The organism is Chryseobacterium sp. MHB01 (assembly GCF_034651565.1).
Taxonomy (GTDB): domain Bacteria; phylum Bacteroidota; class Bacteroidia; order Flavobacteriales; family Weeksellaceae; genus Chryseobacterium; species Chryseobacterium nepalense.
This window is the reverse complement of sequence record NZ_JAYEDA010000005.1, coordinates 110,753-168,423: the sequence shown is the minus strand read 5'-3', so window position 1 is coordinate 168,423 and position 57,671 is coordinate 110,753. Positions and strand designations below refer to the sequence as shown.

At 36.7% G+C, this 57,671-nt stretch carries 52 protein-coding genes (2 of these 52 running past the window's edge); 19 read left to right on the top strand and 33 right to left on the bottom strand.

Translation table 11 applies throughout. The features are described from left to right. From U9K52_RS10395 to U9K52_RS10385, 3 genes are all read left to right on the top strand, one after another. Positions 1-135 carry the 3' end of a ligase-associated DNA damage response exonuclease gene (locus U9K52_RS10395; protein ID WP_312174388.1) on the top strand. Its footprint begins 882 nt before the window's first position, so the window shows 135 of its 1,017 coding nt (coding positions 883-1,017); its start codon lies off the left edge, out of view; it ends in the stop codon at positions 133-135. Between the two features lie 30 nt (positions 136-165). Then, positions 166-1,746 (top strand): ATP-dependent DNA ligase, encoded by a 1,581-nt coding sequence (locus U9K52_RS10390; protein ID WP_322926372.1) that lies wholly within the window; start codon positions 166-168, stop codon positions 1,744-1,746. Positions 1,747-1,927: 181 nt separating this feature from the next. Further along, positions 1,928-4,375 carry a ligase-associated DNA damage response DEXH box helicase gene (locus tag U9K52_RS10385; RefSeq protein WP_322926370.1) on the top strand — a complete coding sequence of 816 codons (2,448 nt, stop codon included), beginning with the start codon at positions 1,928-1,930 and terminating at the stop codon, positions 4,373-4,375. Here the strand turns inward: U9K52_RS10385 and U9K52_RS10380 are convergent, their stop codons facing one another. Then, positions 4,376-4,879 (bottom strand): GNAT family N-acetyltransferase, encoded by a 504-nt coding sequence (locus U9K52_RS10380; RefSeq protein WP_322926367.1) that lies wholly within the window; start codon positions 4,877-4,879, stop codon positions 4,376-4,378. Between the two features lie 53 nt (positions 4,880-4,932). After that, positions 4,933-5,511, bottom strand: coding sequence for a Crp/Fnr family transcriptional regulator (locus U9K52_RS10375; RefSeq protein WP_323673790.1), 579 nt, complete (start codon positions 5,509-5,511; stop codon positions 4,933-4,935). A gap of 84 nt (positions 5,512-5,595) precedes the next feature. On the opposite strand from U9K52_RS10375, the gene U9K52_RS10370 reads away from it, so the two are divergent. Then, positions 5,596-6,303, top strand: a complete 708-nt coding sequence (locus tag U9K52_RS10370; protein WP_416232852.1) for an HAD family hydrolase — start codon at positions 5,596-5,598, stop codon at positions 6,301-6,303. On the opposite strand, the gene U9K52_RS10365 is transcribed toward U9K52_RS10370, so the two are convergent. The 12 genes from U9K52_RS10365 to U9K52_RS10310 form a co-directional block, all read right to left on the bottom strand. Then, positions 6,293-7,033 (bottom strand): hypothetical protein, encoded by a 741-nt coding sequence (locus tag U9K52_RS10365; protein ID WP_322926363.1) that lies wholly within the window; start codon positions 7,031-7,033, stop codon positions 6,293-6,295. The genes U9K52_RS10370 and U9K52_RS10365 overlap by 11 nt on opposite strands. Before the next feature lie 62 nt (positions 7,034-7,095). After that, entirely contained in the window at positions 7,096-9,498 is a 2,403-nt protein-coding gene (locus U9K52_RS10360; protein WP_322926361.1) for an alpha/beta hydrolase family protein, read from the bottom strand. 107 nt (positions 9,499-9,605) lie between these two features. Next, complete coding sequence (locus U9K52_RS10355) at positions 9,606-10,037, bottom strand: DoxX family protein (protein WP_322926359.1); 432 nt, start codon at positions 10,035-10,037, stop codon at positions 9,606-9,608. A 67-nt stretch (positions 10,038-10,104) separates the two neighbouring features. Then, complete coding sequence (gene era / locus U9K52_RS10350; protein ID WP_072882662.1) at positions 10,105-10,980, bottom strand: GTPase Era; 876 nt, start codon at positions 10,978-10,980, stop codon at positions 10,105-10,107. Positions 10,981-11,105: 125 nt separating this feature from the next. Further along, entirely contained in the window at positions 11,106-11,510 is a 405-nt protein-coding gene (locus tag U9K52_RS10345) for a hypothetical protein (RefSeq protein ID WP_248393506.1), read from the bottom strand. Between the two features lie 228 nt (positions 11,511-11,738). After that, entirely contained in the window at positions 11,739-12,143 is a 405-nt protein-coding gene (locus U9K52_RS10340) for a hypothetical protein (RefSeq protein WP_322926357.1), read from the bottom strand. 1 nt (position 12,144) lies between these two features. Then, the gene (locus U9K52_RS10335) at positions 12,145-14,775 is read right to left on the bottom strand and encodes a leucine-rich repeat domain-containing protein (RefSeq protein WP_322926354.1); all 2,631 of its coding nucleotides are present in this window, start codon (positions 14,773-14,775) and stop codon (positions 12,145-12,147) included. A gap of 76 nt (positions 14,776-14,851) precedes the next feature. Next, the gene (gene uvrA, locus U9K52_RS10330; protein WP_248393505.1) at positions 14,852-17,683 is read right to left on the bottom strand and encodes an excinuclease ABC subunit UvrA; all 2,832 of its coding nucleotides are present in this window, start codon (positions 17,681-17,683) and stop codon (positions 14,852-14,854) included. A gap of 184 nt (positions 17,684-17,867) precedes the next feature. After that, the gene (locus tag U9K52_RS10325) at positions 17,868-18,785 is read right to left on the bottom strand and encodes a DUF3829 domain-containing protein (RefSeq protein WP_322926353.1); all 918 of its coding nucleotides are present in this window, start codon (positions 18,783-18,785) and stop codon (positions 17,868-17,870) included. Between the two features lie 46 nt (positions 18,786-18,831). Continuing rightward, positions 18,832-20,709, bottom strand: a complete 1,878-nt coding sequence (locus U9K52_RS10320) for a type VI secretion system baseplate subunit TssF (RefSeq protein WP_263603075.1) — start codon at positions 20,707-20,709, stop codon at positions 18,832-18,834. Positions 20,710-20,733: 24 nt separating this feature from the next. After that, on the bottom strand, positions 20,734-21,174 hold the full coding sequence (locus U9K52_RS10315; RefSeq protein ID WP_248393502.1) for a GPW/gp25 family protein: 441 nt from the start codon (positions 21,172-21,174) through the stop codon (positions 20,734-20,736). Positions 21,175-21,430: 256 nt separating this feature from the next. After that, positions 21,431-23,293 carry an endonuclease gene (locus tag U9K52_RS10310; protein ID WP_322926351.1) on the bottom strand — a complete coding sequence of 621 codons (1,863 nt, stop codon included), beginning with the start codon at positions 23,291-23,293 and terminating at the stop codon, positions 21,431-21,433. Between the two features lie 191 nt (positions 23,294-23,484). On the opposite strand from U9K52_RS10310, the gene U9K52_RS10305 reads away from it, so the two are divergent. The 7 genes from U9K52_RS10305 (at position 23,485) to U9K52_RS10275 (ending at position 30,360) form a co-directional block, all read left to right on the top strand. Next, entirely contained in the window at positions 23,485-24,624 is a 1,140-nt protein-coding gene (locus U9K52_RS10305) for an acyl-CoA dehydrogenase family protein (RefSeq protein ID WP_248393500.1), read from the top strand. A 26-nt stretch (positions 24,625-24,650) separates the two neighbouring features. Next, positions 24,651-25,151 carry a DinB family protein gene (locus tag U9K52_RS10300; RefSeq protein WP_312174176.1) on the top strand — a complete coding sequence of 167 codons (501 nt, stop codon included), beginning with the start codon at positions 24,651-24,653 and terminating at the stop codon, positions 25,149-25,151. Between the two features lie 205 nt (positions 25,152-25,356). Next, the gene (locus U9K52_RS10295; RefSeq protein WP_322926348.1) at positions 25,357-28,287 is read left to right on the top strand and encodes a reprolysin-like metallopeptidase; all 2,931 of its coding nucleotides are present in this window, start codon (positions 25,357-25,359) and stop codon (positions 28,285-28,287) included. A 231-nt stretch (positions 28,288-28,518) separates the two neighbouring features. Beyond that, complete coding sequence (locus tag U9K52_RS10290) at positions 28,519-28,986, top strand: nucleoside triphosphate pyrophosphohydrolase family protein (protein ID WP_322926347.1); 468 nt, start codon at positions 28,519-28,521, stop codon at positions 28,984-28,986. 1 nt (position 28,987) lies between these two features. Continuing rightward, positions 28,988-29,554 carry a thioredoxin family protein gene (locus U9K52_RS10285; RefSeq protein WP_322926346.1) on the top strand — a complete coding sequence of 189 codons (567 nt, stop codon included), beginning with the start codon at positions 28,988-28,990 and terminating at the stop codon, positions 29,552-29,554. Positions 29,555-29,557: 3 nt separating this feature from the next. Beyond that, positions 29,558-30,163, top strand: coding sequence for a DUF4230 domain-containing protein (locus U9K52_RS10280; RefSeq protein WP_322926345.1), 606 nt, complete (start codon positions 29,558-29,560; stop codon positions 30,161-30,163). A gap of 11 nt (positions 30,164-30,174) precedes the next feature. Then, the gene (locus U9K52_RS10275) at positions 30,175-30,360 is read left to right on the top strand and encodes a hypothetical protein (RefSeq protein WP_248393494.1); all 186 of its coding nucleotides are present in this window, start codon (positions 30,175-30,177) and stop codon (positions 30,358-30,360) included. A 154-nt stretch (positions 30,361-30,514) separates the two neighbouring features. On the opposite strand, the gene leuB is transcribed toward U9K52_RS10275, so the two are convergent. The 5 genes from leuB to U9K52_RS10250 all read right to left on the bottom strand — a co-directional run bounded on the left by leuB (position 30,515) and on the right by U9K52_RS10250 (position 35,268). Continuing rightward, complete coding sequence (gene leuB, locus U9K52_RS10270; RefSeq protein WP_322926343.1) at positions 30,515-31,636, bottom strand: 3-isopropylmalate dehydrogenase; 1,122 nt, start codon at positions 31,634-31,636, stop codon at positions 30,515-30,517. Then, entirely contained in the window at positions 31,620-32,225 is a 606-nt protein-coding gene (leuD, locus tag U9K52_RS10265) for a 3-isopropylmalate dehydratase small subunit (protein WP_322926342.1), read from the bottom strand. Before leuD ends, leuB begins: the two co-directional genes overlap by 17 nt. 57 nt (positions 32,226-32,282) lie before the next feature. After that, positions 32,283-32,417: a hypothetical protein gene (locus U9K52_RS10260; RefSeq protein ID WP_322926340.1), complete on the bottom strand. Its 135-nt coding sequence runs from the start codon at positions 32,415-32,417 to the stop codon at positions 32,283-32,285. A 280-nt stretch (positions 32,418-32,697) separates the two neighbouring features. Continuing rightward, positions 32,698-34,077 (bottom strand): 3-isopropylmalate dehydratase large subunit, encoded by a 1,380-nt coding sequence (leuC, locus tag U9K52_RS10255; protein ID WP_322926338.1) that lies wholly within the window; start codon positions 34,075-34,077, stop codon positions 32,698-32,700. A 27-nt stretch (positions 34,078-34,104) separates the two neighbouring features. Further along, positions 34,105-35,268: a 2-isopropylmalate synthase gene (locus U9K52_RS10250; protein ID WP_322926336.1), complete on the bottom strand. Its 1,164-nt coding sequence runs from the start codon at positions 35,266-35,268 to the stop codon at positions 34,105-34,107. 147 nt (positions 35,269-35,415) lie between these two features. On the opposite strand from U9K52_RS10250, the gene U9K52_RS10245 reads away from it, so the two are divergent. Continuing rightward, positions 35,416-36,960, top strand: a complete 1,545-nt coding sequence (locus tag U9K52_RS10245; RefSeq protein ID WP_322926334.1) for a hypothetical protein — start codon at positions 35,416-35,418, stop codon at positions 36,958-36,960. Between the two features lie 53 nt (positions 36,961-37,013). Here the strand turns inward: U9K52_RS10245 and U9K52_RS10240 are convergent, their stop codons facing one another. After that, entirely contained in the window at positions 37,014-38,195 is a 1,182-nt protein-coding gene (locus U9K52_RS10240) for a DUF4932 domain-containing protein (RefSeq protein WP_322926332.1), read from the bottom strand. A 93-nt stretch (positions 38,196-38,288) separates the two neighbouring features. On the opposite strand from U9K52_RS10240, the gene thrS reads away from it, so the two are divergent. The 7 genes from thrS to U9K52_RS10205 all read left to right on the top strand — a co-directional run bounded on the left by thrS (position 38,289) and on the right by U9K52_RS10205 (position 45,585). Beyond that, positions 38,289-40,208, top strand: coding sequence for a threonine--tRNA ligase (gene thrS, locus U9K52_RS10235; protein WP_322926330.1), 1,920 nt, complete (start codon positions 38,289-38,291; stop codon positions 40,206-40,208). A gap of 143 nt (positions 40,209-40,351) precedes the next feature. Further along, positions 40,352-40,852 carry a translation initiation factor IF-3 gene (gene infC / locus U9K52_RS10230; RefSeq protein ID WP_177175308.1) on the top strand — a complete coding sequence of 167 codons (501 nt, stop codon included), beginning with the start codon at positions 40,352-40,354 and terminating at the stop codon, positions 40,850-40,852. A gap of 231 nt (positions 40,853-41,083) precedes the next feature. Continuing rightward, the gene (locus tag U9K52_RS10225; RefSeq protein WP_322926328.1) at positions 41,084-41,647 is read left to right on the top strand and encodes a hypothetical protein; all 564 of its coding nucleotides are present in this window, start codon (positions 41,084-41,086) and stop codon (positions 41,645-41,647) included. 139 nt (positions 41,648-41,786) lie between these two features. Next, positions 41,787-43,556: a hypothetical protein gene (locus tag U9K52_RS10220; RefSeq protein ID WP_322926326.1), complete on the top strand. Its 1,770-nt coding sequence runs from the start codon at positions 41,787-41,789 to the stop codon at positions 43,554-43,556. Between the two features lie 90 nt (positions 43,557-43,646). Continuing rightward, positions 43,647-43,844 (top strand): 50S ribosomal protein L35, encoded by a 198-nt coding sequence (rpmI, locus tag U9K52_RS10215; RefSeq protein WP_002979658.1) that lies wholly within the window; start codon positions 43,647-43,649, stop codon positions 43,842-43,844. A 120-nt stretch (positions 43,845-43,964) separates the two neighbouring features. Then, positions 43,965-44,309, top strand: a complete 345-nt coding sequence (rplT, locus tag U9K52_RS10210; RefSeq protein ID WP_029293267.1) for a 50S ribosomal protein L20 — start codon at positions 43,965-43,967, stop codon at positions 44,307-44,309. A gap of 103 nt (positions 44,310-44,412) precedes the next feature. Continuing rightward, on the top strand, positions 44,413-45,585 hold the full coding sequence (locus U9K52_RS10205) for a M28 family metallopeptidase (RefSeq protein WP_322926309.1): 1,173 nt from the start codon (positions 44,413-44,415) through the stop codon (positions 45,583-45,585). A gap of 71 nt (positions 45,586-45,656) precedes the next feature. On the opposite strand, the gene hisIE is transcribed toward U9K52_RS10205, so the two are convergent. From hisIE to U9K52_RS10140, 13 genes are all read right to left on the bottom strand, one after another. Continuing rightward, complete coding sequence (gene hisIE / locus U9K52_RS10200; RefSeq protein WP_322926307.1) at positions 45,657-46,247, bottom strand: bifunctional phosphoribosyl-AMP cyclohydrolase/phosphoribosyl-ATP diphosphatase HisIE; 591 nt, start codon at positions 46,245-46,247, stop codon at positions 45,657-45,659. After that, positions 46,244-46,996, bottom strand: a complete 753-nt coding sequence (gene hisF, locus U9K52_RS10195) for an imidazole glycerol phosphate synthase subunit HisF (RefSeq protein ID WP_322926306.1) — start codon at positions 46,994-46,996, stop codon at positions 46,244-46,246. The genes hisIE and hisF overlap by 4 nt, the downstream gene beginning before the upstream one ends. Next, positions 46,989-47,711, bottom strand: coding sequence for a 1-(5-phosphoribosyl)-5-[(5-phosphoribosylamino)methylideneamino]imidazole-4-carboxamide isomerase (gene hisA, locus U9K52_RS10190; RefSeq protein WP_322926304.1), 723 nt, complete (start codon positions 47,709-47,711; stop codon positions 46,989-46,991). The genes hisF and hisA overlap by 8 nt, the downstream gene beginning before the upstream one ends. A gap of 1 nt (position 47,712) precedes the next feature. Beyond that, on the bottom strand, positions 47,713-48,291 hold the full coding sequence (gene hisH, locus U9K52_RS10185) for an imidazole glycerol phosphate synthase subunit HisH (RefSeq protein WP_322926303.1): 579 nt from the start codon (positions 48,289-48,291) through the stop codon (positions 47,713-47,715). Beyond that, on the bottom strand, positions 48,291-49,385 hold the full coding sequence (hisB, locus tag U9K52_RS10180) for a bifunctional histidinol-phosphatase/imidazoleglycerol-phosphate dehydratase HisB (RefSeq protein ID WP_322926301.1): 1,095 nt from the start codon (positions 49,383-49,385) through the stop codon (positions 48,291-48,293). The genes hisH and hisB overlap by 1 nt, the downstream gene beginning before the upstream one ends. Positions 49,386-49,458: 73 nt before the next feature. Then, positions 49,459-50,484, bottom strand: a complete 1,026-nt coding sequence (hisC, locus tag U9K52_RS10175; protein ID WP_322926299.1) for a histidinol-phosphate transaminase — start codon at positions 50,482-50,484, stop codon at positions 49,459-49,461. Then, positions 50,471-51,763, bottom strand: coding sequence for a histidinol dehydrogenase (gene hisD / locus U9K52_RS10170; protein WP_322926297.1), 1,293 nt, complete (start codon positions 51,761-51,763; stop codon positions 50,471-50,473). The genes hisC and hisD overlap by 14 nt, the downstream gene beginning before the upstream one ends. Position 51,764: 1 nt before the next feature. Further along, positions 51,765-52,622 carry an ATP phosphoribosyltransferase gene (gene hisG / locus U9K52_RS10165; protein ID WP_322926295.1) on the bottom strand — a complete coding sequence of 286 codons (858 nt, stop codon included), beginning with the start codon at positions 52,620-52,622 and terminating at the stop codon, positions 51,765-51,767. 248 nt (positions 52,623-52,870) lie between these two features. Beyond that, positions 52,871-53,965 carry a glycosyltransferase family 1 protein gene (locus U9K52_RS10160; RefSeq protein ID WP_322926294.1) on the bottom strand — a complete coding sequence of 365 codons (1,095 nt, stop codon included), beginning with the start codon at positions 53,963-53,965 and terminating at the stop codon, positions 52,871-52,873. Continuing rightward, complete coding sequence (locus tag U9K52_RS10155; RefSeq protein WP_322926292.1) at positions 53,962-54,738, bottom strand: polysaccharide deacetylase family protein; 777 nt, start codon at positions 54,736-54,738, stop codon at positions 53,962-53,964. The genes U9K52_RS10160 and U9K52_RS10155 overlap by 4 nt, the downstream gene beginning before the upstream one ends. Position 54,739: 1 nt before the next feature. Further along, positions 54,740-55,669, bottom strand: a complete 930-nt coding sequence (locus U9K52_RS10150) for a glycosyltransferase family 2 protein (protein ID WP_322926289.1) — start codon at positions 55,667-55,669, stop codon at positions 54,740-54,742. Between the two features lie 5 nt (positions 55,670-55,674). Further along, positions 55,675-56,844, bottom strand: a complete 1,170-nt coding sequence (locus U9K52_RS10145; protein WP_322926287.1) for a glycosyltransferase family 87 protein — start codon at positions 56,842-56,844, stop codon at positions 55,675-55,677. Positions 56,845-56,872: 28 nt separating this feature from the next. Next, positions 56,873-57,671, bottom strand: the 3' portion of a protein-coding gene (locus U9K52_RS10140; RefSeq protein ID WP_248393471.1) for a 2,3,4,5-tetrahydropyridine-2,6-dicarboxylate N-succinyltransferase. Its footprint extends 14 nt past the window's final position; only the last 799 of its 813 coding nucleotides appear in the window; the start codon falls outside the window, past its right edge — the gene reads right to left on this strand; its stop codon occupies positions 56,873-56,875.

The window sequence follows — 57,671 nt, the reverse complement described above, 5'->3', positions numbered from 1 at the left end:
GTACACGTGACACACGGGCAAACCGAAGTCTTTTCCAAATATCTTAATGAAATCGGAATTACATCGGATGTCGTAGAAACATTATACGGAGATGATGATGAGGAAGAAAAAGAAAAAGAAGTCATAGAAAATTAAACCTTCAAGGTTTGTTACAATAAATAAAAAATGAAACATTTCGCAGAGCTTATTAACGCCTTGGAAAGCACCAATAAAACCAATGCAAAAATCGATGCTATCATTGATTATCTGGAACGTGCGCCTGATGAAGATAAAGTTTGGTTTATAGCCCTGTTTACCGGTAAAAGACCAAAGCGGAATGTCAACACGAATTATATGAAAGAATGGGCACTGGAAATTACCCGGCTGCCATTCTGGCTTTTTCAGGAAAGTTACTCTTCTGTGGGAGATCTGGGGGAAACAATTTCATTGATTCTGCCTCCGCCCGAGGAAAAAATAGACCGCTCGTTATCCGATTGGATGAATGAAATTATTAATCTGAAAAATAAAACCGATCAGGAAAAAAAACAATTCGTTCTCAACTCATGGAACGGACTTGACTATACAGAACGTCTGATCTTTAATAAATTATTAGGCGGAAGCTTCCGGATTGGAGTTTCCGATAAAACACTCATTAATGCTTTAACGAAATTTTCCCACCAGGAATCAAGCACGTTAATGCACAGCCTGATGGGAAAATGGCAGCCTGATGAGGTCTCCTTTCGCGAGTTGATTTCCGCAGAAAATATCAATCCCGATAATTCCAAGCCTTATCCTTTCTGTCTTGCCTATCCGTTAGAGAAAGATCTGGAAGAATTGGGAAAACCTGATGAATGGCTCATTGAATACAAATGGGACGGAATCCGCGGACAGATCATTCGCAGAAATGATGAAGTGTTTATCTGGTCCAGAGGTGAAGAACTGGTTACCGATCAATTTCCTGAAATAAGAGAAGTAGTTCAGAACATGAAAGGTGATTTTGTTATAGATGGAGAAATACTTGCAGTGAAAGATGATAAAGTTTTAAATTTTAATGAGTTGCAGAAAAGACTAAATAGAAAAACTTTAACTAAAAAAATGCTTTCCGAAGTCCCGATTCAGGTATTTGCATACGATCTTCTGGAACTTGAAAATAATGATTTACGGGAAAAACCGATCTCTGCAAGAAGAGCTATGCTGGAAGAATTATTGCTGAATGAAAATCCGGAGCATATTAAAATTTCAGAAGTTATAGAATTCGAAAACTGGGATGAACTAAACAATATCCGGGAAAATTCCAGAGACATCAACAGTGAGGGTCTAATGCTGAAACAGAAAAATTCACTATATCATTCCGGCAGAAAAAAAGGCGACTGGTGGAAATGGAAAATCAGCCCGCTGACGATTGATGCAGTTTTGATTTATGCCCAGAAAGGAAGCGGAAGAAGAAGCGCGTATTACACCGATTATACGTTTGCCGTAAAAAATGAAGACAAGCTGGTAACCATTGCAAAAGCCTATTCAGGTCTTACGGATAAGGAAATTATGGAAGTCAGCAAGTTTGTCAATAAAAATGCCATTGAGAAATTCGGGCCGGTAAGAACAGTAAAACCTGAACTTGTTTTTGAAATTGCTTTTGAAGGAATCGGGTTCAGCAATCGACATAAAAGTGGTGTGGCTTTAAGATTTCCAAGGATTCTGAGATGGCGTAAAGATAAAAAGGTTGATGAAATTGACGACCTGGAAGAAATTAAAAAATTAATACAGTGATTTTAAACGCTATGAACGCAAGCTTATTTTAAATATCAGAATATTTTCGTTTGCAAAGGCGTTTCACTTAGCCAGGATTTTCAGCTTTTACTTATTGAACATAAAAATTTTACGAATGTCGTTCAGCCTTTGCAAAAAAAACTTTTTTAACTATCATAGCGTTTAAACAAAATAAAAAAAATTGACAACATTCGAAAATACCAACGGATTCAAAGTCATTCAGCAATGGATGGCTGATAAAAACATTTCCCCTTTCAGGTTTCAGATTGAAACCTGGAAAAAATTCGGGAATGGGTACAGCGGAATGGTTGTCGCGCCAACAGGTTTCGGAAAAACCTATTCGGTCTTTTTAGCATTAATTTCAGACTTTCTCAATCGGCCCGAAAAATACGGAAAAGGCCTGAAAATGATCTGGATCACGCCTCTTCGCTCACTTTCTAAAGATATTGCTAAAGCGATGCAGGAAGCTATTGAGGAAATCGGATTAGATTGGGCAGTGGGTGTCAGAAACGGAGATACAGATCCGAAAATTCGTCAGCAGCAGGTTAAAAACATGCCTGAAATTCTGGTTGCAACACCCGAAAGCCTTCATTTGCTTCTCGGACAAAAGAAACATCAGCGTTTTTTTCAGGATTTACAGACCATCGTGATTGATGAATGGCATGAACTCCTCGGTTCCAAGCGCGGCGTAATGGTTGAGCTCGGAATATCACAGCTGAGAAAATATGTTCCGAAACTTAAAATCTGGGGAATTACAGCTACCATCGGTAATCTGGATGAAGCCATGGAAGTTCTGATTCCTTATAATATCAAAAAAGCAAAAATTACAGCGAAGGAGAAAAAGAAAATCGATATTCTCTCCGTATTTCCGGATGAAGTGGAAATTCTTCCGTGGGCTGGACATCTCGGGCATAAACTTGCAGATAAGGTGGTTCCGATTATCCTGAATTCCAATTCAACGATTGTTTTTACCAATACCAGAAGCCAGAGCGAAATGTGGTATCAGCTTTTACTGGATGCTTATCCGGATTTTGCGGGACAGATTGCCATTCATCACAGTTCGATTGATGCTCATCTCAGAATCTGGATTGAAGAAAACCTCAGCAACGGAAAACTGAAAGCGGTGGTATCCACCTCATCTTTAGATTTAGGAATCGATTTTAAACCGGTAGATACGGTTATTCAGATTGGTTCTGCAAAAGGAGTTGCAAGATTTCTGCAGCGGGCCGGACGAAGTGGCCACTCTCCTTTCGAAACTTCCAAAATCTATTGCGTTCCGACCCATTCCTTAGAACTAATTGAGGTTTCGGCATTGAAAGAAGCTGTAAAAAATAATGTAATTGAGCCTCGTGATCCTCAGGTTCTGTGTTTTGATGTATTGGTACAATTCCTGATGACGCTGGCGATTGGTGACGGATTTTATCCACAGGATATATATCCGCAGATCAAAGAAACTTTTGCATTTCAGCAAATGACGGATGAGGAATGGAAAAATATTCTCGATTTTTTAACCATCGGCGGAAAGGCACTGAAAAGTTATGAAGAATTTCATAAAGTAGTTATTGATGAAACAGGTTTGTATAAAGTAACTTCACGAAGAATTTCCATGCTTCACCGGATGAATATGGGCGTCATTGTAAGTGATGCTATGCTGAAAGTAAAATTTATTTCCGGCGGTTATATCGGTATGGTGGAAGAATATTTTATCTCAAGGTTAAAAAAAGAAGATAAATTCATTCTTGCCGGGCGCGTTTTGGAAGTTGCTATGATTAAAGACATGACGGTTTTCGTACGGGCTTCCAAAGGAAAGGCTTTTGCACCGAGCTATCTGGGCGGAAGGCTGCCTTTAAGTTCCAATCTCGGACAGTTTTTAAGAGAAAAGCTTTCAGGAGCTCTTAATCCTAAATCTTCTGAAAAAGAATTAAAGTTTCTACATCCTCTTCTGGCTAACCAGGAAGAACGTTCTCACATTCCGGAAGAGAATGAATTTTTGGTAGAGTTAATTAAAAACCGTGAAGGCTACCATTTGTTTATGTATCCTTTTGAAGGAAGGCTTGTTCATGAAGTAATGGCTGCACTCATTGCGTACCGTATTTCAAAACTGGCGCCGATTTCATTTTCCATGGCGATGAATGATTATGGTTTTGAATTATTCAGTGATAAAGAAATTCCGTTGAATGAAGATAATTTAGAACAAATTCTGACTCGTGATAATTTGATGACCGACGTTATTTCAAGCATCAATGCTGCAGAAATGGCTAGACGTAAATTTCGGGATATTGCGGTAATTTCGGGAATGGTGATTCAGAATTTCCCGGGACAGCAGCGTTCGAATAAATCGTTACAAAGTTCCGCAGGTCTCATTTTTAAAGTGCTTGAAGATTACGATCCTGACCATTTCCTTGTAAGACAGGCCTACACGGAAGTCTTCAACATGCAGCTTCAGGAACAGAGGCTTGTAGAAGCATTTAAAAGAATTGAAAAATCAAAAGTTATCCTGAAATTTGCCAATTCTTTTACCCCGCTGAGTTTCCCGATAAAAGTAGACAGTCTCCGTCAGACGCTTTCCAGTGAAGATTTAGATTCCAGAATCAAAAGGTTGGTAGATCAGGCAAAAAAAATCAGGTAATTATCCTATTCTTTTGCCGAGAATGACCAATGTTCTTTCTACATTATCCAATACGGCAACATTAGGAAATGTTCCCCAGTCTTCAAAACCGAAATGTCTGAAAAGCTTCAGACTCGGTTCGTTATGAAGAAAAATAAACCCCAGCAAGGTTTTTACCCCGAATTTTCCGGCATTATCAATACAATATTGCAGAACTTTTTTACCGAATCCTTTTCCGCGACAGTTTTCATCCATATAAGTGCTGACCTCCACCGTTCCGTTATAAGCCGGTCTTCCGTAAAATGAAGAAAAACTTACCCAACCTAAAATATTTTTTGCTATATCTTCAACCATCCAGAGCGGCCGGGTTTGAGGATTATGATCGTGAAACCACTGTATTCTGCTTTCCACAGAAATGTTTTCGGTATCGGCGGTCACCATTCGGGAAGGAATGGTAGAATTGTAGATTTCTACAATTTTCGGTAAATCTTCAAGGGTAGCATTTCTAAAGGTTAATTCTTCCATAGGACGGCAGCATTTATCTGCAAATATACATGAAGATTTTTCTTTTTATATGATTATTCTTCGGCGTCTGGATCTTTCAGTTCTTTAAGGCTTCGGTTTAAGCTTCTGACGCTGATTCCCAGATAAGCAGCCATATCTTCTTTTGAAATTTCCATTTCTTTAGATTTTAATTCCAGAAACTGATTGAGTGTATGTTCCGTCGTATGAAGCTGCTGATACGATGCCCTGCTTGAAGTATTAACGATACGCTCCGCAAAAACATCCAGTAGAAAGTTATTAAGCCCCAAATCATTTTTAAGCAGATCTTTAAAATACGGGATCGACATTGCATACACGGTAACTTCCGTTATCGCTTCAATGTAGCAAAGACAAGGAACATTTTTAATAACTTCAATTTCCCCGATAATTTCTCCTTTACCCAAAAATTCAACAATATACTCTTTGTCATTTTCTTCTATAAAATAGCACTTGGTAATGCCGCTTCTGATAAGCATTATTTTTGTGGAAGTTTCATTCTGCGTAAGTAATCTTTCTCCTTTGGCGTAAGATTTTATAATAATATTTTCCTTTTCCGGCTGCTTCTGATAAAGCGTTTCCAGATAATCTAAAAATGGTTGATTCGTTCTCAGCATGATAATCCGGGACAAATGTCCTTTTTTGGTTGATATTTATTTCTGAATTTTGGAGCGGAAAATTACAAAATCTAATTTTAACGTATTATGAATTCTGTCCATACGATTGCTTTTGATGCCGATGATACCCTGTGGGTAAATGAAACGTATTTCCATGAAGCCGAAATGGCCTTTTGTGAACTTTTTAAAGATAAACTGCCCAATAAGACGGTTTCTGAAGAATTATTTACTACTGAAATGAAGAATCTTCATCTGTATGGTTATGGGGTAAAAGGTTTTATGCTGTGTATGATGCAAACGGCAGGGAAACTCTCGAATGAAATAAGTTACAGATCACTAGCTGGGAAAATCATTGAAATAGGACACGATCTTTTACAGAAGCCTGTTGAACTTCTGGACGGTGTCGCCGAAACATTAGACCAGTTAAAAGAGCGGTATCAATTGGTAGTTGCTACAAAAGGTGATCTGCTGGATCAGGAACGAAAGCTTAAGAAATCAGGACTGCAGGATTATTTTCATCATATTGAAATTATGAGTGATAAAAAAACGAGCGATTATCAAAAACTGATCCGGCATCTGGATTGTAAGCCCGAACATTTTCTGATGGTAGGAAATTCAATAAAATCCGATATTGTACCGGTGCTGGAAACAGGTGGCTATGCTGCTCATATTCCTTACCATCTTACCTGGGCTCACGAACACCACGAACAAAAACCGGAATCTGAATTTTTTATGGAGTTTAAAAATATTCGTGAGATGATTAATTATTTAGACAATAAATTTAATCAATAGATTCTTTAATGCCGTATCTGCAAAATTTAAGGTATTTATTAATGTATTCCGATTTATATTTTTTTTCGAAAAAAGCTAACTTTTCAAAGTAAGGAACTTTTACGCCTTCAAGTAAATGATATCCGGCAAGTACTTCCACCATAACCTTCGGACTTTCGGGATTGCTTAGGATTATCTTGTCTAAACGCCAGTTTAATGAATCAATTTCATCAGTTTTCCATTCTGATGTAGTGTTCATAATATCTTTTAAATTTATGTACTTAGATGTATTTTGCTGATGATTGGCAATCATACTGTCTTTCCATTTTCTTTCCCAATCAGCTTCATGGATAATTTGTTTTTCTGCAATAACTCGCTGGTATAATAAATGAGCAATGGTATTTGTTTGTACCACACAGCCCATCATTACTTGAACAGAGTCTTTACTTTTAATATAATACCTGAAGAGCTTTTCAAGGGACTTGGATTTTCTATCAAAAAGGATGCTCATTGCATAAAGCTTTGTAGAAGGAGTACCATTGAATGCAATAAATTCAACTTCACTATCGGAAGCTATTTTTTTGATCTTTTCATTGATTTTATAAACTTCACTTTCATGTCCGTCAATACTAATATTTTTAGATTCATATCTTTCACTTTGTGATAGCAGGTTATAGAGTTTATTAACTGTTGGTGATAATTGCCCAAAGAACATTATTGGCAGGAATAAAAGACAAAAGAAAGTTTTCATGAATTATATGGTTATTAAGCTAAAAAATCCGTTCTGATCAGAACGGATTTTTATAAAAATTATTATTTTTTCAAGCATTTCTCCAGAAACTGATCCTGCTCCCAAAGCAAATGCAGAATGTTTTCTTTCGCAACATATCCGTGAGCTTCCTTGGGAAGAAGAACCATTTTTACAGGTGCGCCAAGATTTTTCAACGCCTGGAAGTACCGTTCCGTCTGAAGGGTAAATGTCCCGGGATTGTTATCGGCATCACCGTGAACCAATAGTAATGGTGTTTTCATTTTGTCGGCATTCATAAATGGTGACATCGTATTATAAATTTCCGGAACATCCCAGTAATTTCTCTGCTCGCTCTGAAATCCGAAAGGTGTCAATGTACGGTTATACGCACCACTTCTTGCAATTCCACAGGCAAAAAGATTGGAATGTGTCAAAAGGTTGGCTGTCATGAAGGCTCCGTAAGAATGTCCTCCTACCGCAACTTTTTTACGGTCGATGTATCCGAGCTGATCAACAGCATTAATGGCTGCTTCAGCATTGGCAACCAACTGCGGAATGAAAGTGTCGTTCGGTTCTGTTTTTCCTTCCCCGATGATCGGGAATGCGGCGTCATCCAATACGGCGTAGCCTTTGGTCGTCCAGTATACGAAAGATCCGTAATACGGGAAAGTGAAATCATTCGGGTTTTGGGTATTCTGGCCTGCCGTATTTTTGTCTTTATATTCCGTAGGATAAGCCCAGATCAGCAAAGGAAGTTTTTCGGTTTTTGCTTTTCTGTCATAACCTGCAGGAAGGTAAAGTGTTCCCGTCAAGGTAACTCCATCATTCCTTTTGTAGGTAATAACTTCCTTATAAACATCTTTTATGCTTTCAAACGGATTGGCAAACTGGGTTACCGGTTCTGCTTTATTGGATTTTATATTTTTTTTGTAATAATTCGGGTATTGGCTTGACGACTGTTGGGTTGTCAAAATCTCCCCTTTTGAAGGATTCAAAATATCGATGATTTCTTCTTTTGCATTTTTAAGATTGGAGGTGTAAAGTCTCTTCTTTTTTAAAGTTTTCATATCCATCTCATCCAGAAAAGGGTGCTGTCCGTCTTTGGTAAACCCGGCACCAATAAGGTAGGACTTCCCTCCTTTCATATCAACCACATATCTTCCGTATTGGTTTTTGGTGGTGTTAAAATTTCCCGGATCATTATACACATCCTGATAATTTCTGTCGTCAATTACTTTAGATTCTCCGTTATTCAGGTCAATCAGATAAGATTTAGTATTTCGGGTATCATACCAGCCTTCTGAAACAATAGCATAATGGTCGTTTGTCCAGCTGGTTCCTTCATATCTTTGTTTTGTTTTGAAGAATGATTTCGGGGCATTACTGAAAGGAGCTTCCCAGGTAAAAATTTCATCCCTGAAATCTGCCGGTTTTGACTGATCCCCACCGTCCAGCGCTTCAACATAAACAAGGGTTGCAGGCATATCGCTTCTCCATCCCATATCTCTTTTTCCCATTCTTACCGATGAAAAGCCTTTCGGCATAATCTCATTCAAAGGAATTTCATTAACCACTTTTACAACATTTCCGTTGGTATCGTAAACTGTTGTTGTCATCGGAAAACGGCTTAAAGGAACAATATAAGAAAATGGTTTTTTAATGGTTGTGGCCATCAGGTAATTTCCGTCCGGAGAATAGCTCAGGCCGGTGTACATATCCTGATCTTTAATTTTCTTAAGATTTCCCTGAAGATCTGCATTATAGATTTCGGAAGCGGTGAGAATTTCAAAATTCTTTTCATCCTGAGGATTTTTAAGCAGATCCTGATACGTTCTGTTTTGTGAAACCTTACCATCTGATGTAGAAACAATAGGCCCTGTCGGGAGATCTTTACTGGAATCAATCAGTGCTGGTCTGTTCTGAGGAAGAACTTTTAGCAATAAATTTTTTGAATCTTTATTCCAGGTATAAGGGCTTCCCAGATTGGCGTTCAGGTTATCTGAAGTAATTTTTCTTGCCGTTGCAGTTTCAAGATCGACGATCCAGAGCTCAACACCTTTGTTAGTGGTATTGGTAAACGCAAAAGATTTTTCGTCCGGGGAAAATGAAGTGTACGCAATTTTAGGGTTTTGCGGTAAGTTTTTAACCTGAACTTCGGTTTTATCATTCAGCTTTCGAACTTTTAAATTATTAATATAGGTAGCTGAACTTGAAATATTAGTCACCGGATTTATTCTGAGTCCGCCAAGTTTCATTTCCTGCTGGCTAAGATCTTCAAGGGTTTTATAAGTCGGGCGGTAACTAAAAACAATCCAGTCTTTTTTGCTGTTCATTAAGACACTCGGAGGTCTTTCATAGTCTGCCAGCTTTAAAATTTCGGCAGATGGCTTTTGGTAACTGATGTTTTCCTGCGCCTGATAGAAATTAAGAAACGCAAGAAGGCAGATGGTTAACTTTATCTTCATTAATTCTCTTTTTGACGAATTTAATAAATTTTATGTTAACCTGAGTCTCTTTCCGTTTATTGAAACGAAATAAAAAAAGCAGCAAAAAATTGCTGCCTGTATTTAAATTACCACTCGGTGGCTCTTTTTCTTTTTTCGATCATATGATCTACAGAGAATTTTCCGGGTCCGAAAGCAATGAGCAAAAGATATACTGAAAGATAAATAAGACTCATTTCCCGTTTTTCAAAAGGATCTGCTCCATGAACCACAAATGCTGCGATGATCATCGTAAATATTAAAAATCCCAAGGCAACTCTTGTAAATAATCCTAAAATAAGAAGTATGGAACATGCAAATTCTGCGAAAACAGTAAGAACTAAAGATACGGTTGGTCCCATTCCCAGAAAATCGAAGAATTCAATCTTTCCGCCATCCAGAAGCATCTGAAGCTTGGGAAATCCGTGAGACAGCATCGCGAAACCGATAAAAACTCTCACTACCAATAAAATAATATCTTTAAAAACTGTATTAGAATTTGTCGTGTTCAAATAGTTCATTAAGTTAAAATTTAATTAAAGATAACGAAAAATCTTCTTATATAACGGCTTTTCAGCAGTTTTTAGTCTATCTGTAACCGAAGTTTTTCAGATCTCTGTCATTTTTTCTCCAGTCTTTTTTCACCTTTACAAAAAGGTTAAGGTGAATTTTTTTATTGAAAAATTTTTCCAGATCCAGCCTTGATTCTGTTCCTACCTTTTTAATGGCTTCACCTTTATGACCGATTACGATGCCTTTCTGAGTATCCCGTTCTACATAAATAATAGAATCGATGAAAATAATTCCTTCTTTTTCCTTGAACTGCTCCGTTACCACTTCTACCGAATAGGGAATTTCTTTATCGTAGTTCAGTAAGATTTTTTCACGGATGGCTTCATTCACGAAAAACCGTTCCGGTTTGTCAGTATATTGATCTTTGTCGTAATATGGGGGATTTTCCGGAAGCAATGATTTCAGTTTCGGTAAAATAATATCGGTGTTAAAAGCATTCAGTGCGGAAATCGGCAGAATCTCGGCTTTAGGAATTCGTTCATGCCATGTTTCAACCAGCTTTTCAAGTCCCTCCTGATTGGTCTGATCCACTTTATTCAACAATAGAAGGACCGGTACGGGAATTTTATTCAGTTTATCAATTAAAAATTCTGAAGGCTCGGCTTTGTCGGTAACATCAACGATGAACAGGAATACGTCTGCATCCTGAAGGGAATCTTTTACAAAATCCATCATTTTTTCCTGCAAGCCATATTTTGGGTCAAGAACTCCCGGCGTATCGGAAAATACGATCTGCAAATCTTCTTCATTATAAATTCCAAAAATTCTGTGGCGTGTTGTCTGTGCTTTCTGGGTAACAATGGCCAGCTTCTCGCCCATCAACTGATTGAGTAAGGTTGATTTTCCGGCATTCGGTTTCCCGACGATATTTACAAATCCTGCTTTGTGCATAAAAATTATATTGAACTGCAAAGTTAATAAAACAAATCTGGTCTTTCGGCCTATTCTCGGGATTTAAAATGATAAGCCCCCGAAAATACTTTAATTCCGGGGGCTTTTTCAATTAAATATATACTTTATCTGTTGTTGATATCCACTCTTACCGGCATTACATAGGTAGAAGCGATCATATTTTCGTTTAATTTTCTGCTGTCTATTCTGTATTGCAGCTTGCTCAATACGTTCTCGATTTCTCTGCTTACGTTTTTGCAGTCGCCTTTGGAGTGAACATTAACAATCTTTCCGTTTTCGGCGATGTCAAATTTCACTTCAGAATTTACAATTCCCTGCTTGTAATCGGAATTGGTAAAATCGAAATTGTCCATCAGAAGATTTCTTATTTCGCTGAATGCATCGGCTTTATTCAACTGTACTTCCTGAATAGTATTATTATTGGTTGCCTGCGCTTTTGCCGTATTCATTAAGGTTACCAATCCACAAACTAAAAAAGAAGCGATTACTATCTGAATTTTATTTTTCATAACTCGTTGGTTTTAAGTGTTATTTTAAATTATTTACTAACTCTTTACCAAAGATATATAAAAAAATTCATATTAATTTTACATACAGTTAACATTGAGTTAACATTGAAAATTAAATTATTGATTTTCAGCACTTTAAAATTTTAAAATTTTTGAAAATTTAATATTGGGAGTAACTATTTGGATGAAAAAAGGCTGAATTAATAATTTTCAGCCATTTAAAACAAACTAGTTAACGATTTGGCTAACGTAACTTAATAGATTTAATAATTTAGGTGTTTTTTCTACAAAATCTACTCCTAAAAAAGTAATATTTTTCCAATCATTAAGTCTTTTTCCTAAATCATAAATTGTATCATGCCATTTTCTTAAAGTTGTTTTAGAGTGCGTAATAGCCTCTTCTGTTTCAGCTCCTTTTAAATCCATTAACTCTTTCATACCCTCAATAAAAATGTTTTTCCACTCTTCATTTTCTACTTTTAGTTGCTGAAATTCATTTAAGATTCCTTCTGCTTTTAGAACATCAGGATTTGTGGAATATGCATTGAAATTATTTGTTTGAGTGTTGTTGCTTCCTCCAAATTGATTTCCGCTAAATGTTGAGTTTTCTCCGAAGTTAAATTGATCTCCCATATTAGTTTTCTTGTTTATTATGTTTTCCTCCAAATTGATTTCTATCAAATGTAGAATCTTTTTGAAAGTTATTTTGTGTTTCTATATATGTTTCTACATGTACAATTCTGTTCTTTTCTGATTCTTCTAATTGTCTTTTAAGATCTTCTATTTCTTTTTCATTATTAATTATCCCTAATATATCTTTAACATTCAAATCTATAATCTCTTCATTTACTAAATTAGTTAATGGTATTTCCTTTCTATCCTTGTGATAATATAATACCAACTCTCTGTAATTTATGGAATTTTCATATTTTGAAATAAAAATATACTCTTTATACTTAAATTTTGTATGATTTAGGTAACTCAAAATATTTTTATGAATCTCACTAAAGAAAGGACGAGCATCTTCGCCTTTCATAAAAATAGTTATTCTTCTGGTTTTATCATCCGAAATTACAGTTGCTTCAGTTTCTTTATTTAAATCTTGATCAATATCTTTTAAAACAATACCTGTTTCCCAATATTTCTCACCTTCGACTTTTCCAAAAAAATCAACAATGAATTTACTTATAATATTGGTCGGAAAATATGCAAAAAATTCAAAATAAAATATAAGGTTAGCTTCTTTCGTTAATTTAACAATATCAATCTCTTTAGGTAAATCTTTATCAAATTGTGAAGGAATAAAGCATTGATTTTCTTTAAAATAAGCTAATTTGAAATCTTGCATTAACTGTCTAATAAATGAAACATCTGATTCTCGATATTGGTGTGAACATTCATCAGTTGGTTCCAAAATTATTTGTTTAAGTTCTAAATCATCAAGAACACCATGCTTTTCATTAGCAATTTTTGACATCAAAATTTTATAAACACCATCACTTAACCATTCAGGACTCAAAATTAGTTTATCAAAGTTTTTGAAAAATCTAACTGTACCAATTTTTTGTAATATTTCTAATAAATCCTCTGGTTCTCCTGAAACTTTATGCAAATCATATAAATCTTTTTTAAATAAATCAAAGCTTAAGGACGGTTTACCTTTTAAATAATTATCCTCAAGATCATTTTTTAAATCATGATAATTTGCAGGAATTGGAGTATTAATATTTTTTATTTCTAAAACTTTTTGTTTGATTTCAGCTAACAAGTTATCCACTTTATCTTTTTCCTCTTGGACACCTTCATTAACTTTTAGTAGAGAAATATAAAAAAAACCTTTGATAAAAGGATATTCAGATTTTAAAGCATTCTCTTCCAGCTTAAAATTAGAGTTCTCATCCATTTTATTAGCAACTAGAAAAACTAATGATTCACGAGCATAATTTTTAATCCAGTCTAACCATTTCTCTGGCTTTTCATCTTGTCTTGCATTTAATAATACAATGTATATTGATTCATTAGTAATAAAAAACTGATGAACTTGTTGTTGAATCCACTGTCCACCAAAATCCCAAATATTTATTCTGTAATCAAAATCTACAATTTTTTGATTCCAAATATCAATTTTAATTCCTGTTGTCGCACTTTTACCTAATTTGAAAGGTTGTTCAAGAATATAGTTTCTAAAATTAGTTTTACCAGCCTCACCTTCTCCTAAAATCATTAGTTTTGTTTCTCTTAAAGGGCGTTGCTCTTGTTTGAGATTTTCAAAATAATTAATTAACTGTTTTTTCCTCTCAGATAAATCTTCAATTTGAAGTATTTTAATTAAAAAATCATCTAATGAATTTCCAAATAAATTTATTTCCCCTTTGTCACAGGAAGTTTTATCAATATAACAAAAATTAAACTTATCAATAAATTGATATAGGTTATTAATATCATTAATATTATTATTTGAAAAGTCGATACTTTCAAGTTTTTTTAAAGCTTCAATTTTCTCAATTTTGGTAATTTTATTATTATCAATATCTAATCGACGAAGATTATTAAGTGTTTCTAAATTTTTAATTTCTGTAATTTGATTTACGTGTAAATAAAGACTTTCTAAGTTTGATAAGTTTTCTAAATTTTTAATTTCCGTAATATTATTATTGGAAATAAATATACTTTGTAAACTGGATAAGTTTTCTAAACCTTTTATTTCAGTGATTTCATTCCCCCATATATTGAATTGTTTAAGATTTATTAAATTATCCAAATTCTGAATCTCTTTAATGTGATTTAAGGATAGATCAAGAAAAATTAAATTTCTTAAATAATTAAAATTTTCAATTTTTTCAATTTGATTTGAAAATAAATTGAGATTTTTAAGATTTGATAAAGAATCTAAATTTTCAATTTTGTTAATTTCATTGGAAGATAGGTCAAGAGTAGTAAGTTTTTTTAAGTTAGATAAATCTTTAATTTTTTTTATATAGTTTGATGATAAATCTAGATGTCGAATACTTTTTAAATGATTTAAATTTTTAATTTCTGTAATATGATTTCTTGCCAATGATAGTTTTGAAAGATTATCTAAATATACTAAATTCTTAATTTCCTCTATATCATTATCAGACAAATTTAAACCTATAATATTATTATTTTCAATTTCATAATGATTACGAAATTCATCATTTAAAATATTCCCTCCATCTGGCATTTGCTCAAGAATTACATAAAATGTTTTCTCAATATTTAATATTTCTAAAGGTTTATTCATATTATTAGTTTTCTTCAAAAATAAACAAAAAAACCACAATTCACATTGCGGTTTTTTGTAATATACTTATATTTTCTTACTCCAGTTCCCTCTTCAAAAACTTCCCTGTCAGACTCTTCTTCGACTTCACGATTTCCTCGGGTGTTCCCTGGGCAACGATCTGTCCGCCGTGCTTTCCGCCTTCCGGACCGACGTCGATGATGTGGTCTGCCATTTTGATGACATCCATGTTGTGTTCAATAATGATGAAGGAATTTCCTAATTCCACCAGCTGATTAATCGCATCCATCAGGATTTTTACGTCTTCAAAATGAAGTCCGGTGGTTGGTTCATCCAGAATGTATAGTGTATTTCCGGTTTGTCTTTTCGCAAGTTCCGTAGCTAATTTAATACGCTGTGCCTCTCCTCCACTTAACGTCGTTGACTGCTGTCCCAATGTGATATACCCTAAACCTACATCATGTAAGGTTTTCACTCTGGAATAAATTTTTGGAATCGGCTGGAAAAATTCCACCGCCTCATCAATCGTCATATCCAGCACATCGGAAATCGATTTTCCTTTGTAACGAACCTCTAAAGTTTCCCTGTTGAATCGCTTTCCGTTGCAGGTTTCGCAATGAACATAAACATCCGGCAGGAAATTCATTTCAATCACTTTTAATCCGCCTCCCTGACAGGTTTCACATCTTCCGCCTTTTACATTGAAAGAGAATCTTCCGGGTTTGTACCCACGGATTTTACTTTCAGGCAATTCTGCAAAAAGATTTCGGATGTCTGTAAACATTCCGGTGTAGGTTGCAGGATTGGAACGCGGCGTTCTTCCGATCGGGGTCTGGTCTACATCCACAATTTTATCGATGTTTTCAAGACCTTCAATTTTTTTGTACGGCAAAGGTTCCTGAACAGCTCTGTAAAAATGCCGGTTCAGAATCGGATATAAAGTTCCGTTGATCAGGGATGATTTTCCGCTTCCTGAGATTCCGGTAACCACCACCAGCTTTCCTAAAGGAACATTAAGGGTAACGTTTTTAAGGTTATTTCCGGTTGCACCCTTCAATACAATATTTTTACCGTTCCCTTTACGTCGTTCTTCGGGAATTTCGATCTTTCTTTTTCCGTTGATGTACTGTGCGGTGATCGTATCTGCTTTCAACAGATCTTTGGGTTTTCCCTGCCAAAGAATTTCGCCTCCGAATTTTCCGGCTCTCGGACCGATATCCAGTACCTCATCGGCTTCCAGGATCATATCTTTGTCGTGCTCCACAACCAATACGGAATTTCCGATATCACGAAGGTTTTTCAGGGAATTGATTAATCGTTCGTTGTCTCTCTGGTGGAGTCCGATACTTGGTTCATCCAAAATATAAAGAACATTCACCAGCTGCGATCCGATCTGTGTTGCCAGACGAATCCTCTGGGACTCTCCTCCGGAAAGTGTTCTGGAACTTCTGCTCAAGCTTAAATAATCCAACCCGACATCCAGCAGAAACTGAAGTCTTGTTTCGATCTCTTTTAATATTTCGTGGGCAATAATTGCATTTTTTTCGGAAAATTTATCTTTAACATCGGCCAGCCATTCTTTTAAATCAATAAGGCTTAAAGCATTAACTTCAGCAATATTTTTTCCGTCAATCTTAAAGCTGAGGCTTGAAGGCTGCAGACGTGTTCCTTTACATTCCGGGCATGTTTCTTCTGTTGTGAAATGTCTTTCAAGAAGTATCGCTTCGTAAGATTCCCTGTCTTCGATGATTTCTTCCATAAAGGCAATAAGACCATCAAAGCTTATTTTAATTTTTTTCGTAATTCCGGCGTATTTCAGGTCTTTGTTGAACTCTTTATGACAGCCGTTATACATGTAATCCAATGCTTCTGCCGGAATGTCTTTCATAGGAGTGGTCATTCCCAAGCCGAAGATTTCAAGAATATTTTTGATCTGGGAAAGAATCCATTTATTGGATTTAAGATCTTCCAAAGGCAGTAAACCTCCCTGGTTGATTGATAATTTAGGATTTTCAATAAAATAATCAGTATTGATTTTTTTAATGGTTCCCAGTCCTTTACAGGTTGGACAGCTTCCTTTCGGCGAGTTGAACGAAAAGGTATTCGGTTCCGGTAAAGCGAGTGAATGACCGGTTTCGGCATCCATTAAATTTTTAGAGAAATACTCAATATCGGTACTTCCCAGCTTTTGGATTCCGATAAGGCCTTCTCCCATTTCCATTGCCGTACGCAGGGATTTTTCCATTCTGTTTTCCGAGGCACTTTCCCCGATAATCCAGCGGTCGATCACAATATCGATATCGTGGGTTTTATAACGGTCAAGTTTTAAATCATATTCAATGTCCTGCAATTCACCGTCAATTCTTGCCTGTCCATATCCTTTTTTTGCCATCTGTACAAAAAGCTCGTGATAATGGCCTTTTCTGGCTCTTACGACAGGTGCCATCAGCATGATCTTTTCGCCTTTATAATTTTCTTTGATGGTTTCGAGAATCTGCTCTTCGGTGTAGCTTACCAGTTTTTTTCCGGTGGTTTGGGAGTAGGCATCCGAAACTCTGGCAAAAAGGAGACGCAGGAAATCATACAATTCCGTTACGGTTCCTACAGTTGAACGCGGGTTTTTGTTCGTCGTTTTCTGTTCGATGGCAATTACGGGAGAGAGCCCTTCAATTTTGTCAACATCAGGACGTTCGAGCCCTCCAAGAAATTGTCTTGCATAGGCCGAAAATGTTTCGATATAGCGGCGTTGGCCTTCTGCGAAAATCGTATCAAAAGCCAGCGATGATTTCCCGCTTCCTGAAAGACCGGTAATCACAACAAGTTCGTTTCGGGGAATTTTGACATTGATGTTTTTCAGGTTGTGCTCGCGCGCACCGTAAACTTCTATATATTCTGTTGATTTACTCATAATTTGGTGTGATTTTACATGAAAATCACGATGTGCAAAATTACGGAATTTTATGGAATTTTCTGTGTTAAAAAACGTTAGAATATTGATCCTTCATTTCCATATGATTTTTAATTTCAAAAGATTAATCTATAAAAAAATACCGGTATGAATTTTACCGGTATAAATTATATTAATGCAGAATTTATTGTACAAAAGAATTGTAGGAACTCAGGACAGAATCATAAGCAGAACTGATCTCCTGAATATTGCTGTCCGGAATCTTACTGGCCGCTTTAGAATCCCTGATCAGCTTCCTGTACTTATCCAGAAACTCAGTCGCCCTTTTATTGAAGTTTTCAAACAGGGTTTTCTTATAAGCATATTGCTGCCCTTTCACGTCGAATTGTTTTTTTGCATTTAGATCAACTGCTTTTTCCAGTTCGTCATATTTTTTCTGCACTTCTGCTTCATTGAAACCTTGTGTATATTGTTTATCAAGCACATCCATGGTGGCATCAAGATCATTCATCACCGATTTGGATGACACAATATAATCTTTCATCGGATGATCTTTTAAGATAACTTCTTCGGCGGCTTCGGTAGCAGGTTTTATTTTGGTAACAATATTATCACCTGCCAGGAAAAATGCTTTTGCTTCTTCATCAATATCTTTTTGTAAAGCTAGGGCTTTTGCTCCCTGATCGTCCTTATAATCTTCCGAAGTGATATAGGATTTTAGCTCTTCATATTTTTTATCAATACTTTCACGCTTTCTTTTATAGGTAATGAGCTCTGTTTCAATAATTTTCTGTTCACTATCAAAACCGGAAGGAACACCCTTAATTTTGCTTAAAGAATAATCCATTGAGTTAATGACCATCGGCATACTGTAGACGGTTTCTCCTTTAGATTTTTTTACTGCGGCCTCAGCATATTCAACAATGTTCTCTACATGTCTGGAAGTGCTTTTGTAGGAATCAAGGAAATTGTTATTAAAATCAATAATGGCCTGTGACTGGTCTTCCCCAGCCTTTTCTACTGCATTTTCTATTTTATCAAGTCCTTTTTTGCAGCTCACTGCTGTTACACTCACCGACAGGGCAAGTGCAATCGTCATCATTTTTTTCATAAAAATATTGATATGGTATTTATTGTATAATTATTGGTCAGGAAAAATCGGTGTCTTCATTGGTTACCTTCACTACATATTCTATGCCGTCGATGGCTTTAAGAATAATCTGGTTCCTGAGGATATTGGCCATATTTTCCCAGTAGAGTCTTCCGTAAAATGAATAATTGTTCGGGACAATTTCAACTTCTACGGTTCTTATGAAACCTTCTTTCGGCTTATTGCTGATCATGGTCCCACGTTTTACCCGGACTTCTTTCAGTTCGTCCTTCAGTACCATCCGGCAATAGTTTTTCACATCTTCCAGGGAAATAATTTTATCCCTTGTGGTTAAAGCATATTTATATGCCTGGATACTGTCGGTTCCTTTCTGCTCTTCAGCTCCACCAATGGTTTCACTGAGTAATATAAGAACCTGAGATTTCAGCTGGTTGGACAATTCCGTTCCCGGACGCATGTGGTTGGCAAGGGTACAATGTGTGATCCAGAACGAAGCGTAGGTATGATCCGTTTTCTCAACCGGTTCCATAATTACATAGTTCAGCTCCTGCTTAATGCTTCTTTTAGCGTTATTTACTTTCTGAACCATGGACTTCATTTTATCAGACATTTCGCTCAGCAAACCTTTTACATTATCTCTGTTTAATAGAGAGAAAGCGGCGATTTCGTCGCGTGTGAGTTCAAGAACATTGGCGATCATGTCGACAGCGTTTCTGTTGGTAAAACGTTCCATTCCGCCTTTTCTTACGGTGTATAGCCCTTTTTTCAGATTGTCGTTCGGGGTAAACGGAATCTCGGTGTATCTTCTTCCGTCGCCATCCTGAACTTCATCAACATACAGGAAATGCTCACCTTCATCGGTGACCAGCGGAATATTATTTCCCATAATATCGAGGCTGTATTCTGTTTTTTTCCAGCCGCGGTTATAGATTGGAAAGGCATTCAGGACGAAAGAAAAATTATCAAGGATTTCTGCGGAAAACTGTGGTGGAAATTCAAAGGTAAGCCACAGGTAGCGTTTCCCTTCAATATGTTTGGTGATTTCTTCTTTATAATCAACATAACTCAGATTTTCCGGAAGTTGGCCGGGTTCGGAAAATAATGAGTTTGAAATTCCGCTTACTTCAATAAATTTATGATGGTAAATACTTTTTACATCTTCAATGATTTTATTGCGGATAGACTGTTCGTAAAAAATCTGCTCATATCCTTCAGCCTGAGTATTTTTGTAATACGTTAATCCTTCCTTGATAAAAAGCGGATTTCCATTGCTTGTAACCGTAATGTAAGGCAATAGCTTATACGTGAAATCCAGGTGCTCAAATGCCGGATTAGAGCAGTAAATGCTTATATATTTCGGAAAAGTTTCCTGGGAATATTTACTGACATCAATGCCGATTGTTACTTTTCGGTAGTCTTCGGGTTTTCCCTGAAACCTTGCAATCGGAATTTTATTTAAACGCTCATCAATGCTGTAGCAGGTATTCCCGACAAACATTATAGCGGTTTGAACGTTGTTAATCCTTACATTCCCCACTGGTGTAAAAGGAATGTTGATCTGTTTATCGGATTCCGATTTTATGGTGGATGTCATATGTTTCCTGAAGAAAAATTCAGTATGTTCCAACATAATTTCTGAAGACTCGAAAGGCTGTGTAAAAGCAATAGCATGTGCAGGAACCGGATGAGTATAAATAGACGGAGTTAACAGTTTTGCCAGTTTTTCAAGGATTCTGGCGTTTACCGTCTGTATTTCATTATTGGCTTTAAAAACTTCCGTGCTGAAAGCGTCAATCAGCAGTTTTACGAACGGATCAAGCGACTGCGGGCTTTTCAGTCCCCATACTTTAGTGGCATTCTGAAGCATTCTCGCCTTTACCGATTCTTTGGAATATATATTCTGATCTAAATTCATAGTTTGTGATTGCGGTGTTAGAAATTAATCAATTGACATCGGGCTGAGAAACAGTTCCGTAGAAAAGCTGAAACGTTCTCCTGTAGCCTCCATTTTTGCATTGATGGCAATTTTTACTTTCTTTTTGATTTCGGTATGTTCTTTTGTGTCGTAAGTATGCTCCACAATCTGGATATGGGCATCAATCTGGGGATTTACAATTCGCGGTTCATATTCCTGAATCTGCCTTTTGAGACTTTTAATAAAGACCGTTTCCCAGACGGCGCTGGTAACGCCATTGTCGAATTCAAGGTTCCAGACATCATTTCCGTAATTTTCATCATATCTGTTTTCGCCTTTTTTGGTGGTGATCAAAAGCATAATATTATGGGCAATGCTTTCTCCCATATCGCATGTATCGATGCTTCCTCCTTCCGTCATTAGGGTTGACGGCACAAAAGGCATTCTGTAATTTGGTGTGTCCATAATTCTGCTTCTATATTACATCATAATTGTCGTTTGACAGAAGAGAATACCAAATTAATGATTTTTCATGAAATATAGTACAGTAAAATTCTAAAATTAATGAATGTTTTTAAACCTTTTTGATGTAAAGGGTAAAGAAATTAAGATAAATTATTTTGAATGGATAAATTGCACGCTGTAATCTGTTTATTTAAGGATTCGGGGCTTCAAACAAAGTTTGAAGCCCCGAATCCTGCTTTCATTAATATCTTGAAAATTATTTTTTAATAAACTGATAAACCGCATAATCAATCTTAAGGAGATAAGATCCCGAAACAAGATTCTGTACAGGAATGCTCTTTTTATTTTTAAATGGTAAGTTTTCAGAATATATCAATTTTCCTGAAAAATCAAGGATTTGTACCGACTTAACCTGATCTGTTTTTCCTTCAACAAATATTTCATCTTTGGCCGGATTCGGATAAATTCTGAATGCGTTTTCTGATGAAATGAGATCTGATACGGAAAGCACACCCAGATTCTGGCAGTAATCGGAAGAATAAGAATCCCATTCATTATTATTGAAAACTGTGTTGGGCTGGTTGATACCCGCTTTTCTGTATAAAGAAACATTTCCTAATACCAAAAAATTATTCGTGGAAGGAACACCAATTGCATCAACGGTAGTAGATTTATATCTTAATTCTAAATACTGGCTGCCGGAAAATGTCATTTGTGGAGCCGCTGTCGCAAATTTTGCCTGGTTGATGGTATAGCATGAAAAATTAGCATTCGGATTTAAAACTACAAATGTTTCATTGTTCTGTACGATCCCTTCCAGTTCATAAGGGTCAGGGAAATAATAATTGGAGCCGCTCGGAAATTGAATCGATAATCTGTAATCACTCAGGTTGACGGCGTGGCCTGTTCTGTTGGTGATTTCAAGACCTTTATTATTCGAACTTCCCTCAAGATATTTCGAAACAAAAAGATCTTTAGTATAGACATCTGACGCTAAAGTTGTCGTGGAAACGGCATTGCTGTCTGGAGAAAGTAAATAGCCGTTGTCGTATGCTTTTACTGTAAAGGTATATGTGGTGGAGGGTGTTAAATGATCCGCACTGAAAGTAGACCCTTTTGTTGTTGCCACCAGATTTCCATTCTGATACACTTTATAACCTATTACATCGGTGCTTGTACTTGGTGTCCAGCTGAGGGTAACAAAGTAAGCGCTGTTTTGTGTAACCGTTAAATTTGCAGGGCTTTGTGGTGCAGTATTGTCAGTCGTCTGATTCCATATTGCATTTGCCCACGAAGGATTATCAATAAAGGGATTTCTGTTTTTCTGAATAGCATATACTGCATTATTTCTGTCAATTTCCCTTTGAGAAACAGGATCTTGCTGATGCCACTGAAGCAGCATCGCAATATAGGCCGGATCATAAGCTCTTTCTTCGGTTCCATCCAGAGGATTGGTATCTGAAGCAGGATTGGTATTATTGTCAAAATTAAAAGTTCTCAGTTTTCCCTCATAGCGTACGGCGAAGTAAAGGAGACTTCTTGCTACATCTCCCTTAAATTCATCAATCGGCTCATAAACCCGACCAGTATAAGCCATTCCCGGAATAGCAGATTTTGCGATTTTCGATGAATTGGTAAATGTATAATAAACCGGAGATCCCGCAATCCCGTATGGATAATTGCTCCGCAGCTGATTGATTCTGGCATCGGTGGGAACTACATAAAATAAATCGGAATACATAGGATAATTGCTGTAAAAAGTACTTTGAGGCATCATGTGTTCCCTGTTCCAACCCAGACCTTCCGCGCTGGCGCTCCCGATGATATTTGCAGTCGTATATTCGTAAGCATCCGGACCGGAAGGAATTTCAGAATAAATATCCAGTAGTATAGTTGTGTTAGAAGAATCATAATCATAATACCGATCCAGGTCAGTCTGGTTGTAATAATTGGTGAGATCGCCATAATGCCAGATGATATTTTTTTCAGAGATAATGTCATGGAGCTTGGACTTCAAAGAATATCCAGATAAACCCGTAGTTCCATTATAATATCCCGCCGGAGCCTGCGCTGCAGAATAAGATACTATGAGAATGATAAGATGTAGAAATTTTTTCATGCCGTAAAAATTGGGTGGCTAAAATAGTAAATTAATATCCTTAAAGTTCGGGATTTTTTATTAAATATTATTAACTTTTAAAATATAAAAACCTGAAAATTAAAAAATTGAAACAGGAGTAGAATGCTTTGAATAATTTTTTTGGGCGTTCCGTCAATTTAATTATCTTTGGGAATTAACTATATATCTATATGAATACAGAGACTATTGACAACATTAAAATGATAGCGGAAACAGCAAAAGAGTTTGCTGAAAAGAATATTAGACCTAATATTATGGAGTGGGATGAAAGTCAAACGTTCCCTAAAGATTTATTTCATGAATTAGGAGAAATGGGGTTTATGGGAATTGTTATTCCTGAGCAGTATGGTGGTTCAGGTCTTGGATATCATGAATATGTTACCATTCTGGATGAGATCTCTCAGGTTGATCCTTCTATCGGTCTCTCCGTAGCAGCACATAATTCCCTTTGTACGAATCATATTTATGAATTCGGGAATGAAGAGCAAAGAAATAAATGGCTTCCGCAGCTTGCATCAGGAAAAGTAATCGGTGCATGGGGACTTACTGAGCACAATACAGGTTCTGATTCCGGCGGAATGTCCACTACTGCTGTAAAAGACGGTGATGAATGGATTATTAACGGTGCTAAAAATTTCATTACCCACGCTATTTCAGGAGATATCGCAGTAGTGATGACCAGAACGGGAGAAAAAGGAGCTAAAAATAATTCCACTGCTTTTGTACTTGAAAAAGGAATGCCGGGTTTCAGTTCCGGGAAAAAAGAAAATAAACTGGGGATGAGGGCTTCTGAAACGGCAGAACTTATTTTCGATAATGTACGTGTGCCGGATTCTCACCGTTTGGGAGAAGTGGGAGAAGGTTTCAAGCAGGCCATGAAAATCCTTGACGGAGGAAGAATTTCAATTGCTGCTTTAAGTTTGGGAACAGCAAGAGGAGCTTACAAAGCTGCTTTAAAATATGCTAAAGAAAGACATCAGTTCGGGAAATCGATTTCAGAATTCCAGGCCATTAACTTTATGCTTGCAGATATGGCTACGGAAATTGATGCGGCAGAATTGCTGATCCAAAGAGCAGCTACTCTGAAAAATGCAAAACAGAAGATGACCAAGGAAGGTGCAATGGCAAAACTATATGCTTCCGAAGCCTGTGTAAGAATCGCCAATAATGCCGTTCAGATATTCGGAGGATATGGTTATACCAAAGATTTCCCTGCTGAAAAATTCTACAGAGATTCAAAGCTTTGCACCATTGGTGAAGGGACTTCTGAAATTCAGAGACTCGTAATCGGAAGAGATATTACAAAATAAAAAAAACATTTTTAAAATAAATACAAATGATTAAACAAGCACTTTTAGGTGAATTCCTGCATGAGGCAGAGAACACCAGAAAACTTTTAAATGCAATTCCGGACAGCGCATTAGAATGGAAACCTTCTGAAAAAAACTGGACAACGGCTCAGTTGGCGTCCCACATTGCAGAAGTCTACAACTGGTATGACGGAACATTTAACAAAGATGTCTTTGATATGGGAACTTATCATTACGATAAAGGCGACATTTCAAAAGCGCAGACTATTGTGGAAAAGTTTGAAGAAAATGTAGCCAGAGCTCACGACGTCCTGAATAATTGGGATGAAAGTACGATGATGAATGAATGGAGAATGGAAATGAATGGAAATGTCGCTTTTCCTCCAATGCCGAAGATTCAGGTTATAAGAGCTTTTTTGTTTAATCATTTATATCATCACAGAGGAGAACTGATTGTTTACCTGAGATCAACGGGAAATAAAGTCCCGGGAATGTACGGTCCTACTGCTGATGATAACTCATTTTAAAAAAATTAGAATTATATCATTAAAAGTGAATAGTACACGTGTTTTGCGTGTGCTATTTTCTTTTTAGGAGAAAATGTAAAAACAGAAATATTTAATGTATTGCATAATTATTTAGATGGAATATCTAAAATATTCTTAAAAAATTTTGTTTTTCGTAATCATATTTTTATTAGATTTGGTATTCCACAATCAAATAAGAATTTATATGAAAAAACAATTAACGTTGTTGGGAATGCTTTTTCTATCCGGCATTTCCTTCGCGCAGACCGATCGTCTCTGGTCTTCAGGTTCAGGAAAAATAACTTCCAACATCTTCGAAAACAAAAGCAGTATTATTAATCCTAAAATTTACAGCCTTGACATTAATGGGTTAAAAAATGCTCTTGTTAAAGCTCCAAAAAGGCTGGCTACCGGAGAAAAATCTGAAATTATCATCTCTTTTCCCAATGCTGAAGGAAGAATGGAAAACTTCAAAGTCAGAGAAAATTCCAATTTCGATCCTCAGCTGGCTGCAAAATACCCTGATATAAAAGCATATGTGGGTGAAGGTCTTGAAAATCCTTCTTCAACTGTTTATTTCAGTGTTTCACCATTAGGACTTTCGTCCATGGAAATTTATGGTGATAAATCTGCGGTTTTTATTGAACCGTACACCAAAGATCTTTCCACTTATATTGTTTATAAAAAATCTGATAAAAAAGACGATCTCAATAAATTTGAATGTACCGTGCTGGATGTTGCCCAGAAAGGCGCTTCAGTGTCTACCAATATGGCGGCAAGGCCTAATGCGGATGATGCTAAACTAAGAACATTCAGACTTGCATTGTCTTGTACGGGAGAATATACGGCTTATTTCGGAGGAACTAAAGCGAATGCTTTAGCTGCAATGAATAACACCATGACCCGCGTCAACGGCGTTTTTGAAAAAGATTTTTCGGCAAGAATGGTTTTAATTTCCAATAATGATGCTGTGATTTATACAAGCGCCTCATCGGATCCCTACTCTGCTGCTGCACAGATGAATAACTGGAACTCCCAGCTACAATCGACCTTAACATCAGTTATCGGCGAAGCCAATTACGACATCGGTCACCTGTTCGGAGCTTCCGGAGGTGGTGGGAATGCAGGCTGTATCGGATGTGTATGTACCAACGGATCCAAAGGAAGCGGCTATACTTCTCCGGCAGACGGAATTCCTTCAGGAGATAATTTTGATATTGATTATGTAGCCCACGAAATGGGACATCAGTTTGGCGGAAACCATACCTTTTCTATGAGCAATGAAGGCACTGGCGCCAATATGGAACCGGGATCAGGATCAACAATTATGGGATATGCAGGAATTACCAGCCAGGATATTCAGCCGCATTCCGATGCGTTCTTCCATGCAATCAGCATTCAGCAGATTACCAATAATATTAAAGCTAAAACCTGTCCTGTAAGCACCAATACCGGAAATTCAATTCCTACTGCTAACGCAGGGTTAGATTACACTATTCCTAAAGGGACACCGTTTATGTTAACGGGAACCGGAACAGATGCCAACGGAGATTCGTTAACCTATATCTGGGAACAAATGGATAATGCTTCTTCTTCCCAGACCGGCGCAAGCTCCGCGGCAAGTGCTACAAAGGCTTCAGGGCCTACTTTCAGATCATTTACTCCAACCGCTTCACCGGTAAGATATTTTCCGAGAATGTCTTCTGTTCTAGCCGGAGCTACAACAACGACTGGTTCGGAAATTACCGTGGAAGCCTTATCTAATGTAGCAAGAAGCTATAATTTCAGATTTACGGTTCGCGACAACAGAGCCGGTGGTTCAGGAAACAATTCTGATGATGCAGTGATTACGGTAAACGGAACTGCAGGACCATTCAGCGTAAGCTCTCAAAATTCAGCAACAACATATACGGGAGGAACATCTCAAACAGTGACCTGGAATGTAGCAGGAACAACGGCAAATGGCGTAAATGCAGCGAATGTGGATATTCTTTGGTCTACTGACAGCGGAAATACATGGACTACATTGCTTGCGGGAACACCAAACGACGGTTCTCAGGCGGTAACGATTCCTAATTCATCTACCACCACGGGAAGAATCATGGTAAAAGGATCCAATCATATTTTCTTTGATGTAAACAATGCCAATATCACAGTAAATGCAGGATCAGGAACAACAGATACTACGGCTCCGACAGCACCTTCATTAGCAGCGTCAGGAACTACTTCTACAAGCACCAACCTATCATGGTCCGGAGCAACGGATAATGTTGCGGTAACAGGTTATGATGTTTACCAGGGAGCTTCATTGATTGGTTCTACAACTTCTACATCGTATACTGTAACAAGTCTTAGCCCTTCTACAACATATACTTTCTCGGTAAGAGCAAAAGATGCGGCTGGAAACGTATCATCTTCAAGCAACTCGGTAAACGTAACCACATTGTCCGGAAGTACTGTTTCCTATTGTTCGGCATCTGCAAATAATACAGCAGATGAAAGAATCGGAAATGTAAAATTCGGTACGATTAATAATACTTCTACAGGAACTGCGGGATATGAAAACTTTACATCAATCTCTACCAATGTTACCAGAGGAACAGCTTATGCAATTTCGGTAACTCCTGTATGGACATCGACAGTGTATAGTGAAGCATACGCGGTATATATCGACTACAACGGAGACGGAGACTTTACAGACAGCGGCGAACTGGCCTGGTCCAAAACGGGTTCTACCACAAGTCCCGCAACAGGTTCTATTACAATTCCGTCTACAGCTACTTTAGGAAGCACAAGAATGAGAGTCATGATGCAGTACAGTTCGGTTCCTTCCTCTTCATGCGGAACGTATACCTACGGACAGGTTGAAGATTATACATTAAACATCGTATCTTCCGGAAGAGGTGAAATCGGTACGAAAGATCTTATAACAGATATTAAACTGTATCCGAACCCGGTGAAAGACATTTTATATATATCAAATACGACGGCGGAAGATTATAAAATCTTCGATATGGGTGGAAAACTAATCAACTCTGGAAAACTCGAAAGAGGTTCTATCAATGTAAGCAGTCTTATAAAAGGAGCTTATATGATTCAGATCGGAGAAACCTCCAAGAGATTCATTAAAAACTAATAACTGATCAATTAATATTGAGTAAAGGCTGTCCGGAAACGGGCAGTCTTTTTTTTATGGGTGATGAGCAATTAGTAATAAGTAATAAATCATGATTGATTTGCAATTCAAAATTTAGAATTTAAAATTCAAGATTAAGAACTAATGATTTTCATTAAATTATAAAAACCTAAGTCCTGAATTCTGATTTCTGAAACCTAATTTTTATATTTGCCTAAATAAAAAATATTCATGGATAAAATTGACAGTCTGAACCAGGTAGCAGAATTCCACACAACTTTTAAAGCCCCTATTTTAGATACTCCGCAAATTCCTTCCCCAGAAAGATGCGACCTAAGGGTTGAACTTTTACAGGAAGAACTGAACGAATTGAAACAGGCCATTGCAGATAATAATATCGTAGAAATTGCTGATGCTTTGTGTGATTTGCAATATGTATTAAGCGGTGCGGTTCTGGAATTCGGACTTGGCAGTAAATTTGTAGAACTGTTCAACGAAGTACAGCGATCCAACATGTCGAAGGCTTGTGACAATGAAGAGCAGGCACAGGAAACTGTAGAATTCTACAAAGAAAAAGAAGTAGAATCATTTTTTGAAAAATCAGGTGAAAAATATAATGTTTACAGGAAAGCAGATCATAAAGTTCTGAAAAACAAATATTATTCTCCTGCCGATCTGAAGACAATTATTGAAAAATAGAATGAAAAAAATTATTAAAAGTATTCTTACGGTCTCCGTATTGTTCCTTGCCCTTCAGCAGTTCTCTGCACAAAAAGTCGTTGTAGGCCGCGAAGTGGAAACCACCAGCGACGGGAAAATGCTGCTGGGAAATCAGCTGAAAGAAAAATTCCTGGAAGCTCCGTATTCGGATTGGTATGTAAAAGAGCACGACGAATATGCACTGGACCAAAAAGCCATCAGCGAACTTAAAAAAGGGAAAATTAATTCTTATAATATGGTTGTTTTCATGGGAACATGGTGTGAAGACAGCCACAGGGATTTCCCACGCCTCATGAAGATTCTTGAGGAAGTAAAATTCCCCGAAAGCAAGCTTACCATTATCGCAGTCAACCGTAAAAAGGAATCCCCGACAGGAGATGAAGTACGGTACAACGTTCAGAAAGTACCTACAATTATTGTAGAAAGATATGGTAAAGAAATCGGCAGGATTATAGAAATGCCGACGACAGGATATATTGAAAGAGATCTTGCTGAAATATTAAAAAAGGATGACCAGTCCGTAATTAAAGAAATTTTTAATAAATAAATCTTGAGAAATCTAAAAGTAATATTACCGTTTCTGGCAGGTGTCATTCTAATGATGATCCTGTTTCTCAGCTTCAGATCCTGTTTAAATCCTGCTGAGAAAACTGAAAAGTCAGATTATTATATTCTGACCAATCAGATTTCAAAGATGAATAAAATGGTCGTTCTGGAACAGAATACTTCCTCCATGCAAAAGACCAAAATGGGCTACGAATTTTTTGGAAAAGAAGTATCCAGCAACAGTATTATTACTTATACTAAAACCAATGCGCAGGTTTCTTATGATCTGAACAAAATGAAAATGGAAGTAGATTCCATTAATAAAAAATTAATTATTACAGAACTTCCCGAGCCGGAAATAAGAATTACGCCAAGTGTGGAAATCCAGTCGCTGGATGATTCTTTCTTTAACAGAATTTCTGAAAAAGACATTAAAAATGTTACTCAGAAAGCTAAAACTACAGCTATAAATTCTATCGATCAGAACAGGCTGAAAAGTGAAGGCAAAGAGCAGCTCATGGAAAATCTCAATACGATTTTTGTTTTGGCAAAGGCTTTGAATTATACAATAGAAGACCAGACAGGAAAGCTGGGCATTCTAAAACTGTAAAATTTAAAGCAATGAACTCAGAAGAAAACAAAAAAAAGGAATCTGCAAACACCGCAGAAACAAAAAAGCAAAATGAGGATTTCCAGAATATCCCTGCAGCATCAAAGAAAACCAACCCTTCTGATGTAGACAAGGAAGACGTTCAGAAATCTTCAAAAAACAATGAATCCGGAAAAACGGACAATATCAAAGGATAACATAAAAAGGTTCTGCTTATAAAAGCGGAACCTTTTTTAGAAAAAAAATATACAAATAAAAATCAAACCATATAAAAATTCGCTCCGCCGTCTGAATTTTATGGACTGTTAACTATATTATCTAATTTTCAGCGAAGCGAAATTATTTTTTTAATCAGACAATCGTAGATTTTCCGATTTTTACATTCTCAAAATTATAATAAGACTTTTCGGAATATTTAATGTAATCGGCAATAAAGCTCCCTACTTCACCCGTCGAATAATGCTGTTCTGCATTCAGATCCATTGTTACATATTTATTTTCGATCGCATATTCTACAGACTGTCTTAATTTTTCCGCCGCCTGTCCCAGTCCGAGATAATCCAGCATCATTGCTGTACTTAAAACAGATGCCACAGGATTGGCAATTCCTTTTCCTTTTGCCTGAGGATAAGACCCATGAATCGGTTCAAATAAAGCATTTTCATTTCCGATGGAAGCCGAAGGAAGAAGACCGATAGAACCTCCGATCACGCTCGCTTCATCCGAAATAATATCCCCGAACATATTTTCCGTTACAATTACATCAAACTGTTTCGGGTTTAAAATCAACTGCATTGCTGCATTATCCACGAACATAAAATCAAGTTCCACATCCGGATATTCCTGTGCAATCTCTTTACAGACTTTTCTCCATAATCTGGAAGTATCTAAAACGTTAGCTTTGTCAATCAGGGTTAATTTTTTCCTGCGTTTTTGCGCTTCCTGAAAAGCCATATGAACGATCGGTGCAATTTCATCACGATAGTATTTACAAATATCATAAGCGTATCCTGCTTCTTCATCGGTAAATTTTTCACCGAAATAAATTCCGCTCACAAGCTCCCGGAAAATCTGGATATCGGCCCCTTCAATAATTTCTTTTTTCAGAGGGCTTTTGTCAATCAGGGAAGAATATGTTTTTAAAGGACGGATGTTGGCAAAAAGTCCGAGCTCCTTTCGCAGTTTAAGTAAACCTTGTTCCGGACGAACTTTTGCATCAGGATTATGATCAAAAGACGGATCTCCGATTGCTCCGAAAAGTACTGCATCAGACTCTTTGCAGATTTGCAGCGTCTCTTCCGGTAAGGGATTTCCCGTCTTAAAAATCGCTTCTGCGCCCATCAATCCGTACGTGAATTCGAAGGTATAATTAAAAACTTCGCCAATTGCGTTCAGAATTTTAGTGCTTTCGTTCACTACTTCCGGTCCTATTCCGTCTCCGGGAAGAACGGCAATTTTAAAACTTGTTTTCATATATTTTCTGCGTTTTTAATTCAAACTCCTGAATGGCTTTTTTCCTGCTGATCAGAAAATCAATATCATCATACCCGTTCATCAGGCAGATTTTTTTATAAGAATCAATTTCAAAATATTCGGAACGATTTCCAAATCGTATGGTCTGGCTTTCCACATCAACCTTTATTTCTGCTTCAGGATTTTCGGTAATGCCATGTAAAATTTCCTTTAAAAAACTTTCCGAAACTTTTACAGGAAGCAACCCGTTATTTAAAGCATTTCCTTTAAAAATATCGGCGAAAAAGCTGGATATAACAACTTTAAAACCATAATCCGTCAACGCCCACGCTGCATGTTCCCGACTGCTTCCACAGCCGAAATTATTTCCTGCCACCAGAATTTCACCTGAGTATTTTGAATTATTTAATACAAAATCGGGATTCACTTCATTCGTATGAACACGGTACCTCCAGTCCCGGAAAAGGTTTTCACCGAACCCTTTTTTATCAATACTTTTTAAAAACCGGGCCGGAATAATCTGGTCGGTATCTATATTTTCTGCCGGCAACGGAATTGCCCGGGATTGTATAATGACTAATTTTTGCATTTTGTGCTAAATCAATTATAGTTATTTATTCAATTAATTTTCAGGAGCTTAATCCCGCTATCCACTCATACTCCTCGCTCCCATTCTTCCCGCCTTCTCCATTGCTAAATCCTTATATTCCAGCATTTCTCCAGCTCTTGCTCCGGGGTAACCGTTTCTATCGGGGCTAGGAAAGTGAACGTTTAATTTCACTTTGTGAATCAATAATCAATTTCTAAAATTCACTATTGATAATTCACTTACTAAAAGCTTGTTTAAACTAATTTTTAAATTTAACCGCAAAAGATATAAAAGACTTTATTGGATTTATTTAAAGTATTTCAAAGTCTGCAAAGAGAAAATCTTTGATTTTTTAACTTATGTGTTCTTTTTTTCCACTTAAGTATTAAATTTAAAAAACTAAAATGTTTAAATCTTTTGCATCTTTTGTGGTAAAAAAGTTTAGACAAGTTTTAAGTAAAATTCATCTCCATCAGTTTTCAAAAGCTGAAATTTTCCCTTCGATAGCGACTTTTGCAGCCATTAACGGGCTTGCCAGGATTGTTCTTGCCCCCTGGCCCTGTCTTCCCTCAAAATTCCTGTTGGAAGTCGAAACACAATATTCACCTTCCGGAATTTTATCATCATTCATCGCCAGACAAGCCGAACATCCCGGCTGTCTGATCTGGAAGCCTGCTTCTACAAAAATTTGGTCCAGGCCTTCTTCATATATTTGTTTGGCTACCTGCTGAGAACCCGGCACAATTAAAGCATGAACGTGTTCGGATTTTCTTTTTCCTTTAATATAGCTGGCTGCCGAACGGAAATCTTCGATTCTTGCATTGGTGCAGCTTCCGATGAAAACATAATTAACTTTAATATCGGAAAGCGCCTGTCCTGCCTTTAATCCCATATATCTCAAAGCCTTTTCTTCAGAATCATTTTGCGGCTTCGGAATATTCTGACTGATCGAAATTCCCATTCCCGGATTGGTTCCGTAGGTTACCATCGGATAAATGTCGGAGGCATCAAAGGCAAATTCCGCATCAAAAACAGCTCCTTCATCGGATTTCAAAGTTTTCCAGTATTCCAGCTTCTCTTCCCATTCTTCTCCTTCCGGCGCAAATTTTCGTCCTTTTACATAGTTGAAAGTGGTGTCGTCCGGAGCGATCATTCCACCGCGGGCACCCATTTCGATGCTCATATTGCAAACCGTCATTCGGCCTTCCATCGACATTTCCTCAAAGACATTTCCGGCATATTCACAGAAATATCCCGTTCCGCCATCGGTCCCTACTTTTGAAATGATATAAAGAATGACATCTTTTGGCTGAACGTTTTTATTTAATTTACCATTTACGGTAATTCTCATTGATTTAGGCTTATTCAGTAATAAACACTGACTTGCAAAAACCTGAGCCACCTGGCTGGTTCCGATTCCAAAAGCGATCGACCCAAAAGCGCCGTGCGTAGAAGTATGGCTGTCGCCACATACGATGCTCATTCCCGGTTGGGTAATCCCCAGCTCAGGAGCAATGATGTGGACAATTCCCTGGTAAGGATGCCCCAAACCGTATAATTCAATATGGTTTTTTCTGCAGTTTTCCGTTAATTGCTGAACCTGGTTTCTGGAAGATTCATCGCGTATCGGCTTATCCTGATCCCATGTCGGAACATTGTGATCTGCAGTCGCTACAATCTGTTTCGGCCTGAAAACTTCAAGGTTCCTGGATTCCAGTTCTGCAAAAGCCTGCGGGCTTGTTACTTCATGGATCAAATGTTTATCGATATATATAATCTGAGGCCCGTCGGGAATCGTTTCCACCACATGAGCATCCCAGACTTTGTCAAAAAGTGTTTTCTTAGTGTTCATTGTTTTGTTTAATTGAAAACCAATTCCTTATCCTATTTTTCTTGTTACCCTTTCAATAATGGCAGTTAAATCGTTATTATCAATTTCTTTTTTGCGGTCAGCCATTTTGAGGAATTCCTGATATAAAAAATCCAGCTCATTTTTAGTGACATCAAAGCCGATGTTCTTGAACCGGTATGCCAGCGCAGAGCGCCCGCTTCTGGCAGTAAGTACAATAGTTGAGGCGTTGACCCCTACTTCCGCAGGATCAATAATTTCGTAGGTTTCCCTGTTTTTGATCACGCCGTCCTGATGAATTCCTGAGCTATGGGCAAATGCATTGGCTCCCACAATGGCTTTGTTGGGCTGTACCGGCATTCCCATCAGATCAGACACCAAAATACTCATGTAATTGAGCATTTTGGAGTTAATCTCTGTGTATAATTTTAAATTTTTATGTTGTTTCAAAATCATGACAACTTCTTCTAAAGCAGTATTACCCGCTCTTTCTCCAAGCCCGTTAATGGTACATTCTATCTGTCTCGCTCCGTTAATCACACCCGAAATTGAATTTGCAGTCGCTAGTCCAAGGTCATTGTGGCAGTGGCATGACAGCACCGCTTTTTCAATACCTTTTACATTTTCTTTCAGGTATTTTATCTTTTCCCCGTATTCTTCAGGAAGGCAATATCCTGTTGTATCCGGAATATTGAGGACTGTAGCTCCTGCTTTAATAGCTTCTTCACAGACTCTCGCGAGGTAATCATTATCGGTTCTTCCGGCATCTTCGGCGTAAAATTCTACGTCTTCTACAAAGCTTTTGGCATATTTTACGGCCTGTACTGCTCTTTCAATAATATCTTCCCTGTTGGAATTGAATTTATATTTAATATGCGAATCTGAAGTTCCTATTCCTGTATGAATTCTTGGCCTCTTCGCAAACTTCAGTGCTTCCGCTGCAACCTCAATATCTTTCTGGTTGGCCCTTGTCAATCCGCACACTTTTGCATTTTTCACCAATTTTGAAATTTCGGAAACAGAATGAAAATCTCCCGGACTGGAAATGGGAAATCCAGCTTCAATAATATCAACTCCAAGTTCATCCAGCTTTTCCGCAATAGCCATTTTCTGTTCCGTATTCAGTTTACAGCCGGGAACCTGCTCACCATCCCGTAGCGTGGTATCAAAAATTTCAACTTTTTCGGAATTCATAATGCAGTATTTTACTTAATTTTGATTCAAAACTAAAAAGATGAAACGTTTATTCATTTCTGGTTTTATAAAAATTACAATATTCAAATTAGTGTAAATTGAATATAAAATTTTGTTTATCAGTATTTTAAAATTTAAAAATTTACAATGGCAGAATTGCATAAAGATTTTTTATTCATCCTCATTAAGTCTCTTACGACTTCGGAAAAAAGACAATTCAGGCTGTATGTAAACCGGCTCGGGATCAATGTGGATGCAAAATTCCTGCTTCTTTTTTCTGAAATGGATAAAATGAAAGAATATGATGAAAGCATGATTATTCAAAAGAAAATTTCAACAAAACAGCAGTTGTCCAATCTGAAAGCGCATCTTTACAAACAAATTCTGGTAAGTTTACGAATGAATCCGAGTCATCAGAATTATAGGATTCAGCTGCGCGAACAGCTTGATTTTGCCAATATTCTTTACCAGAAAGGCCTTTACAGGCAGGCTTTGAAAATTTTGGATAAAACAAAACAGACTGCTCTGGAACTTGACGAAAAAACCATTGCTTCCGAAATTATTGACCTTGAAAAAGTAATTGAATCACAATTTATTACGAGAAGTATTGAAGGCCGTGCCGATGAACTGATCAGACAATCCACAGAAATCAGCAAACAGAATCATTATGCCACTGAACTTTCCAATCTTTCTTTGAAACTGTACAGCGAAATGTTGACGCACGGGTATGTGAAAACTGATGAAGAGCGTGATGAAATCATGAAAATCTTTGATGATCAAATTAGAAAAATCACTTTTGAAAAACTGAATTTTACAGAAAAATTATGGTATTTTAAGGCTCATGTATGGAAAAATCAGCTGCTGCAGGAATATAAATACACATTGAAATATGCCTTTCTCTGGGTAGACCTTTTTCACAACAATCCGGAGATGATTATGAGTCATCCGGTATGGTATATCAAAGGAAATACTTATCTCCTTAAAATCCTGTTTCTTTATGGAAATATTAATATTTTGGAACAGCGTTTCAGAAAATTCAATGAAGTGGTTTATTCTTCAAGCTTTGCTCAAAATGAAAATCTGCAATCTCTTGTTTTTCTGACTCATTATAATACTTTAATGAATATCCACTTTGTGAAAGGTGAATTTTTTTCCGGAACTAAAATAGTTCCTGAAATTGAGCTGAAAATGGAAAGGCTGCGCGATAAAATTGATGAGCATCATTTCATGATTCTGTATCTTAAAATGGCAGCAATGTTTTTCGGAAGTAAAAAATTTAAAGACTCGATAAGGTACGCGTTAAAAGTAATTGAATCAAAAGGAAATGTTCAGGAAGATCTGCTGTTTCATACAAGAATTCTTATTTTAATGGCAAAATATGAATCGGCAAATGATGAAGATTATGATGATTTTATAAAAGCTACCTTAAAGTTTACCAGAAAAATGAAAAAACCTGATGAATTCCATTTTGAAAGCATCAGATTTTTTAAACATCTCAATAACGAAACACCGGATCAGCAGACTGAATCATTTAAACAATTCGACCGTAAACTTGAGTTTTTTTCCCAGAATGAATATTACAGAAGATCACTGCTATACATTGATATTCACGGATGGGTACAGTCTAAAGTGAGAAATGTGGATGTTATTGAAATTATTAAAGAGAAAGTGAGGTACAAAAAAAGACAATAATTTTTATATCCTCACTGTATTCCCTGAGATGATATGAACCTGAAATAAATGACTTATTGATTCTTCAATTTCGAATTAATAAATTCAACACTGCTGTCTTCAAAAACATTCAGAAGTTCAGGAACAAAGGCTCCAAAAGTTTTATATTTGCTTCTGTTTGAGTGATAATCTTTGATTTTATTCTGCAATTGAGGTAAGAATATAAAATTATTTTTCAGATGATAATCTCCAAGCTTTTTTGCTTTTTCAAAATCTTTCTGAATTTTTGCGGTCTCAATTTCGCCAAGCCTTACAAGATGCTCCGCCACACAGGTTTGATAATCTCCATAGCCGCCTGTTTTAATCATAGCCTGTTTTAGTTCGGATTTTTCAAATAGATCTTTAAATTTCTGAAGTTTTTCAGGATGTTTGTAAACTTCCTTATTCACAAAAGAATGCCCGAATTCATGAATGCTTAAAAACCTTGCCTGGAACTGATTATCATAGCCAAATTGGCCTGCTTTTTCAACTTTCACAAACGGACTGGCAATTTCGTAAATGTTTTTTAAACCTGATTTCAAAGTGACATCAGCCCCTATTCCTCTTCCTTCATTATCAGAAATCGGCCACATCATTATTGGTGAAATAAGGATCGTGTAAGAATTAAATTTTTCGCCGTAAAACTGTTCCATAGCATCAGTAAAACCTGAAGGAATTTGCTTCATATATTCTTTCGCAGCAGCCTGGTAGAAACTTTTATTTTCATTAAAAAAAAGGCCGATTTTTTCCTGAGCATAAAATTTTGAAAGTTCAGAAAGATAATTTTTAATTAAAATTGTTACTTCATTATTTTGTTCACGCGTCAAACGGGAAAATTCAAACTTATATTCATTGACCCAGCCGTTTGACGGGAACTCTTCATGATACAGTAAGGGTTTCATCAGAGCATCATTTCCCAGGCCGTATTTTTCTAAAAGTACATCGTTGAGTTCTGCTGTTGCAAATGCTATTTTTGAGTCTTTCAGATGCACGAATTTCTCTATTGATTTTTTAACAATAGGCTGATATACTGAACATTCTTTAATTTTATAGAGCTCAAAGTCCTTATTGTTTCTTCGGTGTTCAGCAGAAAGGATTTCCGCAAGAAAATAAGTCTCTATATTTCTGTTATAGTCTACTGAAAATTTCCTCATGTTTTTTTGAGAAAATGCCTGTATAAAAAATATAAATGCAAAAGCCAGAAATATTTTTTTCATGGTTTAGTATTAATTATTGGTCTAAATATCTGCGAATATAGCATATTAACTAAAAATTCCGTATTTTTGCATCTTAAAATTTCTTAGTAAACAATGATAAAAATTACACTTCCAGACAGTAGTGTCAAAGAATTCGAGGCGGAAGTTACTCCGCTAGATGTGGCAAAATCTATAAGCGAGGGATTGGCTAGAAACACCATTTCCGCAATTGTTAATGACAAACAAGTAGAGACAACCACGCCTATCACCACGGATTCTACGGTACAGCTGCTTACCTGGAATGATGATCTTGGAAAGAAAGCATTCTGGCATTCTTCTGCCCACCTTCTGGCGCAGGCGATCCTTGAGTTTTATCCCAATGCTAAGTTAACCATCGGTCCTGCCATCGAAAGCGGATTCTACTACGATGTAGATTTCGGGGACGAAAGCTTGTCTGAAAAAGACTTCGAGAAAATTGAGAAGAAAGTATTGGAAAATGCTAAAAAAGGCTCAACTTTCTCTTTATATCCTGTTTCTAAAGATGAGGCATTAAAAGTCTATGCAGATAATCCTTATAAAGTAGAATTGATTTCTAATCTTAATGACGGAGAAATCACTTTTGTAACCCACGATGATTTCACAGATCTTTGCCGTGGAGGACATATTCCGAATACGAATATTGTAAAAGCTGTTAAGATTTTAAATGCAGCAGGAGCATACTGGAGAGGAAATGAAAAAAATCCTCAATTAACAAGAGTGTATGGTATTTCTTTCCCTAAACAGAAAGAATTAACAGAATATCTTGAAAGGCTTGAAGAAGCTAAAAGAAGAGATCACAGAAAATTAGGTAAAGAATTAGGAATTTTTGCTTTCTCTGAAAAGGTTGGTGCAGGCTTGCCGCTTTGGCTGCCAAAAGGTACTGCTTTGAGAAGAAAGCTTGAAAATTTCCTTTCTGCAGCTCAGAAAAAAGGAGGGTACGAATTCGTAATGTCACCGCATATTGGCGCCAAAGAATTGTATGTAACTTCCGGACACTGGGATAAATACGGTGCAGACAGCTTCCAGCCGATTAAAACCCCAAATGAAGGTGAAGAATTCATGCTGAAGCCGATGAACTGCCCGCACCACTGTGAAATTTATAAAACTTCGCAATGGAGCTACAGAGACTTACCGAAAAGATACGCAGAATTCGGAACGGTTTACCGATATGAGCAATCAGGAGAACTTCACGGCTTGACAAGAGTTCGTGGATTTACTCAGGATGACGCACACTTATTCTGTACTCCGGATCAGTTGTTGGGAGAGTTTGAAAAAGTTATTGATCTTGTACTTTACGTTTTCAGGTCTTTAGGTTTTGAAGATTTTGTTACTCAGGTTTCATTGAGAGATCCTGAAAACAGAGAAAAATATATCGGTTCCGATGAGAACTGGGAAAAGGCGGAAAATGCTATCATCACAGCCGCAAAAAACAAAGGTTTGAAAACTGTTGTTGAATATGGTGAAGCCGCGTTCTACGGTCCTAAGCTTGATTTCATGGTGAAAGATGCTTTAGGAAGAAAATGGCAGCTTGGAACGATCCAGGTTGACTATAACTTACCGGAAAGATTTGATCTTCACTATATTGGGAATGATAATGAGAAGCACAGACCGGTGATGATCCACAGAGCGCCTTTTGGTTCTATGGAGCGCTTTATCGCTATTCTTCTGGAGAATACTGCCGGAGACTTCCCTCTATGGCTGAGTCCGGAGCAGTTTATTATTCTGCCGATCAGTGAAAAATATGCAGATTATGCTAAAAAAGTTTCAGAATTTTTAGAAAATCACGATATTAGCGGTCAGATTGACAACAGAAACGAAAAGACAGGTAAGAAGATTCGCGATGCAGAATTAAACAAAATTCCATTCATGCTGGTTGTAGGAGAAAATGAGGAGAAGGATGGCACAATTTCTGTACGTAGACGGGGTGAAGGAGATTTAGGAGTAATGAATTTAGAAGACTTCGTTTCTTATTTCAAAAAAGAATCTGCGATCTAGAATCAAGGATTTTAATTCAGACTTAAAACTATTGAGTTTTGAATACAAATTAAATTAGAGTTAACCAATAAAATTATAATACAATAGCACAAAGATTTAACAACAGGGGCCCACAAAGACGTCCTGTACAGGAGGACTTACACTTGATCAACGATAAAATTCGTGTGAGAGAGCTTCGTTTGGTGGGCGATAACGTAGAGCCGGGAGTATATCCTACAGAAAAAGCAAGACAGATTGCTCAAGAGCAAGAGCTGGATCTTGTGGTAATTTCTGATAAGGCTGAACCGTTTATTGCTAGAGTTTTGGACTATAAAAAGTTCTTATACGAGCAAAAGAAAAAACAGAAGGAACTTAAAGCCAAGCAGGTAAAAGTAGTGGTAAAAGAAATTCGTTTCGGACCTCAGACTGATGAGCACGATTACGAATTTAAGAAGAAGCATGCTGAAAAATTCCTTGAAGAAGGTTCAAAGTTAAAAACCTACGTATTTTTTAAAGGACGTTCCATTATCTTTAAGGATCAGGGAGAGATTCTTCTTTTAAAGCTTGCCCAGGAACTGGAGCACGTTGGAAAAGTAGACCAGCTTCCTAAACTTGAAGGAAAAAGAATGATTATGATGATGAGTCCTAAAAAACCGGCTAAATAATATATGTGGCGGTAGCTCCGTCAATTTACAATACAAAGCTCCAATTTATTGGAGCTTTTTTTATTTAATAACCTGATTCAAGAATATTTTAAATCACAAAATAGAGATTATAGTAATGTTTAATTTAATATTAACAATACTTTAAATAAAGGGTTTTTTAGTATATATTATATCTTTAATATGGGATATATTATAAATAGTTATATATTTGCAACGTCAAATAAATAAAATATGAAAATTAAACTTTTAACAGGATTTGCAGTAGCAATGTTATTAACTTCTTGTGCTCAGGATGAAACATTTGAAAACACAGGCCTTAAAAACGAAGAATTAAAAACTTCAGAAATTGCAGCCCGTGGAATTTCCTCAACAGTAACTTTCGTTAAAGAAACAACGAACCATCCACAAAGGCTGGATCCGGGCCAATCAATCAGTTTATCGTATAATATCTATACCTACAGATTGGAAATGCAGGGAGACAGTAATCTTGTGCTTTATCAGGATAGGCCGGGCTTTACACGTGCTATCTGGAGTACAAACACGCATCGTGACAGCGGTACACCTTGGCTCATTGCGCAAAATGACGGAAATCTTGTAATTTACAATAACGGGAATCCACTTTGGCATACCAACAGTTCTGTAAGTGAAAATGTATCCAATCCTCATATAAAAATGCAGTTATATACCAGAAGCGGTGGTTCTATTCCTGCAGGAATAAGAATTAAATTGGTATTAGGTGGAAATAACGTTGAAAGAAAAACCTTCGCTGAAGTTGATCTTAGTGATTTTTACTAAAAAGTCAACCGCTTAAAACGCTATATTTAAATTTAAACCGCCCATTATCAGGCGGTTTTATTATTAAATTTTAATGCCCTTTGCTTTTATAATTTTTCGTTATTTTGCAATTATTATTAAAATTTTTTAATTTAAATACATGAAGCCAGGATATTTTTCCTTTTTTTTATTCATCCTGATTATTTTCGCGCTGGGCTGTTATTACCACTACCCTTTTCTTTCAGACGACAGTCTGATCTCCCTTCGCTATGTACAGCGTTTCATTGAGGGTAAAGGACTTACCTGGAACGATGGCCATCCTGTAGAAGGCTATTCAAATCTGCTGTGGATTCTTATGATTTCTTTTTTAGGAAAATTAGGAATGAATCTCATTATTTCAGCCAGAGTATTGGGAATAGCATGTTCCGTAGGTACACTTGCCGTAATCTGTTCTTATTTTAAAACAATAAACGTCAGAAAAGAATATGTTTTTCTCACGGTATTTCTTTTGGTAACGACTCCGTGTTTTACCGTTTGGGCCATTGGCGGACTGGAGCAGCCTTTATACATTTTTCTCCTTACACTCACTTTGACTGAAGTTTCGAAGATTATTAACGATAAAAATAAAGGACGCGTCTATTTTCTGTCATTATGGCTTGGACTTTTGGCAATTACGAGGCCGGATGGTTTTCTGTTCACTATTTTAACAACAATATTTTTAATTTTTATTTTCAGAAAAAGCAGGAAAGATCTTATCAGAGTTTTTGTTTTCGCAGGAATGATACCGGCTCTATTTTTATTGGGACAACTCCTTTTCAGGTATGATTTTTATGGTGAACTGGTTCCGAATACCGCTTTGGTTAAAGTAAAAATAACTATGCATCATGTTATACGGGGCGGCTTTTATGTTTTCAAATCATTCTTTGGGACTTTATTATTTTCTTCTCTTGGATTGTATTGCTTGTTTTATCTTGTATACAAAAAGAAAAATCTTTTCGGCTTTTATTTATTGCTGAATATTGTGGTATGGACAGCTTATATAGTCACAGTAGGCGGCGATATTTTTCCGGCTTTCCGTCATTATTATGTAGTGCTGATTTTACTTGTATTTGTTATTATTTTTGGGTTAAATGAAATGCAGTTTCGCTTTAAAACAAAAATGACTAGGGTCGGATTTATTGTTTTATTGTTAATAAACCCTTTTATACAGCTTTTGATTCCGGATAATCATTATGCGATTGAAGAACGATGGGAATTCCGCGGATTGAATTTAGGTAAAACCTTGAAAAATACTTTTCCGGAAACAACTTTAATTGCTGTTACGGCAGCCGGCTGTATTCCTTATGCTTCTGAGCTTCCAACAGTAGATATGCTTGGATTAAATGACTACTACACACCGCGTCATCCGCCGAAAAATTTCGGTACCGGGATGCTGGCTCACGAATTGGGCGATGCGAACTATGTTCTCGGAAGAAATCCCGATATTATCATTTATCACATGGGCGCTGTTCCCCGTTTTAATGTGGGCGACCAGATGAAAAACAATCCGGTTTTTATTAATAATTATGTGGAAGTACTAGCCAGGCAAAATCAGGATGAACATATTTTGTACTTCAATAAATACGGTAAAAGTGCCGGTATCATCAAAGAAAAAAATATATTGATAATCCCGGCTTATCTGATCACTTCAGTTAAAGACAATGAAAGTGTTTTCAAAAACAAAAGACTTCTGAAACATTTACAAGAAGGAAAAAAATATATTCTTTCCATTAAAAATAGTGAAGCGGAAAAATGGGAACTGAGCAGATCTTCCGCAAACTTATTTTTTCCTGAATCCAAGATCAGTTACAGGAATAATGAAATGATCCTTACTCTTATTCCGAATAATGAAATGTTTTTAGAAAATATAGAATTGCACAGGAAATATTAATAATTTTTTGTAATTTTGCACCCTATTATTTCCGGGAATTGCCGGAAACCAAAAACAGATATTGATAACAAAACAATAAAAAGCAAAACAATGCCAAAATTAAAAACGAAATCAGGTGCTAAGAAACGTTTTGCTCTTACCGGATCTGGTAAGATCAAAAGAAAAAACGCTTACAAAAGCCACATCTTAACTAAGAAAGAAACAAAGCAGAAGAGAAATCTTACTACTACTTCTTACGTAGCTAAAGTGGACGAGAAAAGTGTACAACGTCAATTAGCAATTAAGTAGTTTTTATAAATCTATATCCGGTTTATAAGAATTAAAAACAAATTCAACATTTTAACCCTGAAATGGAGCAGCTAAGAGTAATGAAACAATTACCGCACATTTCAAAAAAACAATTTAATTATGCCAAGATCAGTAAATTCGGTAGCTTCAAGAGCTAGAAGAAAGAAAATTTTTAAGCACGCTAAAGGTTATTTCGGAAGAAGAAAGAACGTTTGGACTGTAGCTAAAAACGCGGTTGAAAAAGCAATGCAATATGCTTACCGTGGTAGAAAAGAGAAGAAAAGAAACTTCAGAGCACTTTGGATCACTCGTATCAACGCGGGAACCAGAGAGCACGGAATGTCTTACTCTCAGTTTATGGGAGCTCTTAAAAAGAACAACATTGAGCTTAACAGAAAAGTTTTAGCAGATTTAGCAATGAATCACCCTGAAGCTTTCAAAGCAGTTGTAGATCAAGTAAAATAATGTAAAATTTTTGTTATCAATATAAATCCCGGGTTTTTTTGCCTGGGATTTTTTTATTATATACATTTGCTAAATTATTAAATACGTAAAATTTTATTTAAGGGTGAAAAAACTAACTTCTTTATTGCTTATTTCATTGGCTTTTTATAACCTTCAGGCCCAAAGTCTTATTCAGGCATATAAAAACAGGGCAGACCAGGTTTCACAGACTAATATCACGACAATTCTTCAGGAATTTGAAAATCTTGGCATTAAAACTACCGGATCTGCAGCCAATACCAATGCTCTGAACTGGCTTAAAGCGAAATACCAATCGTATGGATATACTGCCAGCCAGATCGTGGAAGATCCTTTCACATTCGGCAGTACCAGCTCAAAAAATTTAATCATTACGAAAACAGGAACACTGTATCCTAATATTTATGTAATTATTTGCGGGCATTACGACACGATCACCGGGCCCGGCGTAAGCGATAACGGAAGCGGAACATCCATTATCCTTGAAGCAGCAAGGATTCTGAAGGATATTCCTACAGATTATTCAATTAAATTTATTCATTTTTCCGGGGAAGAACAGGGGCTGTATGGAAGTGCCCATTATGCGGATAATGTAGTTTTTCAGAATAACGTAAGACAACTGAATATAAGAGTGGTATTTAATATTGATCAGGTTGGAGGTAAAATCGGCAATAATAACAATGCCATAAAATGTGAAAGCGACCAGTCCGGACAAAGCGGAAACAATGCCCAATCTCTTGCTTTTACCCAGCAGCTGGCAAACTGTACAACGCTGTACTCTCCTCTGCAAACAGTGATGTCTAATGCCTACGCTTCGGATTATATTCCATTTGAACAGAATGGGGATATTATTACAGGGTTTTACGAAAACGTAAGGAGCTATAATGAGCATACGGTGAATGATACATTCATAAACGTAGATCCTACTTATGTTTTCAATGTAGGAAAAGCTGCTGTGGGAGCATTACAGCACTTCGCGACCGCTTCAACAACACTACTGGCTACAGAAGAAAAAAATGTAAACAGCCTGGAAACAATAAAAATTTATCCGAATCCTGCAAAAGATATCCTGAATATTGAACTTCCGAAAGATATTAAGAATTTTAATCTTGAAATTATAGATATGAATGGAAGAGTAATTCTAAATAAAGAAAATGAAACAAAGGTTAATGTTTCGGGATTAATAAACGGAGCTTATTTAGCAATCATAAAAACCAGAGACAGCAAAGCGGTAAGAAAAATAATTATCGGAAAATAATTATCAAAAAATATAAATTAAATCCTGAGTTAATGCTCAGGATTTTTTATTTTCATCTGCTTTCAAAAAACTTACCGGTTCCGTCTGTTTAAAATTTCTTCAATGTTTTCTAAAGTACAATTTTTAGCTTTCAGTAAAATTAAAAAATGGTACAGCAGATCTGCGGCTTCATTTTTAAATAAGTCATCATTACTGTCTTTGGCCTCAATGACCACTTCAACCGCTTCCTCTCCCACTTTCTGGGCCACTTTATTAATTCCTTTCTTGAATATCGCATAGGTATAAGAATCTTCTGTTTTTTCATCAATTCTCTGGCTGATCTTTTCTTCCAACTCATACAAAAACCCTTTAGAATCCTTTTCTCCGAAACAGCTGAAACTTCCTGTATGGCAAACCACGTTAGTGGGAATTACTTTGATTAAAATGGCATCCTGATCACAGTCAACAGAAATATTTTTTACCGTTAAAAAGTTACCAGACTCTTCTCCTTTCGTCCAAAGCCTGTCTTTTGAACGGCTGAAAAAAGTAACAATACCTTCTTTCTCTGTTTTTTTCAATGCCTCTTCGTTCATATAACCTAACATTAAAACCTGCAAGGTTCTGTCGTCCTGAATCACCACAGGCACAAGTCCGTCTTTATTTTTATTGAAATTAATATTCATCGTAATGCCAATTTTTTAGATTTTAAATTATTTTTCAGATCCTGAATCTTTATTTCTCCGAAATGAAAAATACTTGCCGCCAAAGCTCCTGTAGCTTTTGTACGATTAAAAACATGTTCAAAATGTTCTATATTTCCTGCACCACCTGAAGCAATGACCGGGATATTTACGCTCTCCGCAATAAGACTGGTTATTCTGATATCAAAACCGTTTTTGGTACCATCGCCATCCATTGAAGTAAGCAGAATTTCTCCGGCTCCGAGCTGTTCGGTTTTTTTTGCCCAGCCGAAGGTTTTAAGTTCTGTTATTTCTCTCCCGCCTTTGATGTGAACCCAGTCTGAACCATTCACCAGTTTCGTATCAATGGCGACCACGATGCACTGGCTCCCGAATTCTTTGGCTAATTCTGAAATCAGCTGTGGATTTTTTACGGCTGAAGAATTAATGCTGATCTTATCTGCTCCTGCCTCGAGAAGTTTTCTTACGTCTTCCACGGTAGAAATTCCGCCGCCGACTGTGAATGGAATACTGATTTCACTGGCAATTTTCCGTACAAGTTCCGCAAAAGTTTTACGCTCTTCAATGGTTGCTGTAATATCCAGAAAAACCAATTCGTCAGCTCCTTCTTTCTCATATCTTTTGGCAAGCTCGATAGGATCACCTGCGTTTCGCAATCCTTCAAAATTGATTCCTTTTACCGTTGTTCCGTCTTTGATATCCAAACACGGAATAATTCTTTTTTTAAGCATTTTCTATAAAATTTTGGAGTTGCTGAAGGCTAATTCTTCCTTCATAAATTGCTTTCCCGATAATGGTTCCGGAGCAGCCTATTGTTTTCATTTTAAATACATCTTCCATATCTGAAATTCCGCCGCTTGCAATGAGCCCGATGTCTGTTTTTTCTAAAATTTCTTCATAAAGTTCATCTGAAGCGCCCTGAAGCATTCCGTCTTTTGAAATATCTGTACAAATCACATTTTTAATTCCTTTATTCTGATACTTAAGAATAAAATCGATTATATCAAAGGAACTTTCTTCCAGCCAGCCTGAAGTTTTTATCTTTCTGTTGTCACAATCGGCACCGAGCATGATTTTTTCCGGACCATATTTTTCAATCAGATCAAAACAGAAATCAGGATCCTGAACCGCAATGCTTCCGATGGTGATCTGCTTTGCTCCCGAATTAAAAGCAATTTCAATATCTTCCAAAGTTTTCAAACCTCCTCCGAAATCAATTTCCAGGGAAGTTTCTTTCGCAATGGCTTCCAGAACTTTCTGGTTGACAATATGCTTAGATTTTGCGCCATCAAGATCTACCAGATGCAGGTATTTTATCCCAAAATTTTCAAATTTTTTGGCAACTTCAAGAGGATTTTCATTGTATATTTTTTTAGTACCGTAATCTCCTTTTGACAGTCTCACACATTTTCCGTCAATGATGTCTATAGCAGGAATAATTTTCATTTTAAATTTTTAAAAAGTTTTGTAATAAACGGCTTCCCACATCTCCCGATTTTTCCGGGTGAAACTGCATGGCATAAAAGTTATTCTTTTGCAGTGAAGCACTGAATGGCAGAATGTAATTACAAACAGACGTTGTATTTTCAGATAATTCGCAGTAAAAACTGTGGACAAAATACACATCGCTATTTTCTTCAATTCCTGAAAATATATCGGATCTAAAGTCTGAAATTGTGTTCCATCCCATGTGTGGAACAATATCTGTTGCAGGGAATTTTTTAACATTGATATCAAAAATTCCCATTCCGGACGTATTTCCTTCTTCGTTGGTTTTACACATCAGCTGCATTCCCAGGCAAATGCCTAAAACCGGCTGTTTCAATGTCGGAATTAACTGATCAAGACCTTTTTCCTTTAGTAATTTCATGGTGGAGGATGCTTCTCCCACTCCCGGAAAGATCACTTTATCGGCATTTCTTATCAGGTCAAAATCATCGGTCACCACAGATTCTATATTCAGTCGGTTAAGCGAATTTTGTATGGAATTAACGTTTCCTCCGTTGTATTTTATGATGGCAATCATTATAAACTTCCTTTGGTTGATGGTAGATTAAAATTACGGTCTGTCTGTTTTACTGCCATTTTCACCGCTTTGGCAAACGCTTTAAAAACAGATTCGATCTTGTGGTGTTCGTTCTCGCCTTCTACTTTAATATTGAGATTACATTTTGCAGAATCTGTGAATGATTTAAAGAAGTGATAAAACATTTCTGTGGGAACATCTCCAATTTTTTCACGCTTAAACTCAGCTTCCCAAACGATCCAAGGTCTTCCTCCAAAGTCGATGGCAACTTGTGCCAGACAATCATCCATTGGAAGGAGAAATCCGTAACGTTCAATACCTTTTTTCTTTCCTAAAGCTTTTAAAACTGCTTCTCCAAGCACAATTCCCGTATCTTCTATGGTGTGGTGTTCATCAACCAGCAAATCACCTTTTACTTCAATTTTTAAGTCTAAATTGCCGTGCTTTGAAATCTGCTCCAGCATGTGATCAAAAAAATGCAATCCTGTTGATATTTCGGATGTTCCGTTTCCATCAAGGTTGACTTCAACTGCAATTTCTGTTTCATTGGTTTTTCTTGAAACCTTTGCTTTTCGCGGAATGCTGGTCAAAAACTGTGCAATTTCGCTCCAGCTTACTGTGATTAAATCAGCTTCCTTATTCTGAACTTTACTTATTAATATTGATTTTGAACCTAAATTTTGAGCCAGCTGAATGTCCGTAAACCGATCTCCGATGACAAAGGAATTTTTCAGATCATAATCTCCGTAAATGTATTTTCCAAGCATTCCGATCCCCGGTTTTCTTGTGGGTAAATTTTCGTTTTCAAAGCTTTTATCAATTAGAATATCACTGAAAACAATTCCTTCGTTTTCAAATGCTTTTAACATTTTTTCCTGAGGTTTGATGAAGTCTTCATAAGGGAAACTTTCCGTTCCCAGTCCGTCCTGATTGGTGATCATGACCAATTCATAATCAAGTTCTTTTGCAATTCTTGAAAGATTCTGAAAAACTCCGGGATAAAATTCCAGCTTTTCCAAAGAATCAACCTGAAAATCAACGGGTGGTTCTACGATTAAGGTTCCGTCGCGGTCTATAAAGAGTACTTTTTTCATTTTTAATTTTCTTTTTAATTTCTTTTTTGCTAAACCTCAAAGGTTTTTAAAACCTGTGAGGTTTCAGATTTAATTAAATACTTTTTAAGACGTTAATCAGCTTATTGTTTTCATCTCTTTTTCCGACATTAATTCTGATACAGTCCGGAATCTGCGGACTTCTCTTGCTGGTCAGAATTTCATTTTCCAGTAATTCCTGATACACTTTTTCAGCATTGTTAAATTCAATCAAAAAGAAATTCGCATCGGTAGGAAATACTCTTTTAACACACTTTATAGTAAGCAATTCATTTTTTAATCTTGAAATTTCACTTAAAGTATTTTTTATATTTTCTTCAATAATATTCTTATAATTAATTAATTGCATAATTTTATTTAAACTTAGTGAGTTAACATTATACGGTGCTTTTACAGTATTAATCAGACTTATGATTTCGTCTGATGAGTAAGCGATGCCTACTCTTGCTCCTGCCATTCCCCATGCTTTTGAGAAGGTCTGAAGAACGATTAGGTTTGGATATTTTCCAAGCAATTCGATGCAAGATGTCTGTTCTGAAAATTCAATATATGCTTCGTCCACCACCACAATTCCATCAAAATTTTTAATATAAAATTCAATATCCTGAATAGAATTTCCGGTAGGATTATTGGGTGAACACAGAAAAAAAATCTTAGGCTTTTTCTCTTCTGATACTTTTAAAAATGCATCTTTACTGATCTGGAAATTTTCATCTAAATTTAATGTTACAACGGTGTTTTCATTAATGGAAGCATAAAATCTGTACATCGCAAACGAAGGATTCATCATCATAATCGAATCTTTTTTTGGCTCACAGAAGATTTTTATGATAAGGTCGATAAGCTCATCGCTTCCGTTTCCTACCGCAATTTGTGGTGCTGAAACATCTTTTAATGTTGCCAATTTATTTTTTAATTCTTTCTGGGTAGAATCAGGATAGCGGTTGTATTCTCCAAAAGGGCTTTCATTCGCATCCATGAAAACCGGATTTTCAAATTCGTTCTGATCCCTGAAACTTATATAAGGCTGCAGTTCCAGAATATTTTTCCGTACTAACTTTTTAATATTAAATTCTTTCATTTTGTTTTTTTAATCTGATACTTACAGCATTCTTGTGAGCAAAAAGTCCTTCTGTTTCTGCCATTACTTCAATGGTTTTCCCTAAATTTTTTAATCCTTGTTCCGATAAATTCTGAAAGGTAATTTTCTTTACGAAGCTGTCGAGAGAAACGCCGCTGTAGTTTTTTGCAAAACCATTGGTGGGAAGGGTGTGATTGGTTCCGCTGGCGTAATCTCCTGCGCTTTCACATGAATAATTTCCCAGGAATACAGAACCCGCATTCCGGATTTGCGGAATATACTTTTCAAAATTATTTAAGGCCAAAATCAAGTGTTCCGGCGCGTACAAATTGCTGAATTCCAAAGCTTCCTCAATAGAGCTCAACAGGATAAAATGACTGTTATTCAACGATTCAGCTGCCATTTCATTTCTCGGAAGTACTTCAAGCTGTTTTCGGGTTTCCAGAATAGTTTCATTAAAAACCTTTTCGTCTGTTGCCAGAAAAATCACCTGGCTGTCACTCCCGTGTTCTGCCTGAGAAAGTAAATCGGCCGCACAAAATTCCGGAACTGCATTTTCATCGGCAATCACAAGAACTTCACTCGGTCCGGCAGGCATATCGATGGCTACATTATAATTCTGGGCAAATTCTTTCGCTGCTACAACATACTGATTTCCGGGCCCGAAAATTTTATAAACATTGGGAATACTTTCTGTACCTAATGTCATTGCTGCAATCGCCTGAGCACCACCGGTCTTAAATATTTGTGTAATACCACAAAGATTAGCTGTATATAAAATGGCAGGATTTATATTTCCCATTTTATCGGGCGGTGTACAGAGAATAATTTCTTCGCATCCTGCTAATCTAGCCGGAACGGCAAGCATTAAAACCGTAGAAAATAAAGGCGCTGTTCCGCCCGGAATATAGATTCCAACTTTTTCGATCGCCCGGTTTTCCCTCCAGCAAATTACTCCGTTTGTTGTTTCAATCTTTTCAATTTCAGGAATTTGTGAAGCATGAAATTTGGTAATATTTTCTTTTGCTTCCTGAATGGCCTGCTTTAGTTCTTCGCAGATCCGTTCTTCTGCATCTTTTATTTCTTCTTGGGAAACACTGATATTTTTAACTTCTGCTCCGTCGAATTTTTTGTTAAATTCAACCAAAGCACTGTCGCCTTTTTTTTCAACTTCATCGAAAATTCCGGCAACTATTTCTGTTAACTGTTCTCTTTTGATAACGGGTCTTTTTGTTAATTCAGACCATTTTTCCTTTTCAGGATATATTTCTACTTGCATATTAAATTACCATTTTATCGATTGGAATTATTAAAATATCCTGTGCTCCTTTGTCTTTGAGCTCATCAATTACTTCCCAGAAGCGGTTTTCATCAATCACAGAGTGAATGCTGCTCCAGCCTTCTTCTGCCAGTGGAATAACCGTGGGGCTTTTAAGAACCGGAAGCGTTTTAGAAATGATGTCAATTTTTTCATTCGGAACATTCATCAGGATATATTTTGAATTTTTCGCTTTTAAAACTGCTTTAATCCTGAATACGAATTTTTCGAGAACAGCGGTTTTCTCCGTGCTGAGTTCTGAGGTTTTGGCAAGAACCGCTTGTGAATTAAGAAGGCTTATGGTTTCTCTCAATCCGTTTTTAAAGAGTGTACTTCCGGAACTTACAATATCACATATTCCGTCGGCAAGACCAATGTTCGGGGCGATTTCTACAGAGCCTGAAATGATGTGAATGTCGGCAGAAATATTATTTTCCTGCAGGAATTTTTTTAGCGTATTTGGGTATGAAGTTGCAATTTTTTTGCCCTGAAAATACTCAATATCATTTGTTTCCACTTCCTTTGGAATGGCAAGAGAAACCCTGCATTTTGAGAAACCCAAAGGTTGTACAATCTCAATTTTCTTCTGTTTTTCTACTAAAAGATTTTCACCTACGATAGCAACATCTACTACGCCGTCTTCCAAGTATTGGGGAATATCTGAATTTCGCAGGTACATGATTTCCATCGGAAAATTGTCTACGGAAACTTTAAGCTGATCTTTTCCGTTGTTGACAAAAATGCCGCAGTCTTTAAGGAGCTGAAGAGATTCTTCATAAAGCCTTCCACTTTTTTGTATCGCTATTTTTAATGTACTCATTTCACTTTTTTGTTGTGTCTGAGTAACCAAATGGTAAGTTGAAATAAATTGCCCGGGAAGAATTTAGAACAAAAAAACCGCCTGTTTACTCAGACGGTTTTAATTATTTTGATTTTTAACATAGTCACATATCAATCAATTCCGTCTTAGCAGAGATGATGATAATGATGTACTGTTAAAAAATTCGGTTTCATTTGTTTGAATTGTATGGTGCAAATTTAAAGCAATAAATTTTACAAATGCAAATATTATTGTAAAATATTTTCATAAATTTTTATTAATTCTTTAGCAATTGACTGATCATTAAACTTTTGCACAAACTCAAAACCCTTTTCCGCACGGCGTTTCCTTTCCGATTCGTTTTGCCATAAAAATTTAATTTTTGCCTGAATATCAAGAGGATTTTTAGGATCTATATAAACTGAATCCGGTCCGCCGGCTTCCGGAAGACAGCTCGTATTGCTGGTAATGACTACTGTTTTGGAAAATAACGCTTCAATCACAGGAATTCCGAACCCTTCAAATAAACTCGGATAAATGAAGATATCTGCAAGTTTGTAGATTACAGCTAATTCGTCCATCGAAACACCTTCCAGAAAATAAACTTTCATTTTATTTTCACGGACAAAACGTTCTACTTTTCTGAAATATTTTGTTTTTTTGCCGACTACCACTAACGGAATATCAGTATCTTTTAGTGCTTTAACAACATTCAGAAGATTTTTGCGCTCTTCGATGGTACCAACATTTAATACAAAATGCTCAGGAAGGTTAAATTTTTCTTTTGTCTGTTGAATAAAATCTTCCGACTGCTGTTCTTTAAAAGCTTTATGACAGCCTTGGTAAATCACTTCAATTTTAGATTCCGGAATGTTGAGAAACTGAATGATATCGCGTTTTGTCTGTTCGGAAATGGCGATGATTTTATCGGCAGAATCTGCTGCTTTTTTAAATTTCCAGAAATGGATCTTACGATCAAAAAAAGAATAATACTGCGGATATCGTACGAAAATAAGATCGTGAATGGTCACGATTTTTTTAATAGGTTTTTTGTCCCATTTCAGAGGCAATTCACCTGATAAACCATGAAAAATATCAGCGTTTTGCTGCTGCGCGTCTTTCCCCATTTTCAGCTGACGGGAGAAGTTTCCTTTTGTGGTTTCAACGAAATGGACGTTAGGAAAACTCAGCAGATCAGTGGCTCTTTCGGATTTATTTTTGTTTAATAAAAAGTATTCGTTTTCGGGGAAATACGTTGCCAGAATTCTCACAAGATCTCTCGAATAGTTTCCTAATCCGGAAGTATTATGGAAAAAACGTTTTGCGTCAAAAGCTATTTTCATGAGGTGATCTGTTTTTGAAATTCCTGGAATGTTCCAAATGAGTAATTTTTACTTTTTAACCATGATAGAAATTCATCAAAACGCTTGACCATATCTTCTCCGGAATTTTTAACGGTAAATCCGGGTAATTTAAAAGCTTCGTCTTTGATATCTGCAAATTCCCAGGGATGAAAATAAATATTCAGATACTGATCTTTTTTAAGAACATCCGAAGCCAGTTTTTTATAAAAAGATAGAGGAAAATTATGGAAGCTAAGCCAGAACAAAGGAATTCTGAAGTTGGGAGAAACCGAAGCGGGAATCTGCATCACATTTCCTTCTTTAAAATAAGTTCTGGAAACTTTGAGGTTATTGTATCTTCCCGGAAGAAAGGTTGGATTAATCGATGAATTGTAAGAATAGCCTGCATTTTCAACGGCATTTTTACTTACCGGCATCATTCTCGGCATTCTCAATCCGGTCACTTTTGTACCGAATAGTTCTTCCAATTTTTCTTTAGAATGCTTCAGGTGTTCTTCTTTAAAATCCGAATGATACCAGGTATGAGAAGCCAGTTCGTGGCCTTCTTTAAGCAATCTTTCTATTAAATTCTTACTATTTTCCGCAAAAACAACGGTTGAAAAAAAAGTAGCTTTTGCCTGATGTTTTTTCAGAATATCTAAGATTTTTTCCAATCCTGTCTGAGAAATTGAGATTTGTTTCTCAAAAGAAATCTCCCCTTTGTATTCCAATGGCATATCAAATTCCTCGATGTCAAAACTTAATAAAACCATGTTAAAAATTTTTGTTTTTGATGATATAATTGGGTCTGTGTTTTACCTGCTTAAAGATTTTGCCTAAATACATTCCGATGATTCCCAATATGATTAACTGCAGTCCGCCGAAAAAAACAATGGTCATAATCAGTGATGCCCACCCTGAAATTTCTGTTCTGGCAATGAAAGAATGGATAACATATGTTGCGTATCCTATCACAGAAAGTCCGGAAAACAGGAATCCAAGATATGCGGCAATGTAAAGTGGTTTTACACTAAATGCCGTAATTCCCGTAAAGGCAAAAGTTACCATTTTTTTAAGATTGTAACTGCTTTTCCCGGAAAGCCTTTCATTGGCAATAAAACTGATTCCGGTCTGTTTGAAACCCATCCAGCTGGTAAGGCCTCTGAGAAAGAGATCATCTTCATTAAGATTCCTCATCACTTCTACGGCACCTGCATCCATTAGCCTGAAATCTGAGCCGCCGCCTTTTGTCAAATCAACATCAGACAATCCTGAAAGAATTTTATAGAAAAAATCAGAGGTTTTTCTTTTGAATACTGAAATTTCTTTGGGATATTTTCTAACGGTAAAAACAATATCATAACCTTCTTCCCATTTTTTGATCATCTCCGGAATAAGTTCGGGCGGATGCTGCAGATCGCCGTCCATTGAAATGACGGCATTTCCGCTTGCGTTGTCCATTCCTGCTTTTACCGCAGGCTGATGTCCGAAGTTTCTTGAAAATTCAATAAATTTTACATCTTCAAACTGTTCTGAAAGCTCTTCCAGTTTTTGCTGGGTGTTGTCCCTGCTGCCGTCATTTACAAATATGATTTCAAATCTGTAATGCTCCAAACCATCAAAAACTTCTTTTATTTTCTGATGTACCAAAGCTACGTTTCCTTCTTCGTTATGCGCAGGAATGACGATCGAAATTTTCTTCATACTGATTATTCAAGGCTGTAATTTTTCTCAAAATCTTTGGTGAGAAGTTCATACGTAACTCTCAGCCAGACGACAATGCAAGGTACGGCTTTTAAAGAATATTTAATGATATAATGTTCTTTTACATATTTCGGAAACAGGTCTGAAGTTGAAAAACATGTGAATATAATTACGAACACCAATAATCCGATAACAAGAGGAGTTCTTTCTTTCTGAAGGAAAAACCAGATCAGTACGCCAACTATTGCAATGATATAGGTAGGAGACTCGGAGCTTGAGCTGAATAATACTAAAAACAGCAATGTTGAAGCTAAAATCATCAGCTGAAAAGCATACTGTTTGTATTGTTTGATTCTAAAATACGGTGCGGCGAAAAGTGGCAGTCCAAAGGCAAGAAAAACAAGATTCGAAATGGAAGCATCTCCCAGAATCCTTCTGAAAAATCCCATTAATGAAATATCCTGCATATTTCCCAATACCTGGTTTTCATTGTTCTTTTCTACAATAGACTGAAACCAGTCTGTGTAACACTGGATCACAAATTTCGGACTTGAATATACCATTGGTAATGCAAAGAAAACTACGGCTATGATTAATCCGGAAAGAATAAATTTTATTTTATTTTTAATGAAGAAAAATTGCGAAAGTCCTACAATTCCGTAGATCTTTACGAAAACTCCAATCAATATTGCCGTTACTGATTTCACTTCTTTTTTCTCGTAAATGTACACTGCAGATAAGAGCAACAGTCCGGTAAGAGCAACGTTGAATTGCAGACTTAAAGCTGCCGTAATATATTCCTGAAGGCAGAACAGACCGAACAATGCTTTTTTGGAATCGGAAAAAGGCAGTTTATGAATGCCGTAAATGAGAATAAACGTATTGGCAGCATTCCAAAGCGATATTCCGAGCCAGTCCGGCATTACGGCAAAAGGAGCAATAAGTGCACTGAAAAATACTCCGTAATGGTTTAAATCAAAATAAAGATCAGGATAATGGATAAACAGATTTTTCTGATGAATGGTATTAAAAAATACGTTTTTGAAAATCAGGTAATTGTTAATCGCGTAATCTCCTCTCAGATACTTGGAAATAGCAGTAACCACCGATATAATAAGATAAACCCCAAATATATATTTAGGGTTTAATAGTATTTTAAGAAATTTTTCTTTCAAAATATTGGTATTAGTTTAGAATATATTCTTAAACGGCAACATTATTATCTCTCAAAGCATCATTTAAAGACGTTTTTTTGTCTGTAGATTCTTTTCTCTGACCGATGATCAAAGCACACGGAACCTGATACTCTCCGGCCGGATACTGTTTGGTGTAACTTCCCGGAATTACAACCGAACGTGCAGGCACTCTTCCTTTAATTTCAATCGGTTCAGAACCTGTAACGTCAATAATTTTCGTTGATGCCGTAAGAACGACATTCGCTCCTAAAACGGCTTCCTTTTCTACATGAACCCCTTCTACCACGATACATCTTGATCCGATAAAGCAGTCGTCTTCAATGATTACCGGAGCAGCCTGAAGCGGTTCCAGAACACCGCCGATTCCAACACCGCCACTAAGGTGAACATTTTTACCGATCTGTGCACAGCTTCCCACTGTTGCCCAGGTATCCACCATTGTTCCCGAATCTACGTAAGCGCCAATGTTTACATAAGAAGGCATCATGATTACTCCCGGAGCAATGTAAGCGCCTTCTCTAGCCACTGCATGCGGTACAACTCTTACCCCTTTTTCAGCATAGTTCTTCTTCAAAGGCATTTTATCATGAAATTCAAACGGACCTACCTCGATAGTTTCCATTTTCTGGATCGGGAAATACATTACCACTGCTTTTTTTACCCATTCATTTACCTGCCATCCGTTTTCAGTAGGCTCCGCTGTACGAAGCTCTCCCTTGTCCACCAAAGCAATAACCTCTCTGATAGCCTTCTGGCTGTCTTCATTCTGCAATAATTCTCTGTTGTCCCAGATATTTTCAATTGTT

What these genes read in the sequence shown, in the direction of transcription:
- U9K52_RS10390 (WP_322926372.1), top strand. Translation starts at nt 166, where the DNA reads ATGAAACATTTCGCAGAGCTTATTAACGCCTTGGAAAGCACCAATAAA.
- U9K52_RS10380 (WP_322926367.1), bottom strand. Translation starts at nt 4,879, where the DNA reads ATGGAAGAATTAACCTTTAGAAATGCTACCCTTGAAGATTTACCGAAA.
- U9K52_RS10375 (WP_323673790.1), bottom strand. Translation starts at nt 5,511, where the DNA reads ATGCTGAGAACGAATCAACCATTTTTAGATTATCTGGAAACGCTTTAT.
- U9K52_RS10365 (WP_322926363.1), bottom strand. Translation starts at nt 7,033, where the DNA reads ATGAAAACTTTCTTTTGTCTTTTATTCCTGCCAATAATGTTCTTTGGG.
- U9K52_RS10360 (WP_322926361.1), bottom strand. Translation starts at nt 9,498, where the DNA reads ATGAAGATAAAGTTAACCATCTGCCTTCTTGCGTTTCTTAATTTCTAT.
- U9K52_RS10355 (WP_322926359.1), bottom strand. Translation starts at nt 10,037, where the DNA reads ATGAACTATTTGAACACGACAAATTCTAATACAGTTTTTAAAGATATT.
- era (WP_072882662.1), bottom strand. Translation starts at nt 10,980, where the DNA reads ATGCACAAAGCAGGATTTGTAAATATCGTCGGGAAACCGAATGCCGGA.
- U9K52_RS10345 (WP_248393506.1), bottom strand. Translation starts at nt 11,510, where the DNA reads ATGAAAAATAAAATTCAGATAGTAATCGCTTCTTTTTTAGTTTGTGGA.
- U9K52_RS10340 (WP_322926357.1), bottom strand. Translation starts at nt 12,143, where the DNA reads ATGGGAGATCAATTTAACTTCGGAGAAAACTCAACATTTAGCGGAAAT.
- U9K52_RS10335 (WP_322926354.1), bottom strand. Translation starts at nt 14,775, where the DNA reads ATGAATAAACCTTTAGAAATATTAAATATTGAGAAAACATTTTATGTA.
- uvrA (WP_248393505.1), bottom strand. Translation starts at nt 17,683, where the DNA reads ATGAGTAAATCAACAGAATATATAGAAGTTTACGGTGCGCGCGAGCAC.
- U9K52_RS10325 (WP_322926353.1), bottom strand. Translation starts at nt 18,785, where the DNA reads ATGATGACGATTGCACTTGCCCTGTCGGTGAGTGTAACAGCAGTGAGC.
- U9K52_RS10320 (WP_263603075.1), bottom strand. Translation starts at nt 20,709, where the DNA reads ATGAATTTAGATCAGAATATATATTCCAAAGAATCGGTAAAGGCGAGA.
- U9K52_RS10315 (WP_248393502.1), bottom strand. Translation starts at nt 21,174, where the DNA reads ATGGACACACCAAATTACAGAATGCCTTTTGTGCCGTCAACCCTAATG.
- U9K52_RS10310 (WP_322926351.1), bottom strand. Translation starts at nt 23,293, where the DNA reads ATGAAAAAATTTCTACATCTTATCATTCTCATAGTATCTTATTCTGCA.
- U9K52_RS10305 (WP_248393500.1), top strand. Translation starts at nt 23,485, where the DNA reads ATGAATACAGAGACTATTGACAACATTAAAATGATAGCGGAAACAGCA.
- U9K52_RS10300 (WP_312174176.1), top strand. Translation starts at nt 24,651, where the DNA reads ATGATTAAACAAGCACTTTTAGGTGAATTCCTGCATGAGGCAGAGAAC.
- U9K52_RS10295 (WP_322926348.1), top strand. Translation starts at nt 25,357, where the DNA reads ATGAAAAAACAATTAACGTTGTTGGGAATGCTTTTTCTATCCGGCATT.
- U9K52_RS10290 (WP_322926347.1), top strand. Translation starts at nt 28,519, where the DNA reads ATGGATAAAATTGACAGTCTGAACCAGGTAGCAGAATTCCACACAACT.
- U9K52_RS10285 (WP_322926346.1), top strand. Translation starts at nt 28,988, where the DNA reads ATGAAAAAAATTATTAAAAGTATTCTTACGGTCTCCGTATTGTTCCTT.
- U9K52_RS10275 (WP_248393494.1), top strand. Translation starts at nt 30,175, where the DNA reads ATGAACTCAGAAGAAAACAAAAAAAAGGAATCTGCAAACACCGCAGAA.
- leuB (WP_322926343.1), bottom strand. Translation starts at nt 31,636, where the DNA reads ATGAAAACAAGTTTTAAAATTGCCGTTCTTCCCGGAGACGGAATAGGA.
- leuD (WP_322926342.1), bottom strand. Translation starts at nt 32,225, where the DNA reads ATGCAAAAATTAGTCATTATACAATCCCGGGCAATTCCGTTGCCGGCA.
- leuC (WP_322926338.1), bottom strand. Translation starts at nt 34,077, where the DNA reads ATGAACACTAAGAAAACACTTTTTGACAAAGTCTGGGATGCTCATGTG.
- U9K52_RS10250 (WP_322926336.1), bottom strand. Translation starts at nt 35,268, where the DNA reads ATGAATTCCGAAAAAGTTGAAATTTTTGATACCACGCTACGGGATGGT.
- U9K52_RS10245 (WP_322926334.1), top strand. Translation starts at nt 35,416, where the DNA reads ATGGCAGAATTGCATAAAGATTTTTTATTCATCCTCATTAAGTCTCTT.
- U9K52_RS10240 (WP_322926332.1), bottom strand. Translation starts at nt 38,195, where the DNA reads ATGAAAAAAATATTTCTGGCTTTTGCATTTATATTTTTTATACAGGCA.
- thrS (WP_322926330.1), top strand. Translation starts at nt 38,289, where the DNA reads ATGATAAAAATTACACTTCCAGACAGTAGTGTCAAAGAATTCGAGGCG.
- U9K52_RS10225 (WP_322926328.1), top strand. Translation starts at nt 41,084, where the DNA reads ATGAAAATTAAACTTTTAACAGGATTTGCAGTAGCAATGTTATTAACT.
- U9K52_RS10220 (WP_322926326.1), top strand. Translation starts at nt 41,787, where the DNA reads ATGAAGCCAGGATATTTTTCCTTTTTTTTATTCATCCTGATTATTTTC.
- rpmI (WP_002979658.1), top strand. Translation starts at nt 43,647, where the DNA reads ATGCCAAAATTAAAAACGAAATCAGGTGCTAAGAAACGTTTTGCTCTT.
- rplT (WP_029293267.1), top strand. Translation starts at nt 43,965, where the DNA reads ATGCCAAGATCAGTAAATTCGGTAGCTTCAAGAGCTAGAAGAAAGAAA.
- hisIE (WP_322926307.1), bottom strand. Translation starts at nt 46,247, where the DNA reads ATGAATATTAATTTCAATAAAAATAAAGACGGACTTGTGCCTGTGGTG.
- hisF (WP_322926306.1), bottom strand. Translation starts at nt 46,996, where the DNA reads ATGCTTAAAAAAAGAATTATTCCGTGTTTGGATATCAAAGACGGAACA.
- hisA (WP_322926304.1), bottom strand. Translation starts at nt 47,711, where the DNA reads ATGAAAATTATTCCTGCTATAGACATCATTGACGGAAAATGTGTGAGA.
- hisH (WP_322926303.1), bottom strand. Translation starts at nt 48,291, where the DNA reads ATGATTGCCATCATAAAATACAACGGAGGAAACGTTAATTCCATACAA.
- hisB (WP_322926301.1), bottom strand. Translation starts at nt 49,385, where the DNA reads ATGAAAAAAGTACTCTTTATAGACCGCGACGGAACCTTAATCGTAGAA.
- hisC (WP_322926299.1), bottom strand. Translation starts at nt 50,484, where the DNA reads ATGAAAGAATTTAATATTAAAAAGTTAGTACGGAAAAATATTCTGGAA.
- hisD (WP_322926297.1), bottom strand. Translation starts at nt 51,763, where the DNA reads ATGCAAGTAGAAATATATCCTGAAAAGGAAAAATGGTCTGAATTAACA.
- hisG (WP_322926295.1), bottom strand. Translation starts at nt 52,622, where the DNA reads ATGAGTACATTAAAAATAGCGATACAAAAAAGTGGAAGGCTTTATGAA.
- U9K52_RS10160 (WP_322926294.1), bottom strand. Translation starts at nt 53,965, where the DNA reads ATGAAAATAGCTTTTGACGCAAAACGTTTTTTCCATAATACTTCCGGA.
- U9K52_RS10155 (WP_322926292.1), bottom strand. Translation starts at nt 54,738, where the DNA reads ATGGTTTTATTAAGTTTTGACATCGAGGAATTTGATATGCCATTGGAA.
- U9K52_RS10150 (WP_322926289.1), bottom strand. Translation starts at nt 55,669, where the DNA reads ATGAAGAAAATTTCGATCGTCATTCCTGCGCATAACGAAGAAGGAAAC.